The 56,861-nt window shown below is 71.2% G+C and carries 53 protein-coding genes, 1 pseudogene and 1 riboswitch; of the genes and pseudogenes, 34 read left to right on the top strand and 20 right to left on the bottom strand.

All coding sequences use genetic code 11. The features are described from left to right. Positions 1 to 3: 3 nt before the first annotated feature. From J7I97_RS05200 to J7I97_RS05175, 6 genes are all read left to right on the top strand, one after another. On the top strand, positions 4 to 867 hold the full coding sequence (locus tag J7I97_RS05200) for a bifunctional methylenetetrahydrofolate dehydrogenase/methenyltetrahydrofolate cyclohydrolase (RefSeq protein WP_214931197.1): 864 nt from the start codon (positions 4 to 6) through the stop codon (positions 865 to 867). Beyond that, on the top strand, positions 857 to 1,669 hold the full coding sequence (locus tag J7I97_RS39810; protein ID WP_308369142.1) for a DUF3017 domain-containing protein: 813 nt from the start codon (positions 857 to 859) through the stop codon (positions 1,667 to 1,669). The genes J7I97_RS05200 and J7I97_RS39810 overlap by 11 nt, the downstream gene beginning before the upstream one ends. Positions 1,670 to 1,944: 275 nt before the next feature. After that, a complete protein-coding gene (locus J7I97_RS05190) occupies positions 1,945 to 2,934 on the top strand; it encodes a malate dehydrogenase (protein WP_214931195.1) in 990 nt (329 codons plus the stop codon). Positions 2,935 to 3,069: 135 nt separating this feature from the next. Beyond that, positions 3,070 to 4,812, top strand: a complete 1,743-nt coding sequence (locus tag J7I97_RS05185) for a hypothetical protein (protein ID WP_214931194.1) — start codon at positions 3,070 to 3,072, stop codon at positions 4,810 to 4,812. Between the two features lie 34 nt (positions 4,813 to 4,846). Next, complete coding sequence (locus tag J7I97_RS05180; protein WP_214931193.1) at positions 4,847 to 5,191, top strand: hypothetical protein; 345 nt, start codon at positions 4,847 to 4,849, stop codon at positions 5,189 to 5,191. Between the two features lie 3 nt (positions 5,192 to 5,194). Further along, positions 5,195 to 6,229, top strand: a complete 1,035-nt coding sequence (locus J7I97_RS05175; protein WP_214931192.1) for a serine/arginine repetitive matrix protein 2 — start codon at positions 5,195 to 5,197, stop codon at positions 6,227 to 6,229. 3 nt (positions 6,230 to 6,232) lie between these two features. Here the strand turns inward: J7I97_RS05175 and J7I97_RS05170 are convergent, their stop codons facing one another. Continuing rightward, positions 6,233 to 6,766: a carboxymuconolactone decarboxylase family protein gene (locus J7I97_RS05170; protein WP_214931191.1), complete on the bottom strand. Its 534-nt coding sequence runs from the start codon at positions 6,764 to 6,766 to the stop codon at positions 6,233 to 6,235. Between the two features lie 46 nt (positions 6,767 to 6,812). Between J7I97_RS05170 and J7I97_RS05165 the strand changes: the two genes are divergently transcribed. Continuing rightward, on the top strand, positions 6,813 to 8,216 hold the full coding sequence (locus J7I97_RS05165) for a PLP-dependent aminotransferase family protein (protein WP_214931190.1): 1,404 nt from the start codon (positions 6,813 to 6,815) through the stop codon (positions 8,214 to 8,216). A gap of 244 nt (positions 8,217 to 8,460) precedes the next feature. Here J7I97_RS05165 and J7I97_RS05160 read toward each other — a convergent pair whose 3' ends face one another. Further along, complete coding sequence (locus tag J7I97_RS05160) at positions 8,461 to 9,321, bottom strand: hypothetical protein (RefSeq protein ID WP_214931209.1); 861 nt, start codon at positions 9,319 to 9,321, stop codon at positions 8,461 to 8,463. A gap of 204 nt (positions 9,322 to 9,525) precedes the next feature. Between J7I97_RS05160 and J7I97_RS05155 the strand changes: the two genes are divergently transcribed. Further along, entirely contained in the window at positions 9,526 to 9,801 is a 276-nt protein-coding gene (locus tag J7I97_RS05155) for a hypothetical protein (RefSeq protein ID WP_214931208.1), read from the top strand. 4 nt (positions 9,802 to 9,805) lie between these two features. Continuing rightward, positions 9,806 to 10,996: a glutathionylspermidine synthase family protein gene (locus J7I97_RS05150; protein ID WP_214931189.1), complete on the top strand. Its 1,191-nt coding sequence runs from the start codon at positions 9,806 to 9,808 to the stop codon at positions 10,994 to 10,996. Between the two features lie 24 nt (positions 10,997 to 11,020). On the opposite strand, the gene rocD is transcribed toward J7I97_RS05150, so the two are convergent. After that, positions 11,021 to 12,226 carry an ornithine--oxo-acid transaminase gene (gene rocD / locus J7I97_RS05145; RefSeq protein ID WP_214931188.1) on the bottom strand — a complete coding sequence of 402 codons (1,206 nt, stop codon included), beginning with the start codon at positions 12,224 to 12,226 and terminating at the stop codon, positions 11,021 to 11,023. Between the two features lie 109 nt (positions 12,227 to 12,335). Then, positions 12,336 to 12,426, top strand: a riboswitch (ZMP/ZTP riboswitch). A 35-nt stretch (positions 12,427 to 12,461) separates the two neighbouring features. On the opposite strand from rocD, the gene glyA reads away from it, so the two are divergent. From glyA to J7I97_RS05125, 4 genes are all read left to right on the top strand, one after another. Further along, positions 12,462 to 13,730 (top strand): serine hydroxymethyltransferase, encoded by a 1,269-nt coding sequence (gene glyA / locus J7I97_RS05140; RefSeq protein WP_214931187.1) that lies wholly within the window; start codon positions 12,462 to 12,464, stop codon positions 13,728 to 13,730. Between the two features lie 367 nt (positions 13,731 to 14,097). Beyond that, positions 14,098 to 15,111, top strand: a complete 1,014-nt coding sequence (gene trpS / locus J7I97_RS05135; protein ID WP_214931186.1) for a tryptophan--tRNA ligase — start codon at positions 14,098 to 14,100, stop codon at positions 15,109 to 15,111. Between the two features lie 131 nt (positions 15,112 to 15,242). Continuing rightward, the gene (locus tag J7I97_RS05130) at positions 15,243 to 15,848 is read left to right on the top strand and encodes a 2'-5' RNA ligase family protein (protein WP_214931185.1); all 606 of its coding nucleotides are present in this window, start codon (positions 15,243 to 15,245) and stop codon (positions 15,846 to 15,848) included. 181 nt (positions 15,849 to 16,029) lie between these two features. Beyond that, complete coding sequence (locus J7I97_RS05125) at positions 16,030 to 16,995, top strand: YihY/virulence factor BrkB family protein (protein ID WP_214931184.1); 966 nt, start codon at positions 16,030 to 16,032, stop codon at positions 16,993 to 16,995. Here J7I97_RS05125 and J7I97_RS05120 read toward each other — a convergent pair. Then, positions 16,992 to 18,281 carry a D-alanyl-D-alanine carboxypeptidase gene (locus J7I97_RS05120; RefSeq protein WP_308369141.1) on the bottom strand — a complete coding sequence of 430 codons (1,290 nt, stop codon included), beginning with the start codon at positions 18,279 to 18,281 and terminating at the stop codon, positions 16,992 to 16,994. The genes J7I97_RS05125 and J7I97_RS05120 overlap by 4 nt on opposite strands. A gap of 121 nt (positions 18,282 to 18,402) precedes the next feature. Here J7I97_RS05120 and J7I97_RS05115 point away from each other — a divergent pair, with 121 nt between their 5' ends. The 3 genes from J7I97_RS05115 to J7I97_RS05105 all read left to right on the top strand — a co-directional run bounded on the left by J7I97_RS05115 (position 18,403) and on the right by J7I97_RS05105 (position 21,564). Beyond that, positions 18,403 to 18,648 carry an SCO4848 family membrane protein gene (locus J7I97_RS05115; protein WP_214931182.1) on the top strand — a complete coding sequence of 82 codons (246 nt, stop codon included), beginning with the start codon at positions 18,403 to 18,405 and terminating at the stop codon, positions 18,646 to 18,648. Further along, complete coding sequence (locus J7I97_RS05110; RefSeq protein WP_214931181.1) at positions 18,645 to 19,919, top strand: metallophosphoesterase; 1,275 nt, start codon at positions 18,645 to 18,647, stop codon at positions 19,917 to 19,919. The genes J7I97_RS05115 and J7I97_RS05110 overlap by 4 nt, the downstream gene beginning before the upstream one ends. Positions 19,920 to 20,007: 88 nt before the next feature. After that, positions 20,008 to 21,564: an ABC transporter substrate-binding protein gene (locus J7I97_RS05105; protein WP_214931180.1), complete on the top strand. Its 1,557-nt coding sequence runs from the start codon at positions 20,008 to 20,010 to the stop codon at positions 21,562 to 21,564. A gap of 13 nt (positions 21,565 to 21,577) precedes the next feature. Here the strand turns inward: J7I97_RS05105 and J7I97_RS05100 are convergent, their stop codons facing one another. From J7I97_RS05100 to J7I97_RS05055, 10 genes are all read right to left on the bottom strand, one after another. Next, positions 21,578 to 22,300: a TetR family transcriptional regulator gene (locus J7I97_RS05100; RefSeq protein WP_214931179.1), complete on the bottom strand. Its 723-nt coding sequence runs from the start codon at positions 22,298 to 22,300 to the stop codon at positions 21,578 to 21,580. Positions 22,301 to 22,311: 11 nt separating this feature from the next. After that, positions 22,312 to 22,722, bottom strand: a complete 411-nt coding sequence (locus J7I97_RS05095) for a thiol-disulfide oxidoreductase DCC family protein (protein WP_214931178.1) — start codon at positions 22,720 to 22,722, stop codon at positions 22,312 to 22,314. Between the two features lie 5 nt (positions 22,723 to 22,727). Continuing rightward, on the bottom strand, positions 22,728 to 23,132 hold the full coding sequence (locus J7I97_RS05090; protein ID WP_214931177.1) for a hypothetical protein: 405 nt from the start codon (positions 23,130 to 23,132) through the stop codon (positions 22,728 to 22,730). Positions 23,133 to 23,717: 585 nt separating this feature from the next. Further along, positions 23,718 to 24,266 (bottom strand): hypothetical protein, encoded by a 549-nt coding sequence (locus tag J7I97_RS05085; protein ID WP_214931176.1) that lies wholly within the window; start codon positions 24,264 to 24,266, stop codon positions 23,718 to 23,720. Positions 24,267 to 24,308: 42 nt separating this feature from the next. Beyond that, positions 24,309 to 25,403, bottom strand: coding sequence for a serine hydrolase domain-containing protein (locus tag J7I97_RS05080; RefSeq protein WP_214931175.1), 1,095 nt, complete (start codon positions 25,401 to 25,403; stop codon positions 24,309 to 24,311). A 137-nt stretch (positions 25,404 to 25,540) separates the two neighbouring features. Beyond that, positions 25,541 to 26,308 carry a succinate dehydrogenase iron-sulfur subunit gene (locus J7I97_RS05075; RefSeq protein WP_214931174.1) on the bottom strand — a complete coding sequence of 256 codons (768 nt, stop codon included), beginning with the start codon at positions 26,306 to 26,308 and terminating at the stop codon, positions 25,541 to 25,543. After that, positions 26,308 to 28,062, bottom strand: a complete 1,755-nt coding sequence (gene sdhA, locus J7I97_RS05070; RefSeq protein WP_214931173.1) for a succinate dehydrogenase flavoprotein subunit — start codon at positions 28,060 to 28,062, stop codon at positions 26,308 to 26,310. Before sdhA ends, J7I97_RS05075 begins: the two co-directional genes overlap by 1 nt. 23 nt (positions 28,063 to 28,085) lie before the next feature. Next, positions 28,086 to 28,577 (bottom strand): succinate dehydrogenase hydrophobic membrane anchor subunit, encoded by a 492-nt coding sequence (locus J7I97_RS05065; RefSeq protein ID WP_214931172.1) that lies wholly within the window; start codon positions 28,575 to 28,577, stop codon positions 28,086 to 28,088. A gap of 5 nt (positions 28,578 to 28,582) precedes the next feature. Beyond that, the gene (gene sdhC / locus J7I97_RS05060; protein WP_214931171.1) at positions 28,583 to 28,963 is read right to left on the bottom strand and encodes a succinate dehydrogenase, cytochrome b556 subunit; all 381 of its coding nucleotides are present in this window, start codon (positions 28,961 to 28,963) and stop codon (positions 28,583 to 28,585) included. Positions 28,964 to 29,115: 152 nt separating this feature from the next. Then, a complete protein-coding gene (locus tag J7I97_RS05055; protein ID WP_214931170.1) occupies positions 29,116 to 29,724 on the bottom strand; it encodes a 2-oxo-4-hydroxy-4-carboxy-5-ureidoimidazoline decarboxylase in 609 nt (202 codons plus the stop codon). A gap of 396 nt (positions 29,725 to 30,120) precedes the next feature. On the opposite strand from J7I97_RS05055, the gene J7I97_RS05050 reads away from it, so the two are divergent. Together J7I97_RS05050 and J7I97_RS05045 are read left to right on the top strand one after the other, a co-directional pair. Then, the gene (locus J7I97_RS05050) at positions 30,121 to 30,852 is read left to right on the top strand and encodes an RNA polymerase sigma factor (RefSeq protein WP_214931207.1); all 732 of its coding nucleotides are present in this window, start codon (positions 30,121 to 30,123) and stop codon (positions 30,850 to 30,852) included. After that, complete coding sequence (locus J7I97_RS05045; protein WP_214931169.1) at positions 30,852 to 31,832, top strand: hypothetical protein; 981 nt, start codon at positions 30,852 to 30,854, stop codon at positions 31,830 to 31,832. The genes J7I97_RS05050 and J7I97_RS05045 overlap by 1 nt, the downstream gene beginning before the upstream one ends. 201 nt (positions 31,833 to 32,033) lie before the next feature. On the opposite strand, the gene J7I97_RS05040 is transcribed toward J7I97_RS05045, so the two are convergent. Further along, positions 32,034 to 32,918, bottom strand: coding sequence for a L,D-transpeptidase family protein (locus J7I97_RS05040; RefSeq protein WP_214931168.1), 885 nt, complete (start codon positions 32,916 to 32,918; stop codon positions 32,034 to 32,036). Positions 32,919 to 33,112: 194 nt separating this feature from the next. Between J7I97_RS05040 and J7I97_RS05035 the strand changes: the two genes are divergently transcribed. After that, positions 33,113 to 34,693 carry a methylmalonyl-CoA mutase gene (locus J7I97_RS05035; protein WP_214931167.1) on the top strand — a complete coding sequence of 527 codons (1,581 nt, stop codon included), beginning with the start codon at positions 33,113 to 33,115 and terminating at the stop codon, positions 34,691 to 34,693. A 43-nt stretch (positions 34,694 to 34,736) separates the two neighbouring features. Beyond that, positions 34,737 to 35,408 carry a leucine efflux protein LeuE gene (gene leuE, locus J7I97_RS05030; protein WP_214931166.1) on the top strand — a complete coding sequence of 224 codons (672 nt, stop codon included), beginning with the start codon at positions 34,737 to 34,739 and terminating at the stop codon, positions 35,406 to 35,408. Here the strand turns inward: leuE and J7I97_RS05025 are convergent. From J7I97_RS05025 to J7I97_RS05015, 3 genes are read right to left on the bottom strand one after another with little or no spacing between them, the layout of a single operon-like run. Then, positions 35,401 to 36,492 carry an acyltransferase gene (locus tag J7I97_RS05025; protein ID WP_214931165.1) on the bottom strand — a complete coding sequence of 364 codons (1,092 nt, stop codon included), beginning with the start codon at positions 36,490 to 36,492 and terminating at the stop codon, positions 35,401 to 35,403. The genes leuE and J7I97_RS05025 overlap by 8 nt on opposite strands. Continuing rightward, the gene (locus J7I97_RS05020) at positions 36,489 to 37,889 is read right to left on the bottom strand and encodes a polysialyltransferase family glycosyltransferase (protein WP_214931164.1); all 1,401 of its coding nucleotides are present in this window, start codon (positions 37,887 to 37,889) and stop codon (positions 36,489 to 36,491) included. The genes J7I97_RS05025 and J7I97_RS05020 overlap by 4 nt, the downstream gene beginning before the upstream one ends. Continuing rightward, the gene (locus J7I97_RS05015) at positions 37,886 to 38,860 is read right to left on the bottom strand and encodes a glycosyltransferase family 2 protein (protein WP_214931163.1); all 975 of its coding nucleotides are present in this window, start codon (positions 38,858 to 38,860) and stop codon (positions 37,886 to 37,888) included. Before J7I97_RS05015 ends, J7I97_RS05020 begins: the two co-directional genes overlap by 4 nt. A 176-nt stretch (positions 38,861 to 39,036) precedes the next feature. Here J7I97_RS05015 and J7I97_RS05010 point away from each other — a divergent pair, with 176 nt between their 5' ends. From J7I97_RS05010 to J7I97_RS04950, 13 genes and pseudogenes are all read left to right on the top strand, one after another. After that, positions 39,037 to 40,374, top strand: coding sequence for a DUF6716 putative glycosyltransferase (locus J7I97_RS05010; RefSeq protein ID WP_214931162.1), 1,338 nt, complete (start codon positions 39,037 to 39,039; stop codon positions 40,372 to 40,374). Between the two features lie 386 nt (positions 40,375 to 40,760). After that, positions 40,761 to 41,444 (top strand): annotated as a pseudogene (locus J7I97_RS05005) (cytidylyltransferase domain-containing protein); the annotation flags it as partial. Positions 41,445 to 41,542: 98 nt separating this feature from the next. Then, positions 41,543 to 42,457 (top strand): N-acetylneuraminate synthase family protein, encoded by a 915-nt coding sequence (locus J7I97_RS05000; protein ID WP_214931161.1) that lies wholly within the window; start codon positions 41,543 to 41,545, stop codon positions 42,455 to 42,457. A 60-nt stretch (positions 42,458 to 42,517) separates the two neighbouring features. After that, a complete protein-coding gene (locus J7I97_RS04995; RefSeq protein WP_214931160.1) occupies positions 42,518 to 43,681 on the top strand; it encodes a hypothetical protein in 1,164 nt (387 codons plus the stop codon). 136 nt (positions 43,682 to 43,817) lie between these two features. Continuing rightward, positions 43,818 to 45,062 (top strand): amidohydrolase, encoded by a 1,245-nt coding sequence (locus tag J7I97_RS04990; protein ID WP_214931205.1) that lies wholly within the window; start codon positions 43,818 to 43,820, stop codon positions 45,060 to 45,062. A gap of 218 nt (positions 45,063 to 45,280) precedes the next feature. After that, positions 45,281 to 46,342 (top strand): BMP family protein, encoded by a 1,062-nt coding sequence (locus tag J7I97_RS04985; RefSeq protein WP_214931159.1) that lies wholly within the window; start codon positions 45,281 to 45,283, stop codon positions 46,340 to 46,342. Between the two features lie 241 nt (positions 46,343 to 46,583). Further along, positions 46,584 to 48,251, top strand: a complete 1,668-nt coding sequence (locus tag J7I97_RS04980) for an ABC transporter ATP-binding protein (RefSeq protein ID WP_308369144.1) — start codon at positions 46,584 to 46,586, stop codon at positions 48,249 to 48,251. Next, positions 48,248 to 49,363: an ABC transporter permease gene (locus tag J7I97_RS04975; RefSeq protein WP_214931158.1), complete on the top strand. Its 1,116-nt coding sequence runs from the start codon at positions 48,248 to 48,250 to the stop codon at positions 49,361 to 49,363. Before J7I97_RS04980 ends, J7I97_RS04975 begins: the two co-directional genes overlap by 4 nt. Next, on the top strand, positions 49,360 to 50,625 hold the full coding sequence (locus J7I97_RS04970; protein ID WP_214931157.1) for an ABC transporter permease: 1,266 nt from the start codon (positions 49,360 to 49,362) through the stop codon (positions 50,623 to 50,625). Before J7I97_RS04975 ends, J7I97_RS04970 begins: the two co-directional genes overlap by 4 nt. Continuing rightward, entirely contained in the window at positions 50,622 to 51,026 is a 405-nt protein-coding gene (locus tag J7I97_RS04965) for a cytidine deaminase (RefSeq protein ID WP_214931156.1), read from the top strand. Before J7I97_RS04970 ends, J7I97_RS04965 begins: the two co-directional genes overlap by 4 nt. 106 nt (positions 51,027 to 51,132) lie before the next feature. Then, a complete protein-coding gene (locus J7I97_RS04960; RefSeq protein WP_214931155.1) occupies positions 51,133 to 52,410 on the top strand; it encodes a thymidine phosphorylase in 1,278 nt (425 codons plus the stop codon). 96 nt (positions 52,411 to 52,506) lie between these two features. Next, complete coding sequence (locus J7I97_RS04955) at positions 52,507 to 53,094, top strand: Uma2 family endonuclease (protein WP_214931154.1); 588 nt, start codon at positions 52,507 to 52,509, stop codon at positions 53,092 to 53,094. A gap of 57 nt (positions 53,095 to 53,151) precedes the next feature. After that, on the top strand, positions 53,152 to 53,481 hold the full coding sequence (locus J7I97_RS04950) for an STAS domain-containing protein (protein ID WP_251058492.1): 330 nt from the start codon (positions 53,152 to 53,154) through the stop codon (positions 53,479 to 53,481). Here J7I97_RS04950 and J7I97_RS04945 read toward each other — a convergent pair. Together J7I97_RS04945 and J7I97_RS04940 are read right to left on the bottom strand one after the other, a co-directional pair. Further along, the gene (locus J7I97_RS04945) at positions 53,368 to 54,375 is read right to left on the bottom strand and encodes a sigma-70 family RNA polymerase sigma factor (RefSeq protein ID WP_214931152.1); all 1,008 of its coding nucleotides are present in this window, start codon (positions 54,373 to 54,375) and stop codon (positions 53,368 to 53,370) included. The genes J7I97_RS04950 and J7I97_RS04945 overlap by 114 nt on opposite strands. A gap of 123 nt (positions 54,376 to 54,498) precedes the next feature. After that, a complete protein-coding gene (locus J7I97_RS04940; RefSeq protein ID WP_214931151.1) occupies positions 54,499 to 55,806 on the bottom strand; it encodes an MFS transporter in 1,308 nt (435 codons plus the stop codon). A 63-nt stretch (positions 55,807 to 55,869) separates the two neighbouring features. On the opposite strand from J7I97_RS04940, the gene J7I97_RS04935 reads away from it, so the two are divergent. Next, complete coding sequence (locus tag J7I97_RS04935) at positions 55,870 to 56,844, top strand: LysR family transcriptional regulator (RefSeq protein ID WP_214931203.1); 975 nt, start codon at positions 55,870 to 55,872, stop codon at positions 56,842 to 56,844. The last annotated feature ends 17 nt before the right edge of the window (positions 56,845 to 56,861 follow it).

The raw sequence follows: 56,861 nt of genomic DNA, 5'->3' as shown, positions 1-56,861 counted from the left end.
GTCATGACCGCCCAGATTCTCGATGGCAAGGCCACGGCAGCCGCGATCAAGTCCGAACTGACCGCCCGAGTGGCAGCGCTCAAGGCCCGGGGCATCACCCCCGGCCTCGGCACCCTGCTGGTCGGCGACGATCCGGGCAGCCGCTGGTACGTCAACGGCAAGCACAAGGACTGCGCGGAGGTCGGCATCGCCTCCATCCAGCGCGAACTGCCCGCGACGGCCTCCCAGGAGGACATCGAGGCGGTCGTGCGGGAACTCAACGAGAACCCGGAGTGCACGGGCTACATCGTCCAACTCCCGCTCCCCAAGGGCATCGACACCAACCGGGTGCTGGAGCTGATGGCCCCGGAGAAGGACGCCGACGGCCTGCACCCGATGTCGCTGGGCCGGCTGGTGCTGAACGAGCCGGGCCCGCTGCCCTGCACCCCGTACGGGATCGTCGAACTGCTCCGCCACCACGGCGTCGAGATCAACGGCGCGCACGTCGTCGTCCTCGGCCGCGGGATCACCGTCGGGCGCTCCATCGGCCTGCTGCTGACCCGCAAGTCCGAGAACGCCACGGTGACGCTGTGCCACACCGGTACGCGCGACCTCTCCGGGCTGCTGCGCCAGGCGGACATCATCGTCGCCGCGGCCGGTGTCCCGCACCTGGTCAAGCCGGAGGACGTGAAGCCGGGCGCGGCCGTGCTCGACGTAGGCGTGAGCCGCGACGAGGACGGCAAGATCGTCGGCGATGTTCACCCGGGCGTGGCCGAGGTGGCCGCCTGGATCTCCCCGAACCCGGGCGGTGTCGGCCCGATGACCCGTGCCCAGCTGCTCGTCAATGTCGTCGAGGCGGCGGAACGGACGACGACCAGTGCGGGCTGAGCGCGAACGCGACCAGGTGTCCGGGAAGGCGGCCGAGGCGGCCGCGCCCGCCGGGACGGCCACGACGGCCACGACGGCCCCCGCGGCCGCGACAGCCGAGGCGCTCGGGGCGCCCGAAGCGGCGAAGGCCGCCACGACCGCCGACGCGGCCCCGGCGCCCGGGGCGCCCGAGCCGGATCCGGATCCGAAGCCGGTATCGGAGCCGAGGCCGGTATCGGAGCCGAACCCGGTATCGGAGCCGAACCCGGTATCGGATCCGAAGCCGGTATCGGAGCCGAGGCGAGAATCGGGGCCGAAGCCGGTATCGGAGCCGAAGCGGGAATCGGGGCCGGAGCCGGAATCGGGGCCGAAGCCGGAATCGGAGCCGAAGCAGGAGCCGGAGCCGGAATCGGAGCCCGAGTCCGAGCCCGGAGCCCGGAAATCCCGCCGTTTCCCGTCCGTCACCCAAGACACCGCCCGCCCCGAGGGCGGTGGGCGCGCCGCGCCCAGCGCCGCGCCCGCGCCGGCCCGTCAGTGGCCCATGCTCGCCGTCCTCGCGGCGACCGCGGCCGGGCTGCTGTCCACCGCGGTGGGGCACCCCCGCGTGGGCTGCCTCGTGATCGGGGTCGCGCTGATGGCGGCCGCCGTACTGCGGCGCGTACTGCCCTCGGTGGGGATGCTCGCGGTGCGCTCCCGATTCACGGACATGGTCACGTACGGGCTGCTGGGCGTGGCGATCACGCTGCTCGCGCTGGTCATCGAACCCAAGCCGTGGCTGACCATCCCGTTCCTGACGGAAGCGGTCCGCTTCACCGTCCGGTGATCAGCACCCGCACCGCCCCTCGGGCCGGCCCTCGTACCGCCACCCGTACGACCACCCGGCCCACCACCCGGACGGTCGAAAATCAAGGGTGAAATCCCCCCGCACGCCTTCGAAGTCCCGGTCCGTGTGCCACGCACCACAGGGACCGGGGGATTGGGCCGCTCCAAGGTCGGATAGCCTGACCGCGGATGTCTCTTCACGTCAAGATTCACAGCGAAGCGGCGTCCGCCATGGGGCAGGGACGCCCCACCGCCAGCTGTCTAACGGAGAAGGCCATGACCCGCACTCCCGTGAATGTCACCGTTACCGGCGCTGCCGGCCAGATCGGCTACGCGCTGCTCTTCCGCATCGCGTCCGGTCACCTGCTCGGCGCGGACGTGCCGGTCAAGCTCCGTCTTCTGGAGATCCCCCAAGGCATGAAGGCCGCTGAGGGCACCGCCATGGAGCTCGACGACTGCGCCTTCCCGCTGCTCGCCGGCATCGACATCTTCGACGACCCGAACAAGGGCTTCGAGGGTGCGAACGTCGCGCTGCTCGTGGGCGCCCGCCCGCGTACCAAGGGCATGGAGCGCGGTGACCTGCTCTCCGCCAACGGCGGCATCTTCAAGCCGCAGGGCGCGGCCATCAACGCGCACGCCGCGGACGACATCAAGGTCCTGGTCGTGGGCAACCCGGCCAACACCAACGCGCTCATCGCGCAGGCCGCCGCCCCGGACGTACCGGCCGAGCGCTTCACCGCGATGACCCGCCTGGACCACAACCGCGCGATCTCGCAGCTGGCCCGCAAGACCGGTGCCGCCGTCTCCGACATCAAGCGCCTCACCATCTGGGGCAACCACTCGGCGACCCAGTACCCGGACATCTTCCACGCGGAGGTCGGCGGGAAGAACGCCGCCGAGCTGGTCAACGACCAGGCCTGGCTGGCCGACGACTTCATCCCGACCGTCGCCAAGCGCGGCGCCGCGATCATCGAGGCGCGTGGCGCCTCCTCGGCCGCGTCGGCCGCCAACGCCGCCATCGACCACGTGCACACCTGGGTCAACGGCACGGCCGCGGGCGACTGGACCTCGATGGGTATCCCGTCGGACGGTTCGTACGGCGTCCCGGAGGGCATCATCTCCTCCTTCCCCGTCACCACCAAGGACGGCAAGTACGAGATCGTCCAGGGCCTGGACATCAACGAGTTCTCCCGTGCGCGCATCGACGCGTCCGTGGCGGAGCTCGTCGAGGAGCGCGACGCGGTGCGCGAGCTCGGCCTGATCTGACCGATCCGACTGGCCGACTGGCCGACTGGCTGGTCTGATCACCCGAAACATCCAAGCGCCCCGGCCAAACCCGGCCGGGGCGCTTTGGCGTGTTTTCGACTGTCGCATCCTGTAAGGGAAATCTAAGGTCGGTCGGTGACCGAGATCCCGATTCCCCATCAGCCCGCCGCCGCCGGCGGTGGTGGTGGGAACGGCCCGCGTGACGGCCGCCCCCCGGTGCATCCTTCCGTCAGCGAGGCCGGGCGGTTCCTGTGCGCGGGCACATATCTCGACGCCGAGTACCGCGATCAGGTGATCGACGAGCTGTACGTGCACGAGGAGCGCATCGTCGCCCCGTCCTACGGCTTCGACGCCTCACGCGTCCTCGCCCACGCGCTGCGCGCCCGCCGCGTCGAACTCGGCTGGGCGGCCGGCGTACTCGGTGCCTGGTTCGTGGGGTCCCTGCTCACCGGCGGGGCCCTCGCCGCGCTGCTCTTCCCGTTCCTGCTGCTGAGCCTGGCCGACTGGCTCCGGGCCCGGGGGATCCCGCTGCTGCGCTTCCTCTCCGTGCTGCTGCGGGTCTACGTGTGGGTGGCCCTGCTCGGCATCGTGCTCTTCCTGTTCGGGCTGGCGCTGACCGGCGCCGGCGGCCCCGGTGGGTTGCTCGCCCTGCTGTTCGGGGGCCAGTCGTTCGGGTCGTCGTCGTCCCTCGGAGGCGGGCCTTTCGAGGACTCCGGGGCCTCCCTTGCCCTCTGGTGGCCGCCGATCGTGTTCGCCGGTGTCGTCACCGTCGTGGGACTGCAGCGCGGGCACGTGGCCAGGACCATCGCCACCGACCTCAGCCCGGAGCGGTACGCGGACCCGTCCGCCGACCCCGCCGAGGCGCACCCGGGCGTACGCCTCGCCCGCGTCCGCAAACGCATCCGCAGTGAGCAGCACGCTCCGATGATCATGTACGACATCAACAACCCGTTCGCCGGGGCCGGTGAGCCGTACCGCCCCTGGCAGCTGTCCGTCGAACTGCGCCCGCGCGCCGACCTCGGCCCCGGCGTCACTCCGAGGCACGTCACCAACGCCCACATCGCGGAGCGCATCGTGCCGCTGCTGGAGCGGCTGCGGGTGCCCTCGCCGCACGGCTCCCCGCAGGCCGAGGCCGCCGTACTGGACCGGATGCGCGAACTGGTCGTCGACGAGTGCGTGTTCCTGCCGGCCGGCGGGCTGCCGCACCGGGACGCCGCACCGGTCGCGCCGCAGCAGTTCGCCGAGCACCGGGCCGCCGCCATCGAGGAGGGCGGCGAGCGCCGTCGGCACTTCCTGCGCGTCCGGGTCGGCGGCTGGGACGAGAACATGGTGGTCACCGTCTTCGTACGGGTCCACACGCAGGGCGGGATGATGATGCTGGAGGTGGCGCCGCACGTGCTGCTGCCCGCCCGCATCGCCTTCCACAACGCCGACGCGGACGCCGAGCGCTACCTGAACAACAACCGGTTCGGGAAGGCGGTCTGGGCCGTCCGGCACACACCGGGCTCGTTCGTCGCCTCGCTCGCCACGCTGGGCCGGGGTTTCGCGAGCTGGTGGCGGATCGCCACCGGCGGTCACGGCGGCGCCCGGCCGGAGGGGCCGCGCCTGTCGGTGCGTGAGCTCGGCTCGCAGAACCAAGGATCGCTGTTCCACCTCATGGACCTCGACCGGTACCTGAAAACCATTCAGGACCGGGTCGTCGGCGGTGTCACGATGACCCTGCACGAAGCGGGCTGGCACACCGAGGAGTTCGCGCAGCGCGCCGTACACGTCGCCGAGGGCGGTGTGTACATCCAGTCGGTGCACGACAGCGCCTTCAGCGTCGGCGGCACCGGCCACCACAACAGCACACACAGGGGGAGCGGCAGTGGCAGATAGCGGGGCGGCCGGGAGCGCCGGGCAGGAGCCTTCGGTGCGACTGGGCGACATCCACGGCAGCGCGTTCAGTATCGGCGGCAGCAACAACACCAACACGGTTCACCACGGCGGTCCGCAGGCGGGCGCGCCCGGGGCACCGGAACTGCTGGAGGCGGTACTCGATCTGCGCGCGGCCCTGGTCCGGCTGCCGCGCGGGGCCGACCGGTCCGCGCTGGACGCCGAACTGGACGGGGCCGCGGGGGCCCTGGAGGGCGCGGAGGAGATCAGACCGGGCCTGGTCACCCGGCTGCGCGAGGCGCTGGAGCGGTGGGCTCCGCTGGTGGAGTCGGTGAGCGCCGCCACCGCCCTGGGCGGCCTGCTCGCGACGCTGGGGGGCTGAGCCATGGCACCGCCACCGCCGCCGGCGCAGTCCGGCGAGCCGCGCTGGGACGCGCACGCGCAGCGCTGGGTATGGGAAGCGGCCGCTCCGGCTCCGGCGCCCGCTCCGGCTCCGGCCCCGGCGCCCGCCCCGGCGCCGCCGACGTACGAGCCGCCGACGTACGCACCGCCGACGTACGCACCGCCGACGTACGCACCGCCGACGTACGCACCGCCGACGTACGCACCACCGGCGTACGGCCCCCCGGCCCCGGTGCCCGGCCCGCCGCCGCCCCCTTCGCCGCCCGTGTACGACCCCCACCAGCCGCACGTACCGCCGGGGCCCCCGCGCCCCGACGGGCCGCACGGCCGGTGGGGGGTACCGGCGCTGGCGGGCATCGCGGTCGCCGCGATGGCGATCGGTGCCGCGGCGGTGTGGTTCGTACAGCGGGATTCGGACGACTCGGCTCAAGGGGGCGACAAGAACGGAACCGTTGTGTCCGGCGCGCCGACGTCCGGGGGAACCGCCTCGGGCGGGCCCACCGGCGGTTCGCCGGACACGCCGTCGCCCACCGGTACCGGCTCCTCATCGCCCAGCGGCAGCCCGAGTCCGAGTCCGAGCGGGGCCGACGGCCACGAGATCGTCCAGGACCCTAAGGGCTTCACCGTCGCCGTCCCCACGGGATGGGGCCGGGAGGTGGAGGACGGCAACGTCTTCTACCGCTCGCCCGACCGGTCCGCGCTGCTCCAGATCTTCCGGGTGGGCGAGCCGGAGCTCAGTCCGCTCGACGCCGTCAGGGGCTCCTCGTACGATCTGCGGAACCGGCCGAACTACCACGAGATCAAGATCGGTTCGGTCCCCGGCAGCGGCGAGGCCGCGGAGCTGGTCTACGAGTACGACAACGCGGAGTCGCACGGCAGCCGCCGGGTGGTCGAACGGGTCTTCGTCGCGTCGGACGGCGCCAAGTGGGCGGTGCTGACGGGCGGTCCGGCGGGCGAGTGGGCGGTCACGCAGCGGCACCACGAGGCGGCGCTGGCCGCGTTCCGTCCGGGAGGCTGACGGTCAGCCGTTCTTGTGCATGCCCGGGGTGTAGTGGCCGGGCACCAGACGGCTGGTGACGCCGAAGCGGTTCCAGACGTTGATGGTCGCGATCACGGCGATCAGCTGGGTCAGCTCCTTCTCGTCGAAGTGCTTCGCGGCCTTCTCGTACACCTCGTCGGGAACGAATCCGTCGGTCAGGACGGTTACGGCCTCGGTCAGTTCGACCGCGGCGAGTTCCCGCTCGGTGTAGAAGTGCCGCGACTCCTCCCAAGTGGCCAGCAGCACGATGCGCTCCACGCTCTCGCCGGCCGCGATCGCGTCCTTCGTGTGCATGTCGAGGCAGAAGGCGCAGTGGTTGAGCTGCGAGGCGCGGATCTTGACGAGCTCGACCAGGGCCGGGTCCAGGCCCTTGCGCGCGGCGACCTCCAGGGCGTAGACGGCCTTGTAAACCTCGGGCGCGTTCTGGGCCCAGTTCATGCGGGGCGTGTGCTCGGGTGCGGTGGTGGTGGCGGTGGTGGTGGCGGTGTGGTCGTGAGTGCTGGTGTCGGTGCTCATGCCCCTACCGTACGAAGCAGGCGGACCACGGATATGGTCCATTTTCATGACGGAATCCTGGGCCACTTTCGGTGCCGACCTTCATCTGGAGCTCTCCGCCGGGCGCGGCCTGCGGGCCGGGCTGGCGGAGGCCCTGCGTGAGGCCGCGCGCGGTGGGCGGCTGGCTCCCGGGACCCGGCTGCCGTCCTCGCGGTCGCTCGCCGCGGATCTCGGGATCGCCCGGAACACGGTCGCGGAGGCCTACGCCGAACTCGTCGCCGAGGGCTGGCTGACGGCCCGCCAGGGCTCGGGCACCCGGGTCGCCGAGCGGGCGCGCCCGCGTCGTCCCGCGTCGGCCGCCGGCGCCCCCCGGGTCAGCCGTCCCGCGCGGCGGGGTCCCTCGTACAGCCTGGTGCCCGGCTCCCCGGACCTGGGCAGCTTTCCGCGCGCGGCGTGGCTGTCGGCGGCCCGGCGGGCGCTGACGGACGCGCCGAACGACGCCTTCGGGTACGGGGCGGACGGGCGCGGGCGGGCGGAACTGCGGGAGGCGCTGGCCGGGTACCTGGCCCGGGCGCGCGGGGTGTACGCCGACCCCGAACGGATCGTGCTGTGCGCGGGGTTCGTGCATGGGCTGAAGCTGCTGGCCGGAGTGCTGCGGGAACGGCGGGTACGGGACATCGCGGTGGAGGGGTACAGCCTGGACATCCACCGCGACGTGCTGACGGGGGCCGGACTGCGGACACGGCCGCTGCGGGTCGACGAGGCGGGGGCCCGCACCGCGGACCTGGCGGCGGGAGTGGGCGCCGTCCTCCTGACGCCGGCCCACCAGTTCCCCACGGGCGCGGCCCTGACCCCGGCCCGCCGGACGGCGGCCGTCGACTGGGCCCGCACCACGGGCGGGCTGATCCTGGAGGACGACTACGACGGGGAGTTCCGTTACGACCGCCAGCAGGTCGGCGCCCTCCAGGGGCTGGACCCGGACCGGGTGGTGTACCTGGGCACGGCGAGCAAATCCCTGGCCCCGGGCCTGCGGATGGGCTGGATGGTCGTCCCGCCGGGGGTGTTGGACGAGGTCGTGGCAGCGAAGGGCCGGGCCGACTGGACCTCCAGCGCGCTGGACCAGCTGACGCTGGCGGAGTTCATCCGGTCCGGGGCCTACGACCGCCACGTGCGCGGCATGCGGCTGCGCTACCGGCGCCGCCGGGACGCGCTGGTCGAGGCGGTGGGGGACCGGGTGGCGGTCTCCGGCATCGCGGCGGGCCTGCACGCGGTGCTGGACCTTCCGCCGGGCACGGAGCGCGCGCTGCTCCAGGCGGCGTCCTGGCAGGACCTGGCCCTGACCGGCCTGTCCCGCTTCCGCCACCCGGAGGCCGACATGCCCCCGCGCGACGCCCTGGTCGTCGGCTACGGCACCCCCTCGGACAGCGCCTGGACCCCAACCCTGACGGCCCTCGCCGCAACCCTCCCCTGACCCGGGGCCCCGTCGGCCGTGCGGCGCGGCCGGACGGCGGCCGGACGGCGGCCGCGCGGCGGACACGGCGGCCGCGGCCGAGGGCCGGCCCGGAGGGGCCCGCTCGCGGTCCGGCACCCGGGCGGCTCCCGCAGCTTCGGGCACTGCTTCGCCGCCGACGGCCCTGGCCCCGCCGGGCATGCCGGGGCTCGGTTCCGCCAGCCCTCCGCCCCCCGGCCCCCCCGGCCCGCCGCGTGGGGACTCCTCAGCTCGCCGGGCGGAGTTGAGGGCCGTCGGCCGGGGCCGGGGCCGGGGCCGGGGGTTCGCCGAAGCGGGCCAGGGCGAGGGCTCCCGCCACGGAGACGGCGAAGCCGGTCAGGGCCAGCCAGGTGAGGCCCTCGCGGGTGCGGTCGCCGAGCCAGGCCACACCCACCACCGCCGGGCCGAGCGTCTCGCCCAGGATCATCCCGGCCGTGGCCGTCGTCACCGAGCCGCGCTGCAGCGCCGAGGTGAGGAGCATGAAGGCCGCGCCTCCGCCCAGCAGGAGTGCGTACAGGGCCGGGTTGCCGAAGGCGTCGAGGCTGACGTCGTCGATGAGGCGGACGGCGACCTCGACCACGCCGAAGCCCGTGCCCGCCGCCAGGCCGAGGGCCAGGGCCCGGGCGCGGTCCGGGAGGCGGCCCGCCACCGCACCGATCAGGAGCACCAGCCCCGCCACCCCCAGCAGCCCCCACGCCAGGGCCGACGAGCCCTCCCCCGAGCCCTCCTCCCCGGACGACAGCCCCAGCATCAGCAGCCCCGCGCACACCACCCCCACCGCACCCCACTCCATCCCGCTCAGCCGCACCCGCAACAGCCGCGCCGCGACCACCGCCGTCACCGCCAGACTGGCGGCCAGTGCCGCGCCCACCGCGTAGATCGGGATGTGCCGGAGGGCGATGATCTGGAGGACGAAGCCGGCGGCGTCCAGGGCCAGACCCAGGACGTAACGCCACTGCCGCACCACGCGGAGCATCAGCGCCGGGTCCACCCCCGAGCCCGTACCCGGCTCCGCCGCCCGTGCCCCCATCGCCTGCAAGACCGACGCCGTACCGAAGCAGACAGCCGCACCCAGCGCGCAAATCATCCCAATCAGCACGAACTGACTCTAGGTCACTCCCGTGACAAGGGTGTGACGACGGCCGGATTCCGTCGCTCCGCAGGCCCGTTCTAATCTGTCGGCAGTACGCCACTACCGGGGAGCCGCGGACACATGGACACCAGCGACACCAGCAGCAGCACCAGCAGCGGCACAAGCAGCGGCACCGGCAGCGGCACCGGCCGGCGCCGCATGCGCTCCGGCGCCGTCGCGCTCGGCGGCATGGGCCTGCTCGCCGCCACCCTCGTGGCGTGCGGCAGCAGCGGCGACCCCGACAAGCGCTGCGCCTCCCGCTCCACGCTGGAGCACCTGAACATGAAGGACTGCAAGAGCGGCGGCCACGGCGGCTCGTACTACTACGGCGGCTACGTCAGCAACGGCAAGGTCTCCGGCGGCAGCTTCGACAAGTCCGCCGTCACCCGCGGCGGCATCGGCGGCAGCCACCACACCAGTTCCAGCGGCGGCTGACCCGGTGAAGCGCCACACCATCGAGCCCCGCCCGGACTGGCAGCAGACCGTCGAGGAGCAGGGGCTGATCTACCCCCTCACCCGCTACCCCGACGACTCCCTGCGCCCCTACTGGGACGAGAGCGCGTACTACTCCTTCTCGCTCCCGGAGGTCGAGGCGCTGGAGGAGGTCGTCGAGGAACTGCACGCCATGTGCCTCGCCGCGGCCGCGCACATCGTTGAGCACGACCGCTTCGCGGACCTCGGCGTCACCGACCCGCACCTCGCCAAGCTGATCGCCGAATCCTGGCGCCGGCGCGCCGAACAGCCCTCCCTCTACGGCCGTTTCGACCTGCGCTACGACGGCACCGGCAGCCCCGCCAAGATGCTGGAGTACAACGCCGACACCCCCACCTCCCTCGTGGAGGCGGCGAGCCCGCAGTGGTTCTGGATGGAGGACCGCTTCCCCGGCGCCGACCAGTGGAACTCCCTGCACGAGCGGCTCGTCGATGCCTGGCGCCGGCAGGCGGAACTGCTCCCGCCCGGCCCGCTGCACTTCGCGCACTCCGAGACCGACGAGCTCGGCGAGGACCTGATGACGGTCGCCTACCTCCAGGAGACCGCCGAACAGGCCGGCCTGGACACCCACGCGCTGTCCGTCGAGCAGATCGGCTGGGACAGCCTGTCCGGCCGGTTCGTGGACGACAAGCTGCGCTTCATCCGCAGCTGCTTCAAGCTCTACCCCTGGGAGTGGCTGGCCGAGGACGAGTTCGGCCCCCAGGTGCTCGGCACGTACGACCACGGCGGGGGCTCCGGCACCACCCTCTGGATCGAGCCGCTGTGGAAGATGCTGCTGTCCAACAAGGCGCTGCTGGCGATCCTGTGGGAACTCTTCCCCGAGCACCCGAACCTGCTGCCCGCCTACCTCGACGGCCCGCGCGAGCTCGCGGACACCACCGGCTTCGCGGCCAAGCCGCTGCTGGGCCGCGAGGGCGCCGGAGTGACGCTGCATCCGGTGGGCGGTGAGCCGTTCGCGCCGGTCGAGGACGAGACGTACGTCTTCCAGAGCCTGGCCCCGCTGCCCGACTTCGACGGCAACCGGGTGGTGCTCGGCGCGTGGGTCGTCGAGGAGGAGGCGGCGGGGCTCGGCATCCGGGAATCGGCGGGGCCGGTCACGGACGAGTACGCCCGCTTCCTGCCCCACGTCATCCTCTGACTGTCCGGCTGTCCGGCTGTCCGGCTATCCGGCGAGCACGCTTCGCAGCTGGTCCAGCCCCCAGTCCAGGTCCTCCTTGGTGATCACCAGCGGCGGGGCGATCCGGATCGTCGACCCGTGGGTGTCCTTCACCAGCACCCCGAGCTCCATCAGCTTCTCGGAGATCTCCCGGCCCGTCCCGTGGGCCGGTTCGATGTCGATGCCCGCCCACAGCCCGCGCCCGCGTACGGCGGTCACCGCGCCGCCGCCGACGAGCAGGTTCAGCTCCCGGTGCAGGTGGTCGCCGAGCTCGGTCGCCCGCTGCTGGTACTCGCCCGACCGGAGCATCGCGATGACCTCCAGCGCGACCGCGCAGGCCAGCGGGTTCCCACCGAAGGTGGAGCCGTGCTCGCCCGGCCGGAACACCCCGAGCACATCCCGGTCGGCGACCACGGCCGACACCGGCACGACGCCGCCGCCGAGCGCCTTGCCGAGGATGTACACGTCCGGTACGACCCCCTCGTGCTCGCACGCGAAGGTCTTGCCGGTGCGGCCCAGGCCCGACTGGATCTCGTCCGCCATGAAGAGAACGTTCCGCTCGCGCGTCAGTTCCCGTACCCCCTGGAGATAACCCGCAGGGGGGACGAGGACGCCCGCCTCGCCCTGGATCGGCTCCAGAAGCACGGCGACCGTGTTCGAGGTGACGGCGTGGGAGAGCGCGGTGAGGTCCCCGTAGGGGACGATCTCGAAGCCCGGCGTGTACGGCCCGAAGTGGTCGCGGGCCTCGTGGTCCGTGGAGAAGCTCACGATGGTCGTCGTACGGCCGTGGAAGTTGTCGGCGGCGACCACGATCTTGGCGTGTCCGTCCGGGACGCCCTTGACCTCGTAGCCCCACTTGCGGGCGGTCTTCACGGCCGTCTCCACCGCCTCCGCGCCCGTGTTCATGGGCAGCACCATCTCCTTGCCGCACAGCGCGGCGAGTTCGGTGCAGAAGTCGGCGAAGCGGTCGTGGTAGAAGGCGCGGGAGGTGAGGGTGACCCGCTCCAGCTGCGCCTTGGCGGCGTCGATGAGGCGGCGGTTGCCGTGCCCGAAGTTGAGCGCCGAGTAACCGGCGAGCATGTCCAGATAGCGGCGGCCCTCCACGTCGGTCATCCACGCGCCTTCCGCGGACGCGACGACCACGGGCAGCGGGTGATAGTTGTGCGCGCTGTGCGCGTCGGCGGAACGGATGGCATCAGCAGTTGTCGACACGGGGTCTCCGATCGTCCGTCAGGCCTGTGACGAGGGTGGCGTCACTTTCCATCCTCGCTCGTATAGCGGACGGAGAAACCTTTCTTGTGGCGCGCCCGCTAAGGTGAGCGGTACGCACGGCGACTGGCGTACGGAGAACCAACTCCGGGGGAGTCGTGCGCGTACGACCGCATACAGGGCCGCTCGCCTGGGCCTCGCGGGGACGAGATCTGACATCGACCCCGGAGGAGCCGCCATGACCGCGCGCCGCCACCCCGCCCTTTCCGCGACCGACCCCGAGCTGGCGTCCTTCGTCGCGGCGGAGGAAACACTCCAGGCGGAGACCCTCCGCCTCATCCCGAGCGAGAACTACGTGTCCGCGGCGGTGCTGGAGGCCTCCGGCACCGTCCTGCAGAACAAGTACAGCGAGGGCTACCCGGGCCGCCGCTACTACGAGGGCCAGCAGAACATCGACCGCGTCGAGGCGCTGGCCGTCGAGCGGGCGAAGGGCCTGTTCGGCGTCGACCACGCGAACGTGCAGCCGTACTCCGGCTCGCCGGCGAACCTCGCGGTGTACCTGGCGTTCGCGAAGCCGGGCGACACGGTGATGGGCATGGCCCTGCCGATGGGCGGGCACCTGACGCACGGCTGGGGCGTCTCGGCGACGGGGTCGTGGTTCCGGGGCGTGCAGTACGGCGTCTCCGCGGAGACCGGGCTGATCGACTACGACGCGGTGCGCGAGCTGGCGCTGGCCGAGCGCCCGAAGATCATCTTCTGTGGCGGTACGGCCCTGCCGCGCACGATCGACTTCGCGGCGTTCGCGTCGATCGCGAAGGAGGCGGGCTCGATCCTGGTGGCGGACGTGGCGCACATCGCGGGGCTGATCGCGGGCGGGGCGCACCCGTCGCCGGCCGGGCACGTGGACGTGATCTCGACCACCACCCACAAGACCCTGCGCGGACCGCGCGGCGCGATGCTGATGTGCCGGGAGGAGCACGCGAAGGCCATCGACAAGGCGGTCTTCCCGGGCCTCCAGGGCGGCCCGCACAACCAGACGACGGCCGGCATCGCGGTGGCCCTCCACGAGGCGGCGCAGCCTTCCTTCGTCGCCTACGCCCACGCGGTGGTCGCCAACGCGAAGGCGCTGGCCGCGTCGCTGCTGGAGCGGGGGTTCGATCTGGTGTCGGGCGGTACGGACAACCACCTGATCCTGATGGACCTCACCTCGCGGGGCGTCCCGGGCAAGATCGCGGCCAAGGCGCTGGACCGCGCGGGGATCGTGGTGAACTACAACACGGTCCCGTTCGACCCCCGCAAGCCGTTCGACCCGTCGGGGATCCGGATCGGCACGCCGTCGCTGACGTCGCGGGGCCTGGGCGTCGACCACATGCCGGTGGTGGCGGACTGGATCTTCCGGGCCGTTGACGCGGCCGCCGCGTCCGACGAACCGGCCCTTGCGGCTGTCCGCGCGGAGGTCACCTCCCTGATGGCCGCCTTCCCGGCCCCGGGGCTCCCCCTGTCCTGACCCCCTCCCCGGCACCTTCAGCCTCGCCGGCGTTTGAGGCGCGGGTCCGGGCGGAGCCCGGTGCCCGGCGGAGCCGGGTTCCCTGGGGCTCCGCCCCAGACCCCGCGCCTCAAACGCCGGCGGGGCTGGATCTGGGCCGGCCCGGCCGGATGGGGCGGCGGGGCTGGATCTGGCCCGGCCGGATGGCGCGGCGCGGGCGGGAAATCGGTCGCTTGCTTCGGGCAAGATCCGGCCGACCGGCTACGCGCGAGTACGCACAGTCACCGCCCGTCCCGCCCGGCCCCACGGTGGGAAACCGGACTCGGCCGCGGAGGGTTCCGGCCAGCGGACGGACGGAGTCCCGCCCCGCACCTGAGAGAATGAAGCCATGGCTTCTGATCGTCCTCGCGCGCTCTCCGGCATCCAGCCCACCTCCGGTTCGTTCCACCTCGGGAACTACCTCGGAGCGATCCGCCAGTACGTCGCCCTCCAGGAGACGCACGACGCCTTCTACATGGTCGTCGACCTGCACGCGATCACCATGCCGCAGGATCCGAAGGATCTCCGCGCGAACACCCGGCTCTCCGCCGCCCAGCTGCTCGCCGCCGGCCTGGACCCCGAGCGCTGCACGCTCTTCATCCAGAGCCACGTCCCCGAGCACGCGCAGCTCGGCTGGGTCATGAACTGCATCACCGGCTTCGGCGAGGCCAGCCGGATGACCCAGTTCAAGGACAAGTCCGCCAAGCAGGGCGCCAACAACGCCACCGTCGGCCTGTTCACGTACCCGATCCTCCAGGTCGCCGACATCCTGCTCTACCAGGCGAACGCCGTCCCCGTCGGCGAGGACCAGCGCCAGCACATCGAGCTGACCCGCGACCTCGCCGAGCGCTTCAACCAGCGCTTCGGCCAGACCTTCACCCTCCCCGCCGCCCACATCGTCAAGGAGGTCGCGAAGATCTACGACCTCCAGGACCCGGCGAGCAAGATGTCGAAGTCCGCCTCTTCGCCCAAGGGCCTGATCAACCTCCTCGACGAGCCGAAGGCCACCGAGAAGAAGATCAAGAGCGCGGTCACCGACACCGAGGCCGAGATCCGTTTCGACACGGAGAAGAAGCCCGGCGTCAGCAACCTGCTCACGATCTACTCCACCCTCACGGGCGAGACCATCCCCGCCCTGGAGGCCAAGTACGAGGGCAAGGGCTACGGCGCGCTGAAGACCGACCTGGCCGGAGTGATGGTCGATTTCGTCACACCGTTCAAGCAGCGCACCCAGGAATACCTTGACGACCCTGAGACGCTGGACTCCATCCTGGCCAAGGGCGCGGAGAAGGCCCGCGCGGTCGCCGCGGAGACCTTGGCGCAGGCGTACGACCGTCTCGGCTTCCTGCCCGCGAAGCACTGACGGGGCACTGACCGGCAGAGGGCTCTGGCGGTCCGGGGGGTGCTGGCGCCACACTGAGGCAGCAGCATCCGCGTAGACAGACAGACAGACAGACAGACAGACCAAGACAGACCGACAACGAGGAGACTTACGTGGGGACCGTAACGCTCGGCGTTTCGATCGCGGTCCCGGAGCCGTACGGCAGCCAGCTCCAGGAGCTGCGCGCCGGCTTCGGGGACGCCGCCGCGCACGGCATCCCCACGCATGTCACTCTCGTGCCGCCCACCGAGGTGGAGGCGGACCGGCTGCCGCAGGTCCGTGCGCACCTCGCCGAGGTCGCGGCGGCCTGCCGGTCCTTCCGGATGCGGCTGGCCGGCACGGGAACCTTCCGCCCGCTCTCGCCGGTCGTCTACGTCCAGGTCGTCGAGGGCGCCCCGGGCTGTACCCGGCTCCAGGGCCAGGTCCGCGCCCCCGAGGGCCCGCTCAGCCGTGAGCTGGCGTTCCCGTACCACCCGCACGTCACCGTCGCCCACGGGATCTCCGAGGAGGCGATGGACCTGGCGTTCACGGCCCTCGCCGAGTACGCCGCCGACTGGGTCTGCGACAGCTTCGCGCTCTACGAGCAGGGCTCCGACGGGGTCTGGCGCAAGCTGCGCGAGTACCCGTTCGGGACCGGCCCGACCGGCGTCCCGGCGCAGCTGAGCTGTCCCGTCGACGCCGCGGCCGATGCCGCCGAAGCGACCGTACGTCCCGCCTGACGGAGCGGTCGCAGGGCCGGGGGCCGTAGGGTCAGACGGGTCAGACGGGTGCGGAATCTGATCCTCCGTAGGACCAGTGCGTGGAACGGACGAGCCGTCGGGCGAAAAGTCACAATCGACGACCGTAGTGCCTGAAAGCTGCAATACCGGCTATTTCCGACAGCTCATTTACGGTGACCCCATGGACTGGCTGACGAAACTCCCGGTGGTCGGGCCGTTGGTGGCGGCTCTGATGCGGACGCACGCGTGGCGTTCGTACATGCGTCTCGACCGCGCGCACTGGACCCGGCTCGCCGCTGCGATCACCTTCATCAGTTTCCTCGCGCTCTTCCCGCTGATCACGGTGGCGGCGGCGATCGGCGCGGGGCTGCTCAGCCAGGAGCAGCTTGACAAGCTGCAGAAGAACCTGTCCGAACAGGTCCCCGGCATCTCCGGCCAGCTCGACATCGACGGCCTCGTGGCGAACGCGGGCACGGTAGGGCTCGTGGCGGGCGGCATCCTGCTCCTCACCGGCGTCGGCTGGATCGGCTCGATGCGGGACTGCCTGCGCGCGGTGTGGGAGAAGGACGACGAGGACCAGGGGAACCCCTTCGCGCGCAAGGGCAAGGACGTGCTGATCCTCGCCGGGCTCGGCGGCGTGGGACTGGCCTCGGCCGCGTCCTCGATCATCGGCTCCAGCGCGGTCGGGAAGTTCGGCGGATGGGTGGGCATCCCGAACCACGGCGTGGGCGGCGGACTGCTGCGGGCGGCCGCCTTCGCCGTGGGCGTGCTCGCGGCCTTCCTGCTCCTGCTCTACGTACTGACCCTGCTGCCCGGGGTCGAACCGCCGCGCCGCCGCCTGATCGAGGCGGCCCTCATCGGCGCGGCGGGCTTCGAGCTGCTGAAACTGCTGCTCAGTGGCTATATGCGGGGGGTCGCCGCGAAGAGCATGTACGGGGCCTTCGGCGTGCCGATCGCCCTGCTGCTCTGGATCAACTTCATGGCGAAGCTGTTGCTGTACTGCGCCGCCTGGACCGCCACCCGTGATGACGAGGACGAGGACGGGGACGGGGACGAGGAAGAGGAAGAGGGCAAGGCTGGGGGCGAGGACAAGAGCAAGGACAAGAGCAAGAACAAGGGCAAGGCCGAGCGCAAGGACGGGGATTAGGGCGCGTCCGGCCCCGTGTCCGGCCCCGTGTCCGGGCCCCCGTCCGGCCCCCCGTGTCCGCGCGGGCGGCGCGGGCGGCGGCGGTTGACGGCGAACATCCCGCCCGCCACGACGGCCAGCGCCCCGCCCGCGATGCCGAGCGCGGTGCCGAGCCCGCCGCCGGCGCCCTCCCCGGACGCCGACGGGTGGTTCTCGTGCGACTGCGCGGGCGAGCCGAGGGACGAGGTGTCCTCGCTCTTCGGGGGCACCAGCTCGCCCACCGGCTTGACCTTTCCGGAGGCCGCGAACCCCCAGTCGAGGAGGTCGGCGGTCTCCTCGTACACGGAGTTGACGCCACCGGTCTCCGGGTTCATCACCGTGACCAGCAGCTTCTTGTTGCCGCGCTGGGCCGTGCCGGTGAAGGTGGAACCGGCCATGGTGGTGTTGCCGTTCTTCACCCCGGCGATGCCCTTGTAGGGGGAGAGGCCGCCGGCGCCCGTCATCAGCCGGTTCGTGTTCTGGATCTCGAAGTAGTCACGCGGCTTCCCGGCCTCCTGCCTGCCCGGGAACTTCGCGTGCGCCGTGCCGCAGTACTCCCGGAAGTCCTGCTTCTGGAGCCCGGAGCGGGCGATGAGGGTGAGGTCGTACGCGCTCGACACCTGCTCCGGGGCGTCGTACCCGTCGGGGGACACCACGTGGGTGTCGAGGGCCTGAAGCTCCTCGGCGTGCGCCTGCATGTCCTTGACGGTCTTCTCGATGCCGCCGTTCATGGCCGAAAGTACATGGACGGCGTCGTTCCCGGACCGAAGGAACACTCCGAGCCACAAATCGTGGACGGTGTACTCGTGGTCCTCCTTGACCCCGACGAGGCTGGAACCCTGGCCCACGTCGGACATCTCCTCCTCGGTCACCTTGTGGACCCGGTCCTTGGGCAGGCCCGGCAGCAGGGTGTCCGCGAAGAGCATCTTCATCGTGGAGGCCGGGGGGAGCCGCCAGTGCGCGTTGTGCGCGGCCAGCACCTCGCCGGTCTCGGCGTCGGCCACGATCCAGGACCGGCCCGTCAGGTCCGTCGGCAGGGCGGGTGCGCCGGGCAGCAGGTTCACCTGGGTCCCCGGCTGGCCGAGCCGGGCGCCGCCGATGCTGGACATCGATGCGGGCGGGGCGGCGGCCTTCTTCTGGGTCCGGCCCTTTTCGTCGGGTGTCGGCGGCCGTGTCGTGGTCGGGGCGGCGTGTGCGGGGGCCGCGAGCATCGCAGGGATGAGCAGCGCGGCGGAAAGGACCGTCAGCGCGGTCTTCTTGGCAGACACGCAGGTGAAAGTACATCCCGATGCTGTGTCTGCCGTCGTGGACCGGCCAAACCGCTGCAACCAACCCCGGTACAGCCCACCCCGACGCGTCCGTACCGGGGACGAATCCGATACTGAGTACATGAAACTCAGCCGCACCGCGTCCTGGTTCCTGCTCGCGTTCGGCGTCTGGAGCTGGTTCATCTGGGTGTCTTTCGCTCGGAACCTGTGGAAGGACAGCGCTGGCCAGGCTTTCGACGCCGTGGGTGACCCGACGGCATTCTTCTGGGTTCACCTTCTCCTGGCAGTGACCTCCTTTCTCCTCGGGACGGCCGTTGGTGTGATCGGGTTGCGTGGCGTTCTGGCGCTGCGGCGTGAATCACGATGACGGTCCTGATCTTCGCCCTGGTCGCGCTGTCGGTGCTGGCTCTGCTGGTGCTGGTCCACCGATGGCTCTGGATCCGCCTGGTCCGCGACACGACCCGGCCGGGCGGGACGGGGCGCCGCGTCGGCACGGGAATGGCCTTCGCGCTCCCCGCGCTGGCGGTGGCCGCCCTGGTCGCGGGCCGCGCCGGAGCCCCGTTCTGGCTTCAGCAGACGGTGTCCTGGCCGGGGTTCATGTACTTGGCGGTGCTGCTGTATCTGACCCTGGCGATGCTGATCGCCGAACCGGTCCGCGCGGTGGTGCTCCGCCGGGGTCCTGGCCGCCCGGCTCCCCAGTCGCCCGACGCGCCGGAGCCCGGCCCGGTCCCGGCCGCCGGCCAGGCGGGTGCCACAGCCACTGAAGCCCGCGCCTCGGCCCCCGCCCCGGCCGCCCCCCAGGTCGATGACGGGATCAGCCGGCGCCGGTTCGTCGCGCGGACGATCGGCGGGGCGGCCGCCGCCGCGGCCGTCGGGACCGTCGGGTACGGGACGTACGGGGTCCTGCGCGGGCCCAGCGTCAAGCGGGTCACCGTCCCCCTCGCCAAGCTGCCCCGCGCGGCGCACGGCTTCCGGATCGCCGTCGTCAGCGACATCCACCTCGGCCCCGTCCTCGGCCGCGCCCACACCCAGCGCATCGTCGACACCGTCAACCGCACCCAGCCGGACCTCATCGCCATCGTCGGCGACCTCGTGGACGGAAACGTGCACGACCTGGGACCGGCGGCGGAGCCCCTGCGCGGGCTCCGCGCGGCGCACGGCTCGTACTTCGTCACCGGCAACCACGAGTACTTCTCCGGTGCCCAGCAGTGGATCGACCACGTCCGGGAACTCGGCCTGACCCCTCTGGAGAACGCCCGCCGGGAGCTCCCCCTCTTCGACCTGGCCGGCGTCAACGACATCCAGGGCGAGACGGAAGGCCACGGCCCCGACTTCCAGGCGGCCCTCGGCGACCGCAACCGGTCCCGCGCCGCCGTGCTCCTCGCCCACCAGCCCGTCGTCATCCACGACGCGGTCCGGCACGGCGTCGGCCTCCAGCTGTCCGGCCACACCCACGGCGGTCAGCTCTGGCCCGGCAACTACCTCGCCGAACTCGCCAACCCGACCGTCGCCGGTCTGGAGCGCTACGGCGACACCCAGCTCTACGTGTCCCGGGGAGCCGGTGCCTGGGGACCCCCGGTCAGGGTCGGCGCGCCGTCCGACATCACTGTCGTCGAACTCGCCTCGTACCGGGCCTGATCCGACATAACGACCCTTCCCGTGGCTGGATTTACGTGATTGGGTGTCCGATAGTCGGAAGGTAAGTTCGAATAACGGGGTTCATGGGATGCGGTCTGCCCGCTCGAAGATCATTGCGGCCGGGCTGGTCCTGGGCGCGGCATGCGTCGCGGCCTGGCAGGTACTGCCCGGCGAGGGCGACGGCCGCAGCGCCATCCGGGTCGGGACGACCGACGTCGTCTCCGCCCTCGACCCCGCGGGGGCGTACGACGCCGGCTCCTGGGCCCTGTTCAGCAACGTCTACCAGTCGCTGCTGACCATCAAGCCCGGCTCCGGCACCCCCGCCCCGGACGCCGCCTCCTCCTGCAAGTTCGTCGGGCAGAAGCTCACCACGTACCAGTGCGAGCTCCGCCCGGAGGTGAAGTTCGCCGGCGGCCGCCCGATCACCGCCGAGGACGTCAAGCACTCCTTCGACCGGATCAAGGCGATCAACTCCGACCAGGGGCCCGCGCCCCTCTTCAACACCCTGGAGTCCGTCAAGGCCGACGGCCGGACCGTCACCTTCAACCTCTCCGCCCCCGACGCCACCTTCCCCTTCAAGATCGCGACGGGCGCCGCCTCGATCGTGGACAAGGACAAGTACCCGGCCAAGGCCCTGCGCGAGGACGGCAAGGTCGACGGCTCGGGCCCGTACACCCTCGGCGCCTACAAGGCCGGCGCGAGCGCCGAGCTCACGCCCAACGCCTCGTACAAGGGCGACGGCAAGCCCGCCCACGTGCCGGTCACCGTCAGGTACTTCAAGGACTCCGCGCAGCTCAACCGGGCCTGGCAGGACCACGGGGTCGAGGTCGCCCACCGGGACATGCCGCCGGACGTGCTCGCCGGCCTCAACCCGGGCCTGAAGGACACCCGCTACCAGGCCTCCGGCGGCACGGAGATCCGTAGCCTCGTCTTCAACGTCCGCCCGGGCTCCACCACCGCACCGCCCGCCGTCCGCCAGGCCGTCGCGGCCGCGCTCGACCGCTCCAAGGTGGCCGGCGAGATCTACGCGGGCACGGTCACGCCGCTCTACTCCCTCGTCCCGGCGGGCGTCGCCGCGCACAGCACGCCGTTCTTCGACACGTACCCGGCGCCCAACGGGGCCACGGCCAAGAAGCTCCTCAAGGACGCCCGGATCACCACGCCGGTCTCCCTCACCCTCGGCGTCAACGCGCGCGGCGCGAACGTCGACGAGGCCGTGGAGATAAAGCGGCAGCTGGAGGCCACCGGCCTCTTCCAGCTGAAGATCAAGTCCGTCGAGCAGTGGGGCGACTTCCAGAAGGGGTACGCGGCGGGCGAGTTCGACGCCTACACCGTCGGCTGGATCGCCGACTTCCCGGACGCGGACAACTTCCTCGCCCCGCTCGTCGGCGCCGACTCCAGCATGAACAACGGCTTCTCCGACAAGACCGTGGACGCCCTGATCACCCGCACCCAGTCCTACTCGGAGCGCGCCGACGCGGCCGTGGACTTCCGCGAGCTCCAGCGCCTGGTGGCCCAGCAGATCCCGGTCCTGCCGATCTGGCAGAAGAAGGACTACGTACTCTCCCGCGAGGCCGTCACCGGCGCCCAGTACCTCTCCGACGGCACGGGCGCCTGGCGACTGTGGGAACTCGACTGGCTTTAGAGGGCCCGAGGGCTCAGGCCTTGTCGGCGTCGGCGGCGCGCTTGCGGCCCACCGCCGTCTGGGCCATGCCCGGCAGGAAGTCCGAGAACAGCTCGTGCAACTCGCGCACCAGCGGCCGCAGCACCCGGAAGCGGGCCAGGACGATGCCCCGCGTCGTGAGCTGCGCGCCGCGCTCGGCCAGCCGGCGGGTCCTCTCGCTGTCCGGCGAGCGGTCGAATACCCAGTACAGGACCAGGCCCATCTGCGAGAGCCACATCAGCTCCGGCAGTACGTCGGCCAGTTCGTCCGGCACCTTGGTCTTCGCCCCCGCCAGCACCTCGCGGTGCATGTCGATCGCCGCCTGGCGGGCGGGCTCCGACTCGGGGGAGAAGGGGCTGAGCGGACTTTCGGGGTCCGCCGCGTTCTTGAAGAACTGGGAGGCGAACTCGTGGTATGGGGCGGCGATGTCCAGCCAGCTCGTCAGCACGCCCGCGAGTCGCTTCTGCAGATCGGTCTCACTGTCCAGGATGGGCCGGACCGCCGCCTGATGAGCGGCGCAGATCCGATCGTAGAAGCCCTGGACCAGGTGTTCCTTCGAAGCGAAGTAGTAGTAGGCGTTGCCGACCGAGACCCCCGCCTCCTTGGCGATGCCCCGCATGGTCGTCTTGTCGAAGCCGCGCTCCTGGAAGAGCCGGAGCGCGGTTTCGAGGATGAGCGTGCGGGTCTGCTCGCTTTTGGGAGCCTTCTGATCAGTCACGGTGCCCGAGCCTATCCGGGTACGGAGCACTGCTCGCCACAGGCTGCTTCTTCCCCGGTCCGGACCGCCTGCCGCCACGCCGAGGCGGCGTACATGACGCCCCGGGCGAAGGGGCGGCCGGCCGGGGTGGCGAGCCAGATCGCCTTCGGCCGGTGCTCGGCCAGCGCCCACAGGCACACGATGAAGGCGTCGGTACCGGTCCACACCTGGCCCGCGTCCCCGATGACGGTGATCTCCCGCAGCGTCGCCGCGTGGTCGAGCCGCGGGAACAGCCGCTGTGCCTCGAAGGATCCTGCGGGGACGAGCCGGAGCGGCACCAGCCACCGCTGCCCGAGCAGCCAGTGCCGGATGTGGACGCAGAGCGGGCAGTTGGCGTCGTACAGCACCGTCAGGTGCCGGGTGGGCTGCATCGGCGTGGCCATCGAGGTCAGGCCCCGGCCGGCGCGGTCCACCCCTGCGGGGCGACCGGCGGAGTCTGCTGGCGCTCCATGATCCCGCGGCGGCGCATCTTGTTCAGCACCCAGACGTTGCCGAGGTGCATGACCCCGAGCACCAGCAGGACGACACCGATCTTGACCGACAGCGCCTCGAAGAGGCTGCGGGCTTCGAGGATCGTGTCGCCCGACCGCAGGTAGAGGGTCACGAAGCCGATGTTCACGAGGTAGAACCCGACCACCAGAAGGTGGTTCACGGCGTCCGCGAGCTTCTCGTTCCCCTGGAGCACGTCGGCGATGAAGATGCGCCCGTTCCGGCTGAGCGTACGGGCCACCCAGATGGTCAGGCCGATGCTGATGAGCAGGTAGATGACGTACGCAACCACGGTGAGGTCCATTGCCCTCAGCCCCCTTGAACGCGTTCAATTGCTGACAGCGCTGACTGTAGACCTTCTTTTGAACAGGTTCAAGCGAACGGATGGCCCGGTCGGGGGCGCGGGAATTCCAGCAGCGGTGCGAGTAGTCTCCGCCGGGCGTTCGAGGGAGGGGAGGTGGCCCGACGGGCGCGGTGACGGCCGCCAGGGCGCGGCCGCGCCCGCCAGGTCGGCGGCGTCCAGCAGGGCGCCCTCGGCGGCGTTGAAGGCCAACAGGGCCGGGCCGCAGCGCCGCTGCGCGGGCCGGGCGAGGCGGCGCAGGGCGGGGCAGAGCAGAGCAGGGCGGGGCAGAGCAGGGCGGGGCAGGGCAGCGCAAGGCGGGGCAGCGCAGCGCCGGGCGGGGCAGCGCAGGGCCGGGCCGGGCAGAGCACGGCGGGGCAGGGCCGGGGGAGCGCACCCGGGCCGGGTTCAGGGCGGCCAGTCGCAGCGCGACCCGGCCGCCGTACGCGGCGAGAGCCCTTCCGCATCACGAGTAATGGCCACGGGCCGATCGTGTCCCGGACCGGCCCCGCGGCGGCCACCCCTCGATCGGGGCGGCCGGGCGACACGTCACATGCTGAGCGACCGCGCGTAGTTGATCTGGCTCATGACCCAGGCGTAGGAGTTGGCGTCCGTGGCCGGGATCATCGTGGAGTGGTGGCGTCCGCCGCTGTTGACGGTGATCTGGATGTAGCCCGTGGTGCGCCTCTCCTTCATCAGGAGGAACAGCAGGCCGAGCAGGCAGAACAGGAAGAAGATGACGGCCAGCACGATCGCGTGCGCCGGGATCTTCTCCTCGGTGCGCGAGAAGTCCGTGGCGTTCCACATCGCGCCCCGCAGCGGCATCGGGCCCGACGGGGTGATGATCTGGTCCCCGGCGATGCTGATGTCCCCGAGGGACAGGGACGGCCCGGCGCCGGGGGCGTAGCCCGGGGCGGGGGGCTGGGCCGGGACCGGCAGGCCTGCGCCGCCCATCGTCGGCTGGTACGCCGGGGGCTGCGGGTAGGGCTGCGGGTAGCCGTAACTGGCGTTGCCAGGGCCCCACCTGTAATCGCCCTGATCCTGGCCGGCGCCCTGGCCGGGGTCACTCGCGTACGGATTCGGCTGCTGCTCACTCATATGGCCGATCCTTCCACAGGAGGCCCCCGACCCGTACCCCGGTTAGAGGGCTGCCTTGACGAGGTCGTAGGCGTGGGCGCGCTGCCAAGTGCGGTCCCTGGTAAGGGGGGTGTACGAGTACACCAGTACGCGGCTCCCGTCCGCGGTGCCGAACACCCCGCTGGCGCCCGGGTCCATGGAGCCCGTCTTGCCCCAGGCGGGCGTGCCGTCCTTCAGCTCGCCCCGCACCAGCCCGGCCACGCTGAAGACGTCCTCGCCGGTCCCCGCGAGCGCCGGGAGCTCGAACAGGTGCTTCTGCTGGGCGGGCGGCAGCAGCCGGCCGCGGAGCAGGGCGCCGAGGAACCGCTCCAGGTCGGGGGCGTTGGAGATCATGCCGCCCTCGGCCCAGGCCCACGGCTCGATGTCGACGGGGGCGGTGAGCGACGGCGTGGGCATGGCCGGGTCGCCCGGCTTCGGCAGGTAGGTGTGGCGCAGGCCGAGCGGGCGGGCGATGCGCCGCTGGACCTCGTCGCCGAAGGAGCGGCCGGTGACCTTCTCGACGACCAGGCCGGCGACGTAGTAGTTCATGCCGTTGTACCGCTGCGTCGTGACGGGGTATTCGGGCGCCTTGCACGCGGCGTCGGTCAGGGCGGCGACCATCGCGGCCGGGGTCAGGGCCGCGGGCTTCTTGCAGGGCAGGCCCAGGCCGCTGGTGTGACCGAGCAGCTGGCCGATGGTGATCGGCTGCCAGTTCTCCGGGAAGGTGTCCGGGAGGACCTCCCGCACCGGCGTGTCCAGGGTGAAGTGCCCCTCCGCCACCAGCTGAAGTACCACGGTGGAGGTGAACAGCTTGGTGATGCTGCCGATCCGGAAGGAGGCCGCCGGGTCCTGCGAGAGCGGGCCCGTCGCCTCCCGGAATCTGACGCCCGGCCCGGTCACCCGGACCATCGTGCCGCTGGATTCCGCGCCCGGGGCCATCAGCGCGCGCAGCGCCTCCTCGTCCAGCGGGTGGTGGTGCCCGCTGACCGTCCCGGACACGGGGGCCGCACCGCGCTCGGCCGCCGAGGCGGGGAGGGTGGCGACCGCGACCGATACGACGGCCGCGCCGGCGGCGACCAGGGAGATCCAACGGGGGCTGCGCGCAGTGGAGTTCGGCATGGCTGTAAGCCTGCCGTGAGGAAGATCGGCACACCATGAGGGGCCACCCCGAGCCGACCCTGACGCACCCCCTACATGAGGGAGGCCCGCACCCCCATACCGCGGGGTGCGGGCCTGCCTACAGCACTACCGGACGATCAGAAGCGGCGCGTGATCAGCGCACGCTTCACTTCCTGGATCGCCTTCGTGACCTCGATGCCACGCGGGCACGCGTCGGTGCAGTTGAAGGTCGTGCGGCAGCGCCACACGCCGTCCTTGTCGTTCAGGATCTCCAGCCGCTGCTCGCCGGCCTCGTCACGCGAGTCGAAGATGAAGCGGTGCGCGTTGACGATCGCCGCCGGGCCGAAGTACTGGCCGTCGTTCCAGAACACCGGGCACGAGGACGTGCACGCGGCGCACAGGATGCACTTGGTGGTGTCGTCGAAGCGCTCGCGGTCCTCGGCGGACTGCAGGCGCTCACGCGTCGGCTCGTTGCCCTTGGTGACCAGGAACGGCATGACGTCGCGGTACGCCTGGAAGAAGGGCTCCATGTCGACGACGAGGTCCTTCATCACCGTGAGGCCCTTGATGGCCTCGACGGTGATCGGCTTCTCCGGGTTGATGTCCTTGATCAGCGTCTTGCAGGCGAGCCTGTTCTTGCCGTTGATCCGCATCGCGTCGGAGCCGCAGATGCCGTGCGCGCACGAGCGGCGGAAGGTCAGCGTGCCGTCGAGGTCCCACTTGATCTTGTGGAGACCGTCGAGCACGCGCTCCTTCGGGTCGATCTCGACCTGGAAGTCCTGCCACTGCGCCTCGTCCGAGATCTCGGGGTTGAAGCGGCGGATCCGGAACGTGACCGTGATGAAGGGCGAAGCCGCGGCCGCGGCCTCCATCGTGTCCGTCTTGCTCAGGGTCGGGGTGCCCATCAGTACTTACGCTCCATCGGCTGGTAGCGGGTGACGACGACGGGCTTGTAGTCCAGCCGGACCGAATCCTGGCCGTTGTCGCCGACCTCGCGGTACGCCATGGTGTGGCGCATGAAGTTGACGTCGTCGCGGTTCGGGTAGTCCTCGCGGTAGTGACCGCCGCGGGACTCCTTGCGCGCGAGCGCGGACACGGCCATGACCTCGGCGAGGTCGAGCAGGTTGCCCAGCTCGATGGCCTCCAGCAGGTCCGTGTTGAAGCGCTTGCCCTTGTCCTGGACGGACACGTTCTTGTAGCGCGCGCGCAGCTCCGCGATCTTCTCGACCGCGGTCTTGATGGTCTGCTCCGTACGGAACACCATCACGCACGCGTCCATCGTCTCCTGGAGCTCCAGGCGCAGGTCGGCGACCCGCTCCTTGCCCGTGGAGTTGCGCAGCTGCTCGACCAGGTCGGCCACCTGCTGCGCCGGGTTCTCGGGGAGCTCGACGTAGTCGTTCTCCTGCGAGTACTTCGCCGCCGCGATGCCCGAGCGCTTGCCGAAGACGTTGATGTCCAGCAGCGAGTTGGTGCCCAGGCGGTTGGCGCCGTGCACCGACACGCACGCGACCTCGCCGGCCGCGTACAGGCCGGGGACGACGGTGGTGTTGTCCGCCAGGACCTCACCCTCGACGTTGGTTGGGATGCCGCCCATGGCGTAGTGCGCGGTGGGCTGGATCGGGATCGGGTCAGTGTACGGCTCGATGCCCAGGTACGTACGCGCGAACTCCGTGATGTCCGGGAGCTTGGCGTCGAGCTGCTCCGGCGGGAGGTGCGTCAGGTCCAGGTACACATGGTCACCGGCCGGACCGCAGCCGCGGCCCTCACGGATCTCGGTGTAGATGGAGCGCGAGACGACGTCACGGGACGCGAGGTCCTTCATGACCGGCGCGTACTTCTCCATGAAGCGCTCGCCGTCCTTGTTGCGGAGGATGCCGCCCTCACCACGGGCGCCCTCCGTCAGCAGGATGCCCATGCGCCAGATGCCCGTCGGGTGGAACTGGAAGAACTCCATGTCCTCCAGCGGCAGGCCGCGGCGGTAGCAGGCCGCCTGGCCGTCACCCGTGAGGGTGTGCGCGTTGGAGGTCACCTTGAAGAACTTGCCGGTGCCACCGGAGGCGTAGATGACGGCCTTCGCCTGGAACACGTGGATCTCGCCGGTGGCGAGCTCGTACGCGACCACACCGGCCGACTTCTTGACGCCGTCGACCTCGACCAGGAGCTGGTCCAGGACGTAGAACTCGTTGAAGAACTCCACGCCCTCCTTGACGCAGTTCTGGTACAGCGTCTGGAGGATCATGTGGCCGGTGCGGTCCGCGGCGTAGCAGGACCGGCGGACCGGGGCCTCGCCGTGGTTGCGCGAGTGGCCGCCGAAGCGGCGCTGGTCGATGGTGCCGTCCGGGGTGCGGTTGAACGGCAGGCCCATCTTCTCCAGGTCGAGGACCGCGTCGATGGCCTCCTTCGCCAGGATCTCGGCGGCGTCCTGGTCGACCAGGTAGTCACCGCCCTTGACCGTGTCGAAGGTGTGCCACTCCCAGTTGTCGTCCTCCACGTTGGCCAGTGCGGCAGCCATGCCGCCCTGCGCGGCACCCGTGTGGGAGCGGGTGGGGTAGAGCTTCGTCAGCACGGCGGTGCGGCTGCGCTTCGTCGACTCGATGGCGGCGCGCATGCCCGCGCCACCTGCGCCGACGATGACGGTGTCGTACTTGTGGATCTTCATTGGTTTCGCCTCAGCCCCGTTGCCTAGCGGATGTTCGGGTCGAAGGTGAAGATCACCAGCGTGCCCAGAAGGATGGTGAACACCGTGGCGGTGTAGAGCAGGCCCTTCAGCCACAGCCGCGTGTTGGCGCGCTCCGCGTAGTCGTTGATGACGGTACGCAGACCGTTCGCGCCGTGCAGCATGGCCAGCCACAGCATCAGCAGGTCCCAGGCCTGCCAGAACGGGGACGCCCAGCGGCCGGCCACGAAGGCGAAGCCGATCTTGGAGACGCCGCCGTCCAGCACCAGCTGGATCAGCAGGTGGCCGATGACGAGCACGACCAGGACGATGCCCGAGAGGCGCATGAAGAGCCATGCGGCCATCTCGAAGTTGCCGCGGGTCGAGCGCGGCGTCTTGCCGGTGCGCTTGCGCGGGGCCTCGATGTACGGCGCCGGGTTGTCGGTGTCGTAGAGGGAAACGCCCTCCACGTCACCGATGGCCTTGGTCATGTCGACGGAAGAAGTGTCAGAGGACATGCGTGTCACTTCCCGAACAGTTCAAGGTAGGCGTGGTTCAGGACGGGGTACACGGCCCCGGCCATCAGCACGATCCAGATGCTCACGACGGACCAGAGCATCTGCTTCTGGAAGCGCGGGCCCTTGGACCAGAAGTCCACGGCGATGACACGGAGACCGTTGAGCGCGTGGAAGAGGATTGCGGCGACGAGGCCGTATTCCAGCAGCGCGACGATCGGAGTCTTGTAGGTAGCCACGACATCGTCGTACGCCTCGGGGGAGACGCGGACGAGAGCGGTGTCGAGGACGTGTACGAACAGGAAGAAGAAGATGAGGACGCCGGTGACTCGATGAGCCACCCAGGACCACATTCCTTCCCGGCCGCGGTACAACGTTCCAGCCGGCACGGAAAACCCTCCGGAAGCGGGGCGGGGGCCAGCCGGCTTCGTTGTCGGTCGGGCCCGGCCGGGTACGGTCCTCCGGCCCCGGACATCGTAGCGACGCTTTGTCGGTTCCTTCGCGCCGGGTCCATCGGTGTGATCAAACAGGCACGGACGGACTATCCCACAGGGGCGAATAGCCCGAATTCCGCCGTAGACGGCCCATCGTGCGAGGTCAGCGCCGACAGCAGGCCGGGCAGCCGGTCCATCAGATGGATCAGCCGGGCCTGCGCGAGGCGGCGCAACTCGTCCGCGGAGATCGCCCGCTCCTCGTCGACCTCATGGGCCATCCGGCGGCGGATCGCGCCCAGCAACTGGCCGGCCCGCTCCTCCGGCGGATGCCCGGCCAGGCAGATGACGAAGGCGTACCCGAAGGTGCGCTCGTACTGCGCGTGGGCCGCGTCGAGCGCGAGCAGCGCCGCGTACGGGGCCCCGTGGGCCAGCTCCGCGGAGGACTCGACGGAGAGTGCCTCGGTGAGGTCGGCCTGGGAGAGGTCGTACGAGGCCTCGTCCGCGGCGGCCAGCAGCGATGCGGCATCCGGGTAGGGACGGTGGGCGGCGACCCGCTGGGCCCAGCGGCGGCTCCCGCAGCAGTGCAGCAGGGCCGTCGCGGCTGCTTCGGGGGGCAGGGAGTTGAACCGCACCAGCCCAGAGCCGCCGCGGGCCTGTGCCGGAAGGTGGCTGGACAGCGGGGGGCTCCTCGTGGCGTGGCGCGGGTGTGCCGCCACGCTATCGATGCGGGGCCGGGTGTGTCGTACTCAACGGAGGATTTCACCCGGAAGTGATCCGAAAGGATGACGCTGGGCATTCGCGTACCGTGAGTACGCCGGCGAGGAGCCCGGAAGGAAGTCAATGAGGAACCCGCGAACAACCGGCAGGGCACCAGCGAGGAAGGGGAGGGCGACCGAGGCCGCCACCCCCCACAGGAGAGGCCCCGGTCGCCATCCGTCACGGACTCGTGCGACAAGCCCGTACCCCTGTCAGCGCCCGGAGTGCGTTTTGTGTCACACCTCGCTCCGCGCAGGGTTGGTTGCTGGTTGTACAGCGCGTGGACGGGACACGCTTGAAAGCCGTAACGTGCTGATTTGCGCCACACGTACAGGACAGTGAACGGGTTGGGGACTTTGCTGGGGGACGACGCGGAGCTGACCGCCGCCGTGCTCGCGGCACAGCACGGCGACGAGAACTCGTTCCGTACTGTGTACCGCGCCGTGCACCCGCGCCTGCTCGGATACGTACGCACGCTCGTCGGCGATGCCGACGCGGAGGACGTGACGTCGGAAGCCTGGCTGCAGATCGCCCGCGACATCGACTCCTTCACCGGCGACGCCGACCGCTTCCGCGGCTGGGCCGCCCGCATCGCCCGCAACCGTGCGCTCGATCACATCCGGATGCGCGGCCGCCGCCCCGCCATCGGCGGCGATGAGACCGAGTTGAGCGGGCACGCCTCCGACAGCGATACCGCCGGCCAGGCGATGGAGGCCCTCTCCACCGGCCGGACCATGGCGCTGATAGCCCAGCTTCCGCAGGACCAGGCGGAGGCCGTGGTGCTACGGGTGGTGGTCGGACTGGACGCCAAGAGCGCGGCCGAGACCCTCGGCAAGCGCCCCGGCGCGGTACGCACGGCCGCGCACCGCGGGCTGAAGAAGCTGGCGGAGCTGCTGGCCGGTGAGCTGGAAGCGGAACCTGCTTCCGACACCGACCCGGACGTCGGCCATAATGCCGGTGACCGGCCACGGGACGGCGGGGGCGGGAGGGATCTCGACGCCGTGCCGGCGCAGCGTGGTCGTGGCGGGGGCCTCGTGGAACAAACCGGTGTGACGCATTCACGTTGGCGGACGCAGAAGGACATGTGATGGCCGACGAGCGCAACAGGTGGCTGGACAAAGCCGCGGCGGACAAACTGCTGCGCGGCGAACCCGTCGCACCTGTCGCCGATCACCACGCCCAGGCCGAGGCCGCGCTGCTGCGGGCCGCCCTCGACGACCTCGCCCCGCGCCCGGCCGCCGACGGCCCGGAACTGCCCGGTGAGGCCGCCGCCCTGGCCGCGTTCCGCACGGCGCACGGCGGTGTCCGGCCCGAGGCGGCCGCGCCGTCCCAGGCGGACGGCATCCGGGAACCCCTGGTGAAACTGGCCCACGTGGCCTCCGCCGGCGTGCCCGCGCCCCGGCGGGGCACGACCGTACGGTTCGGGCTGGCGGCCGCGCTGGCGAGCATCGCGGTCGGCGGGCTGGCGGCCGCCGCGGGAGCCGGACTGCTGGACCAGCCACTGAACACCGCCGCGGGCCGCGGGCCGGCGGTGGCCGTGAGCACCGACGCGGATCCGACGCCGACGGGGGCCGGAGGCGGCGCGGAGCCGCGGCCTCCCGTGCCGCTCCAGCCGTCCCCGCTGCGTGAGGGCCAGGGTTCGGCGGCCGTGGGCGGCAGCTCGAACACGCCGGGCACGGAGGGCGGTACCTCACCGGGATTCGGCAGCGGCAACTCCTCGCACCCGGCGTCCGTCGGCGGCACCGGCACCACCTTCAAGGACCGGCTCCCCGACGGCGGAACCACCTTCGGCGGAACCAGTGACCACGAGGCGGAGAAGACCCTCAAGGCCACGGACCTGTGCGAGGACTACCGCTCGGGCCGGCTCGACGACGACCGGCGCGAGCGCCTGTCGAAGCTGGCCAAGGGCGCTGCAAAGATCGCGCACTACTGCGAGGCGCTGCTGGACGGGGTCCGCGAGAGCGAGGCCCCCGGCGGCACCCGCCAGGGCGACGTACTCCAGGCCCCGACCCCGGCCGGCTCGACGCTCGACTCGTCCGGATCACTGGGCCCGCGCAGCCGGCTGTAACGCCTGGAGCGGGTCCGCGCACGCCGCTGTAACACTTTTCGAGCGGGCGGCGCAGTACATAACGAGCCGACTGGTCATCGGCCGCGCATGAGCCGGGGTTCCCCCCGTACCCCTGGGCTCTGCGCAACCGGCGCGGGCGGGGCACGTTCCCCCGGCCCTGCCCGCGCCCTTTACTTCAAGACCCGGTGGCCGACGGGGCCGTCACCAGTAGACGACGACCTTGTCGCCCACCTTCACGTCGTCGAACAGCTTCGACAGCTTGGCCTTGTCCCGGACGTTCACGCAGCCGTGCGAGGCACCCGCGTAGCCGCGGGCCGCGAAGTCCGCCGAGTAGTGCACCGCCTGGCCGCCGCTGAAGAACATCGCGTACGGCATGGGTGTGTGGTAGATCGTCGACGTCCACTCCTTGGCCTTCCAGCCCACGTTGAACACGCCCTCGCGGGTCGGGGTGTTCTCCGAACCGAAGCGCACGTCCATGGTGGAGATGACCTTGCCGTCGATCATCCAGGCGAGGGTGCGGCTCTCCTTGCTGATGCACATGACCCGGCCCTCCATGCAGCGCGGGTCCGGGGCGTCGACCTCGTTGACGGTCGGCGGGCGCAGCTCGTCGGCCGTGGGCTTCTTGGTGGCTGCCTGGATCTTCTTCCAGGTCGCGGCGTCCACGGAACCGGTGGCGGTGAGGCCGTTCTTCGACTGGAAGGCCTTGACCGCGGCGGTCGTCTTCGACCCGTAGAAGCCGGTCGGCGCCACCGACATCAGCTTGAGCTGCCTCAGGCGGGCCTGGAGCTCACGGATCTGCTCGCTCTCGTCGCCGTTCGCCATGATCGGCTTGACCGAGGGCGAGGCGGACGGGGACGGCGAGGCCGACGGGGAGGCCGACTTCGAGGCGGACGGGGACGGCGAGGCGTCGCCGGGCTTGCTGTCCGTCGAAGGGGAGCTCTCGGGGGAGGTGCCCGCCGCGGACGCGGAGGGAGCGGAGGAGGCGGAGCCGGTGTTCTCCGTCTTCTGCGGCCCGCAGGCGGTCGCGGCGAGCGCGACGGCGGTGGCCACCCCGAGCGTGCGGATTATTACTCTCTGGCGGTGCATTGAAGTCCCCCGATTTCCGAGTCGTGTATCTAGGTGATGCCTGGAGGGCGTGGAGAGTTGCACCCGGCCGCGCGATGTTGCGCCATTGTGACCAGGGGCCCGGTACGGGCCGTCGCGGTGGAGGTCCCCCCAGCTGTGGCTGGGGGAGTTGTATCAGCACCGGGCCAGGCAGCTCTACGGGAGGACCACGTGGCATGGCTGACACCGAGAGTGGAATTCCGATCGAACCCGTCTACGGGCCCGAGGACCTGACGGGATGGGACCCGGCGGCCAAACTGGGTGAACCAGGGTCATATCCCTACACGCGGGGCGTCTACCCGACGATGTACACCGGCCGGCCGTGGACCATGCGGCAGTACGCCGGCTTCGGCACGGCCGCCGAATCCAACGCCCGCTACCGGCAGCTCATCGCGGGCGGCGGCACCGGGCTGTCGGTCGCCTTCGACCTGCCGACGCAGATGGGGCACGACTCCGACGCCCCGCTCGCGCACGGGGAGGTGGGCAAGGTCGGGGTCGCGATCGACTCGGTCGACGACATGCGGGTGCTGTTCGACGGGATCCCGCTCGACCGGGTGTCGACCTCGATGACCATCAACGCCCCGGCGGCGCTGCTCCTGCTGCTGTACCAGCTGGTCGCCGAGGAGCGCGGGATCGCGGGCGGGCAGCTGACGGGCACCATCCAGAACGATGTCCTGAAGGAGTACATCGCCCGGGGAACGTACATCTTCCCGCCCGGGCCCTCGCTGCGGCTGACCGCCGACACCTTCCGGTACTGCCGGGCCGAGATCCCCAAGTGGAACACCATCTCCATCTCCGGCTACCACATGGCCGAGGCCGGGGCCTCGCCCGCGCAGGAGGTGGCCTTCACCCTCGCCGACGCGATCGCGTACGTCCGTACGGCCATCGGCGCGGGGATGGCGGTCGACGAGTTCGCCCCCCGCCTCTCCTTCTTCTTCGTGGCCCGCACCACCCTGCTGGAGGAGGTCGCGAAGTTCCGGGCGGCCCGGCGGATCTGGGCCCGCGTCATGCGGGAGGAGTTCGGGGCGCAGGACCCGAGGTCGCTGATGCTTCGCTTCCACACCCAGACTGCCGGGGTCCAGCTGACGGCCCAGCAGCCGGAGCTGAATCTGGTACGGGTCGCCGTGCAGGGGCTGGCCGCGGTGCTGGGCGGCACCCAGTCCCTGCACACCAACTCCTTCGACGAGGCGATCGCGCTGCCGACGGAGAAGTCGGCGCGGCTCGCCCTGCGCACCCAGCAGGTCCTCGCCCACGAGACGGACGTACCCCACACCGTGGACCCCTTCGCCGGGTCGTACGCGGTGGAGCGGATGACGGACGAGCTGGAGGAGGCGGCGCTGGCCCTGATGCGGCGCATCGAGGACCTCGGCGGGGCGGTGGCCGCGATCGAGGCGGGCTTCCAGAAGGGGGAGATCGAGCGGAACGCGTACCGCATCGCGCAGGAGACGGAGTCGGGGGAGCGGGTGGTGGTCGGGGTCAACCGCTTCGCGCTGGAGCGGGAGGAGCCGTATGAGCCGCTCCGGGTGGACCCGGCGATCGAGGACCGGCAGCGGGCGGCGCTGGCCGCGCTGCGCGAGAACCGGGATCCCGCCGAGGTGTCCGCCGCCCTGACCGCCCTGCGCGCGGCGGCGGCCGGCACGGCGAACGTCCTCTACCCGATGAAACGGGCCCTGCGCGCCCGCGCCACGGTGGGCGAGGTCTGCGGCGCTCTCCGGGAGGTCTGGGGTCCGTACGTTCCGGCCGATTCCACATGGTGAAATCCGGCCATGACAGGTGCAACCCTATGGGACACTCCTGCTCATGCTGGGTGTGACCGATCTTCCTACTTATCTCGCCGGCCTCGTGCTGATCATTCTGCTGCCGGGGCCGAACTCGCTCTACGTGCTCTCCGTCGCCGCGCGCCGCGGGGTGCGGACCGGGTACAAGGCCGCCGCCGGGGTGTGGACCGGGGATGCCGTGCTGATGGTGCTGGCCGCGGCGGGGGCGGCCTCGCTGCTGCAGACGAGCCCGGTGCTCTTCGGCATCGTCAAGCTGCTCGGCGCCGGGTACCTCACCTGGCTCGCCGTCGGGATGATGCGCGGGGCGTGGGCGATGTGGCGCGCCCGGGCGGAGCGGGCCGGGGCCGCAGCCGAGGCCGCAGCCGAGGCCGCCCAGACGCCCGGCGACGCGGGCGAGCTGGAGCGGCCGTACCGGCGGGCCCTGCTGATCAGTGTGTTCAACCCGAAGGCCATCCTCTTCCTGATGTCCTTCTTCGTGCAGTTCGTGGACCCCGGCTACGCCTACCCGGCGCTGTCCTTCCTCCTGCTGGGCGGCCTGCTCCAGCTCGGCAGCTTCCTCTACCTGACCACGCTGATCTTCGCCGGGACCCGCTTGTCGGCGGCGTTCCGCCGCCGCAAGCGGCTGTCCGCGGGCGCGACCTCGGCGGCGGGCGTCCTGTTCCTCGGCTTCGCGGCCAAGCTCGCCGTCAGCTGAGGGCCCTGCGCAGTTTCGGGCCGAAGGGACGTTCCACCACGCGGTGGATCACCCAGGCCAGGCCCAGCATGAACACCACCGTCAGCGCGAACGTGGCCGGGGCCGGTATGCCCGCCGTCCGGTGCAGGGCCTTGATGACCACCCAGCCCAGATGCTCGTGGACCAGGTAGAACGGATACGTCAGGGCCCCTGCCACCGTCAGCCACTTCCAGCGGGCCCAGCCGAGTCTGCCGAGCGCGACCAGGGCGACCGCCGCGAAGCCGGCCGTAACGATCGCGATGATCACCAGCGAGCTGCGGTACGAGAAGAACTTCGGGTTCGGCGCGTGCCACAGCCCCGCCACCGCGTAGTGCTGCCCGATCAGCCAGCCGGTCAGGGCCACGGCCCAGGCGAGCCGGTCGCGGTGGTCGCGGTGCACCAGGTACAGGCCGATGCCGCCGATGAAGAACGGCGCGTACTGCGGCATCAGCGTCTGGCTGAGGAATCCCTTGTCCGTGGGATCGGCGACGTCCGCGAGGACCGCCGCGATCGTCCAGACGCCGCAGAACAGCAGGGTCCGCCGGCGGCCGCCGCCCGGCAGGATCACACAGAGCGCGAAGAGGACGTAGAAGCGCAGCTCGACCCAGAGGGTCCAGCACACCCCGAGCACCCGGTCCGCGCCGAGCGGCTGCTGGAGCATGGTCAGGTTGAGCAGCAGGTCCGACGGCGAGACCCGTTCGACCGCCACCGTGACCAGCACGATCGCCACCCAGTACGCCGGGTAGAGACGGGCCGCGCGGGAGGCGGCGAACTGGCGGACGGTGCGCCCCTGGGCGCTCATGCAGATTACGAAGCCGCTGATGACGAAGAAGATCTGCACGCCGAGGGGGCCGTACGCCAGCCAGGTCGAGGCGCTGGGGAACACCTCCTTCGGTGAGGCGCCCCAGGACCTGGCCACCTCCCCGCCGCGGCCGCCGTAGTGGTATCCGCAGACCATCAGGGCGGCGACCAGCCGCAGCCCGTCCAGGGCCCGGAGGCGGTCGGAGCCGGACTTCTTCCCGGAGTTCGCATCGGTGCGCGCGGCCGGTACCGCGGTGGCCGTCACCGCCTGCCCCGCAGACGGCGGACCCGGCGCACGCGGCGGACGGCGCTGCGCAGGGCCGGGCTGCGGGTCAGGAAGGCCAGCTGGGCGGGGATGCCGCCCGGCAGGCCCTGGCTCGCCAGTCGGCGCCGGTTGAAGTAGCGCCAGGTGCCGGAGTCCAGATGCCGCGTCAGGTACTCCTCGGCCGCCGCGCGGTGTGCCGCGAGGATCCGCGGCTGCATCGCGAAGCCGACCGCGGTCAGCAGGCCGTCCAGGCGGGACCGGACGTCGGCGGGTCCGGGTGCGGTCCAGCCGCGCACGGCCGCGGTGTCCGCCAGGTCGGGCAGCAGCGCGTCCACGAGCGTCAGCGGGACCCGGTTGCTGTTCTGGTACGGCTTGAGGCGGGCCAGCACGGTCCCCGTCCCCGTCCGCGCCACGGGCAGCCCGAACAGCGTGGCCGCCGTCAGCAGCCCGGTGGAGAAGCAGCCGACGACCAGCGCCGGGCGCAGCTGCTGGTACAGGATCTCGGCCAGTACCGGGGTGTCCATGACGGTCAGGCGGGCGCCGAGCCGCTCGGCCTCGGCCTCCGCCCGGCGGGAGTACACGGCCGGGGCGCTGGGATGCGGTTTGAAGATGAGGTCCCGGTGGCCCAGGGCGTAGGCGCCGCGCACCATCTCGGCGTGCAGGTCCTCTTCCTGCTGCGCGGTGATGAGGTCGAGCGCCGAGAGGTACTGGCCCAGGAGCAGGGCCGGGGCTTCGGCCCCCTCGCCCGCCACATCGCCCGCCACATCGCCCGCCGCGTCGGCCGGGAGGTGCCCGCAGTCCGAGGCCGAGGCGGCCAGTTCGGCCAGCACCTTGACGAACTCGCCGGCCGGAATCAGCTCCGCCGGCACCCCGAACTCCGTGAGGAGCAATGGTTCCAGTCCCGGTACGAGGTCCAGGTGCAGCACCCGCCGCACCCGCATCCCGATCTGCGGGTCGAGCCGGACGCGGGTGGGCCCGTAGCTCATCAGGCCGTCGGCGTAGACGTCGACGGCGGCGCCCGGGAAGAGCTGGCACAGGGCCATCGCGGGCGGCACCTGGAGGGACTCCACGATCAGCTCGATCCGGTCGTCACCGAGACCCCACAGGGTCCGCAGGTACCGCTCCCAGATCGGGACGTCGTCGGAGCGCGGCGACCAGGAGCCGGGGTGCTGCGGCTCGATGACGGTGTTCCAGTCGAGCACCTCGTCGAAGCGGGTGCTCAGCGTGGCGAAGCCGGGCATGCCGGCGAGCCGGGGGCTGATCTCGGCGGCGAGTGCGTGATTGCTGGTCAGCAGGATCCGGCGGTCGGCCGCCGGGAAGCTGCCCGCGTCGACGGCCGCGGCGAGCGTGGCCGTCCCGTAGAGGGTGGAGCCGATGAAGATCTGGGTGAGACTCACGCTGCCGCTCCCGACGGGGTGCGGCGGCGGAGCCTTCGCAGCAGGGCGCAGCGGTCGGCATCCATCGAGGCCAGGGCCCGGTCCAGCACATCCTGGGGCATGCGGCCGAGCGCGGCCGCGCTCATGGAACGGAGTTTCTTGGCCACGGCCGGTTCGAACCTTTCAAGGGACCCGTTGTGGTGCGCGATGATTGCACAATATGTTCGTACGGCTTTCGGGAGCAGAAGATCGGATTCCCGGTCCGCAGCCGTTTCCGACAGCACCTGGTCAAATGCGCGCATGAAATCGAGCTGGCGCTCGTCGCCGATTTGCGTCAGCGAGGTCGAAACCCCTCGACGGTAGAAGATTCCGGGCATACCGACTGCCGCGAAGGACGTCGCCTCGCGGTGCAGCCGCCAGATCCAGGGCCGGTCCTCCGCTGTCCGCAGCCCGTCGGTGAAGTGCAGCAGCCCGCGGTCCAGCAGCCGCCGGTGGTACATGCCGGCCCAGGCGTACGGGTAGTCGACCGAGGTGGCCCGGTCGGCGGGCAGGATTCCGGAGCGCGGATCGGAGACGACCCCGTGCGCGCCGTAGGGGACGCGCTGCACGGAGCGGGCCCGGCCGGTGACCTTGACATGGTCGTTGCGAATGAAATCGCAGTTCAGGGCCTCAATGGCGGCCACCATCCGGGCCAGGTGGCCCGGTGCCAGCCAGTCGTCGCCGTCCATGAAGGCGATGTACTCGCCCCGGGCCGCGTCCAGACCGGTATTGCGGGCGGTGGCCAGGCCGCCGTTCTGGTCGTGGCGGAGGTGCACCGCGCCGGGCAGGTCCCGCGCCGCCCGTTCCAGCAGTTCGGGAGTCCCGTCCGTCGAGCGGTCGTCGACGAGCAGGAACTCGAAGTCGTCCCGAGCGTTGAGTTCGAGACTTTTCAGGGCATCCGGTGCATATGTCTGCACGTTGTAGAACGGCACGACAACAGAGAGCTTGAACACCTGCGAGACGTTAAGGCGTTGTCCGGCATTCACCATGGCCCGAATGCATATTCCATGTGAACGAAGCGGGGCGGGCGAGTTAATCAGTGCGGATTCGCATTTCGTAGTCGGGCTGTTAACCAGCTGTTGTACAACCGTTGGGCCGATCAGCGAATTTGCGGAATAGCTTCTGCCACGTGCCAGCCAGCAATCGATCAGCTTCGCCTTCCGCCCCTCGGACTTCCCTTCGCGTCGCCGTACTCGCGGATTCGGATACGCGATGGAAATGGGGCGCCCTCACCGCCCGCCGTCTCGCCCCTGAAAACCGGCTCACCGGATACCTGCTGCGCGGCCGGGCCACCCCCACCACGCGCCAGCTCGGCGAGGTGGGTGTCCAGGCCGACCGGCTCACCGAGGTGACCTGCGCGGAGTTCCTCGCGGACATCGAGCGCGAGCAGTTCGACGTGGTCGTCCTCGCCCTCGTCGGCGGGGCCGTCCAGGCCGTCCTGCACGGGGTCCGCGCCCTGTGGCCCGACCCGGCCGAGCGCCCCGTGCTCGTCACCGGGTACGTGGGGGTCGTATACGAGAAGCTCGCGGACGGTCTGCTGCTGCGGCACGGCGCCGACCTCGTCCTCGCCAACTCCCGCCACGACGCGGAGCGTTTCCGCGGCGTGTACGAGGGAGTGGGCGCCGACGCGGGCGCCGTCACCGAGACCGCGCTGCCCTTCCTCGACGGTGCGCCGTACGAGCCGGCCGGGAGCCGGGCCCACACGGTGGTCTTCGCCGTACAGCCCTCCGTGCCCGAGAGCCGCGCGGACCGCGCGTACCTGCTGGAGCGGGCGGCCGGGCACGCCCGGCGCCACCCGGACCGGGAGGTCCTGGTCAAACTGCGCAGCCGGCCCGGGGAGCACACCACGCACCTGGAGGAGCAGCCGTACCAGCGCCTCGCGGAGCGGATCCCCGGCGGACTGCCCGCCAACTGCCGCCTCGCGTACGGGAACATGGGCGAGGTGCTGGACGGCACCGACCTGCTGGTCACCGTGTCGTCGACGGCCGCGCTGGAGTCCCTGCACCGGGGGATCCCGACGGCGGTGCTGACCGACCTCGGCATCCGCGAGGCGCTCGGCAACCACCATTTTCTCGGCTCGGGCTGCCTCGCCTCGTGGGACGAGCTGGACGCCGGGCTGCTGCCGCAGGGCGACCCGCGATGGCTGGCCGCGCAGGGTGTCACCGGCGCCGAGGACGCCTTCGCCGGAGCCCGGGCGAAGCTCGCGCAGCTACTGGAGCGGCCCCAACTCCCGCCCGTGGCACCGTACTACACGCTCACCATCGCACCCAGGTACCTGCCCGGGATCCTCGCCCGCCACCACCTGGCCCCGGACGGCACCCCACTGCCCGGCACCCTCCGGGAGGGCGCGGGGGAATCGCGGCTGCGCCGCCGGCTCCGCTCGCACCTGCGGGACGCCGCCCGCGGGCTGTACCGACACGGGGTCCAGCGCGTGGCCCCGCTGATCCGCCGAATGGGAGAGCTGTGAGCCGCCGCACCGACGGGCCCGCCCGTGAACTCCGCGCCGCCGACGCCGAACAGGCGCTTACCGGCCAGGCGCTCCCTGGCCAGGCGCCCACCGGACCGTCGCACTCCGAGGCCCCCGCCGGTCAGGCCTCCGCCGGTCAGGCCTCCGCCGGTCAGGCGCCCGCCGGTCAGGCCTCCGCCGGTCAGGCGCCCGTCGGTCAGGCGCCCGTCGGTCAGGCGCCCGCCGGTCAGGCGCCCGTGGGCCAGGCGCCCGTCGGCCAGGCGCCCGCCGGCCAGGCGCCCGTCGGCCAGGCCCCCGCCGAACAGGCCCCCGCCGAACAGGCGCCCGCCGGTCAGGCCTCCGCCGGGCAGAACCCCGCCGGCCAGGCCCCCCGGGTCCTCGCCGTCATCCCCGCCCGCGGAGGATCCAAGGGCGTGCCCGGCAAGAACCTGGCCGAGGTCGCCGGGATCCCGCTCGTCGCCCGCGCCGTACAGGCCTGCCTCGCGGCGCCGACCGTCACCGACGTGGTGGTCTCCACCGACTCCCAGGCGATCGCGGACGCGGCCGAGGCGGCCGGGGCGGACGTGATCCGTCGCCCCGCCGCGATCTCCGGGGACACCGCGAGCAGCGAAGCCGCCGTCCTGCACACGCTGGACGCCTTCGAGGAACTGCACTCGGTCGGCGTGGACGTGGTCCTCCTCGTCCAGTGCACCAGCCCCTTCCTGACCCCCTCCGACGTCGAATCGGTCGCCGCCGCCGTCGCGGCCGGCGCCGCCGACTCGGCCCTGACGGTCGCCCCCTTCCACGGCTTCTTGTGGCGGGAGGGCGAGGGCGACGGCGCCGGACACGGCGTCAACCACGACAAGGCCGTCCGCCCGCGCCGCCAGGACCGCCCACAAGACCTGCTGGAGACCGGCGCCGCCTACGCCATGGCCGCCGACGGCTTCCGCACCGCCCGCCACCGGTTCTTCGGGCGCACCCTGCCCGTCGCGACCGACCCGGCGCGCGTGCTGGAGATCGACGACCCGCACGACCTGGCCCGCGCCCGTCTCCTCGCGCCCCTGTTCAACGTACGGCCCGGCACGCAGCCGGACCCGAAGCCGGACTCACGGCCGGACACCCGGCCGACCCCCCGAACCGGCCCGACGCTCACACCCCCGCAACCTCGCACCGAAGGAAATCAGCTGCCATGACCGCCAACGCCAACGCCAACTCCCGCCTGCGCACCTTCGGCTCGCGCATCGCCGGCCCCGGCCACCCCGTCTACGTCGTCGGCGAGATCGGCATCAACCACAACGGCGAGCTGGAGAACGCCCTCGCCCTCATCGACGCCGCCGCCGAGGCCGGCTGCGACGCCGTGAAGTTCCAGAAGCGCACCCCGGAGATCTGCACCCCGCGTGACCAGTGGGACATCGAGCGCGACACCCCCTGGGGCCGGATGACCTACATCGACTACCGCCACCGCGTGGAGTTCGGCGAGGACGAGTACCGCGCCATCGACGAGCACTGCGCCAAGCGCGGCATCGACTGGTTCGCCTCCCCGTGGGACACCGAGGCCGTCGCCTTCCTGGAGAAGTTCGACGTCCCCGCCCACAAGGTGGCCTCCGCCTCCCTCACCGACGACGAGCTGCTGCGCGCCCTGCGCGCCACCGGCCGCACGGTCATCCTCTCCACCGGCATGTCCACCCAGAAGCAGATCCGCCACGCGGTGGAGGTGCTCGGCAGCGACAACATCCTGCTCTGCCACGCCACTTCGACCTACCCGGCCAAGGCCGAGGAGCTCAACCTGCGGGTGATCAACAGCCTGCGCGACGAGTACCCCAACGTCCCGATCGGCTACTCGGGCCACGAGACGGGCCTGCAGACCACCCTGGCCGCCGTCGCCCTCGGCGCCACCTTCGTCGAGCGCCACATCACCCTCGACCGCGCGATGTGGGGCTCCGACCAGGCCGCCTCCGTCGAGCCGGGCGGCCTGACCCGCCTGGTCCGCGACATCCGCACCATCGAGACCGCCCTCGGTGACGGCGTCAAGAAGGTCTACGAGTCCGAGCTCGGCCCGATGAAGAAGCTCCGCCGCGTCCAGGGCGACCTGGCCTCCGTCTGATCGCCCGCTCCCCGCTCCGGCTGTACGAAGCTCCGCCCCGCCCCTGACGAGGAGTACGTGGTGACCCCTTCAGCCTCCACCCTGGCTTTCGTCGAGAGCCCGGTCCAGCTCCTCAACGTGCTGGAGTGGGCGCATGCCGAGAGAACCTCGCCGGCGGGCGAAGCCCCGCTGCTCAGCGGCGTACCGAGCCAGCCGGCCCGGCGCGCAGCGGGCGGACGGGACTCCGGCGGGGCCGGCGAGGAGTCCGGGGTGCGGATCGTCGTACTGCCGCCCGTGGACCCCATGTCCCGGGGCCAGCTGCGCCGCATGGCGGTGCTGGCCCGGGACGAGGGGCACCAGGTCCTCTGGCAGGAGGCGCGCGGCGGCCGGTTCGCGCCGCTGAAGGCGCTCGCCGCGCTCGGCCGCGATGTGCGGGCGGCGCGGCGGGTGGTCGTGGGGGACCCGTTCTCCCGGTACGTACAGCTGCTGCTCACCCTCGTACGGGCCGAGGAGCTCGTGGTGGTCGACGACGGCACCGCCACCATGGAGTTCATCGCCCAGACCGCCCGCGGCGTGCGCCTCGTGCGCTGGCACCGGGTCGGCGGAGGCGGGCTCCCCGGCCGGGTACGCGAACTCGTGTACGCGCCGGTCTCGGCGAACGCCCGGCGCCGCTTCACCCCGGCGGCCGGCGGCGGCCGGCGGGTCGAGGTGTTCAGCTCCATGCCCGTCACCGTCCACGGCGGAATGACCCTGCGGGTCAACGACTTCGCCTGGACCCGCGCCCGGTTCGGCCCGCCCCGCCTGACCAAGGGCACCGACCTGGTCGGCACCTCCCTCGTGGAAACCGGCGTGGTGGACCCGGCCCGCTATCTCGAAGCGGTGCGCACCCTGACCCGGACCCACGGCGCCACCCGCTACTTCGCCCACCGGCGGGAGTCCCCGGAGAAGCTCCGTACGCTGAGCGAGGCGACCGGGCTGGAGATCGTACGCCCGGACCTGCCGCTGGAGCTGATCGCCCGTCGCGGCCCGGTCGGCCGTACGATCGTCAGCTTTCCGTCTACGGTGGTACACACCCTGCCGTATGCGCTGACCGGCACCGGAGTGACGGTCGCCGTATGCGACATCGACCCCACCTGGCTCACCGGCACCGCCTCGCCGCGAGCCCGCACTTTCCTGGCCGGAGTCACCGACACCGCCCGTGATGTGCGCAGACTCCCCGCCCAGGCGGCTCCCGCCGCCGGATGAGCGGGCGAGTTTACCCCCGGGCGTACCCAGTCATGCGCCCGGAGTCGGGTTTCTTTCCCCTAACGGCATGAACTTTTCGTGATCTCCGGCCAGTTGACGGGTGGGTGCGCCTACCCTTCAACGGGTGAACCAGTTGATGTCCCGCGAGTCCCAGACCGCCCTGCCCGGCAAGCCCGCGCGGCCCGAGCTGCCCGGCACGCTCCCGGACCACCTGCGTGCCGAACTGATCGCCTTCCGCCGGGACTTGCACATGCACCCCGAGCTAGGACACCAGGAGTTCCGCACCACGGCCGCGATCAAGGCCCGGCTGGAGAAAGCCGGTCTGCGACCACGTGTGCTGAAGTCCGGCACCGGCCTGATCTGTGACGTGGGTACGTGGGACGGGGTCCGGCCGATGCTGGCCCTGCGCGCGGACATCGACGCCCTGCCCATCCCGGACGCCAAGACCCACGTCTCGTACCGCTCAACCTTCCCCGACCGCGCGCACGCCTGCGGACACGACGTGCACACCGCGGTCGTCCTCGGCGCCGGCCTGGTGCTCGCCGAACTCGACCGGGAGGGCCTGCTGCCCCGGCCCGTGCGGCTGCTGTTCCAGCCCGCCGAGGAGGTGCTGCCGGGCGGCGCCACCGAGGCGATCGAGTCCGGGGTCCTGGACGGCGTGGGCAAGATGATCGCCGTGCACTGCGACCCGCGCGTCGACGCCGGGAAGATCGGCCTGCGGCCCGGGCCCATCACCTCGGCCTGCGACCGGCTGGAGATCACCCTCGCCGGGCCCGGCGGCCACACCGCCCGGCCGCACCTGACCACCGACCTGGTGACGGCGGCCGCCAGGGTCGCCCTCGACGTGCCGGCGGTGCTGGCCCGCCGGATGGACGCCCGCTCGGGCATGTCGGTCACCTGGGGCCGGATCGAGGCCGGGCACGCCTGCAACGTCATCCCGATGCACGCGGAGTTGTCCGGAACCGTTCGGTGCCTGGACATCAACGCCTGGCACGAGGCCCCCGACCAGATCCACGCGGCCATCGACGAGATCGCCACCATGCACCGGGCCAAGTCGGAGATCACCTACGTGCGCGGGGTCCCACCGGTCGTCAACGACCCGGTGATCACCGAACTGCTCCGGGAGGCGATGGCGGCCAGGCAGGGCGCCGAGTCGGTCGAGGACACCGAGCAGAGCCTGGGCGGCGAGGACTTCTCCTGGTACCTGGAGCACGTCCCGGGAGCCATGGCCCGCCTGGGCGTCCGCACGCCGGGCGACACCGCCAAGCGGGACCTGCACCGGGGCGACTTCGACGTCGACGAGTCTGCGATCGCCGTCGGAGTGGAGTTCTTCACGGCCGCGGTCCTGCTCGACGGGCGCCGCTCCCGGCCGGCCGGGTAAAAGTCTGTACAACATCGGCGGGCCTCCCGGCGGAGGTGTCCAGCCCTTGGTACACAAGGGCTGGACCCTTGCGGAGTTACCGATCGGTCACTGTCCGGTTCACGACGATCCGATAACGACTCATGAACGGGCCTTTAACTGACATCTACGCGCGTTACGATCGCCGCGAAACCAGCGCCGGTCGTGGCGCTTCGGTCAGGTTTTGAAGGAGCCTCCCCTTGCGCCGGATCACCAGGATCGCCACCGTGGGCATCGCGTCCGCTGCGCTGGCCCTCTCGGCCACCGCCTGTGGCGGTAAGAAGTCGTCGGACACCGGATCTACCGCCTCCGCCGGCACCAAGGCAGCCAGCGTCGCCATCGCGTACGACATCGGCGGCCGCGGCGACCAGTCGTTCAACGACGCCGCCTACGCCGGTCTGCAGAAGGCCGAGAAGGAACTCGGCGTCAAGGGCAGCGAGGCGGAGCCCACCGAGGGCGAGGGCGAGGCCGACAAGGTCCAGCGCCTCACCGAGCTGGCCCGTAAGGGCAACAACCCGGTCATCGGCGTCGGCTTCTCCTACGCCCCGGCCATCAAGAAGGTCGCGCCGAAGTTCCCGAACACCACGTTCGGCATCATCGACGACACCTCGGTCACCGGCCCGAACATCGCCAACCTCGTCTTCAACGAGGAGCAGGGCTCCTACCTGGCCGGCGTCGCCGCCGCCAAGGCCTCCAAGACCGGCACGGTCGGCTTCATCGGCGGTGTCGAGGTTCCGCTGATCAAGAAGTTCGAGGCGGGCTTCACCCAGGGCGTCAAGGACACCAACCCGAACGCCAAGGTGCTCTCCCAGTACCTGACCCAGCCGCCGAACTTCGACGGCTTCTCCAAGCCCGACCTCGGCAAGGCCGCCGCCCAGGGCCAGCTCGACGGTGGCGCCGACGTGGTCTACGCCGCCGCCGGTCTCGCGGGCTCCGGTGCCATCGAGGCCACCGCCGCCAAGGGCAAGTGGGCCATCGGTGTCGACTCCGACCAGTACAACCAGGCCGGCCTGTCGAAGTACAAGGAGCACATCCTGACCTCGGTCACCAAGGATGTCTCCGCGGCCGTCTTCAACGAGATCAAGTCGGTCCAGGACGGCAAGCCGGCCACCGGTGAGATCCGCTACGGCCTGGACGCGAACGGCGTCGGCCTGGCCGACTCCAACCCGGAGTACAAGAAGATGGCCGAGCTGATCGCCGCCGTGGAGAAGGCGAAGGCCGACATCATCGCGAAGAAGATCACGGTCAAGACCGCGCCGTAAGGCATGGTCTGACGTGCAGTAAGTGGTCTCCGGGGTCCGGGAAGCGGTCTCTACCGCTGCCGGGCCCCGAGCCGTGTTCTGTGTTGCTTGTGGCCAGTTGGCCGCAAGTTTTCACTTTCGACAGTGCTACGCGCGTAGAGGCATCGTGGACGCGATACCGTCCTGCTCCCGCCCACCCGCCCGGCCGATCACCGTCCTGTCCCCCTGCCTTCCGCTCCTTCCGCGCCAAGGAGAGTGCGTCATCAACGCGTCCAGCCCGCCCCCCGCCGTCGAACTGCACGGCATCACAAAGCGCTTCCCCGGTGTCGTCGCCAACAAGGACATCGCGATCACCGTGCGCAAGGGCACGGTCCACGCCCTCGTCGGTGAGAACGGCGCCGGCAAGTCGACCCTGATGAAGATCCTCTACGGCATGCAGAAGCCGGACGAGGGCACCATCGCCATCGACGGGGAGCAGGTCTCCTTCCACAGCCCCGGCGACGCCATCGCCCGCGGCATCGGCATGGTGCACCAGCACTTCATGCTCGCCGACAACCTCACGGTCCTGGAGAACGTGGTTCTCGGCGGCGAGAAGCTGTACGGCATCGGTGCCAAGGCCCGTAAGAAGATCAAGGAGATCTCGGACGCGTACGGCCTCGGCGTACGCCCCGACGCCCTGGTCGAGGACCTCGGCGTCGCCGACCGGCAGCGCGTGGAGATCCTCAAGGTCCTCTACCGCGGCGCCAAGATCCTCATCCTCGACGAGCCGACCGCCGTGCTCGTGCCGCAGGAAGTGGACGCGCTCTTCGACAACCTGCGCGAGCTCAAGGCCGAAGGCCTGACCGTCATCTTCATCTCGCACAAGCTCGGCGAGGTGCTGAAGGTGGCGGACGACATCACCGTCATCCGCCGCGGCACCACGGTCGGCACCGCCGACCCGCGCAACACCACGCCCAAGCAGCTCGCGGAGCTGATGGTCGGTGCGGAGCTGCCCTCGCCGGAGACCCGCGAGTCCACGGTGACCACCACCCCGATGCTCCGGGTCGAGAACCTCACCGTCGCCGAGGGCGGCGTGCCGGTCGTCACCGAGGACACCGCGCGGACGCCGGGTCTGTCGGACGCCAATGTGTACGAGAGCGTCGAGGCCGGCCGCCTCCTCCTCGACCGGATCAGCTTCACGATCCACAAGGGCGAGGTCCTCGGCATCGCCGGCGTCGAGGGCAACGGCCAGACCGAGCTGATCGAAGCCCTCATGGGCATGCTCAGCCCGGACGCCGGTGTCATCACCCTGGACGGCACCGACATCACGAAGGCGCCGGTACGCAAGCGCCGCGAGGGCGGCATCGGGTACATCCCCGAGGACCGCCACCGCCACGGCCTGCTGCTGGAATCCTCGCTGTGGGAGAACCGCATCCTCGGCCACGTCACCGAGGCGCCCAACTCCAAGCGCGGCATCATCGACCCGAAGGCCGCCCGCAAGGACACCGAGCGGATCGTGCGCGAGTACGACGTCCGCACCCCCGGCATCGAGGTGACCGCGGCCTCCCTCTCCGGCGGCAACCAGCAGAAGCTGATCGTCGGCCGCGAGATGAGCCACAACCCGAAGTTCCTCATCGCCGCCCACCCCACCCGCGGTGTGGACGTCGGCGCGCAGGCACAGATCTGGGACGCGATCCGCGAGGCCCGCCGTGAAGGCCTGGCGGTCCTGCTGATCTCCGCGGACCTGGACGAGCTGATCGGCCTGTCCGACACCCTGCGCGTGATCTACCGCGGCCGCCTGGTCGCGGACGCCGACCCCGCGACCGTGACACCCGAGGAGCTCGGCACCGCCATGACGGGCGCCGCCTCCGGGACCCTGGAAGCCACCGACAACCACTCCGCCGCCGGTACCGACTCTGGTACCGACTCCCCGGAGGACGAGGCCCGATGAAGAAATTCGACAAGGACCGGCTGCTTCTCGCCTTCGCCGGCCCCGCGCTCGCGCTGGTCAGCGCCTTCGTGCTGACCATGATCGTGCTGGCGGCGACGGGCGTGGACCCGATCGAGCCGCTGCGCCTGATGGTGGAGAACGCCAGCTACGAGGACGTCCAGGTCCTCATCGTCAACCAGGCCGGTACGTACTACCTGGCGGCCCTGGCCGTGGCCATCGGCTTCCGGATGAACCTCTTCAACATCGGTGTCGACGGCCAGTACCGCCTCGCGGCGATGCTGTCCGCCGTCGTCGGTGCGGCCGTCACGCTGCCCGGCCCGCTCCAGATCCTGCTGATCGTGGTCGTCGCCATGTGCGTCGGCGCCTTCTGGGCCGGCATCGCCGGCGTCCTCAAGGCCAAGCGCGGCGTCAGCGAGGTCGTGTCCACGATCATGCTGAACGCCATTGCGACCAGCCTGATCGCCTGGCTGATCCTGCCGAAGAACCTCGGCGTTCAGCCGGCCGGCTCCAACGACCTGACCACGGGCGACATCCCGGACTCCGGCTGGTTCCCGGCCGTGGACCTCGGTGACGGCCTGGAGATCTACGGCTTCACCTTCCTCGCCTTCGCGCTGGGCATCGTCTACTGGTTCGTGCTCAACCGGACCCGCTTCGGCTTCGATCTGCGCGCCACCGGCGCCAGCGAGTCCGCCGCCCAGGCCTCCGGTGTGGACGCCAAGAAGATGATCATCACCTCGATGCTCATCTCCGGTGCGGTCGCCGGCCTCGCCGGCATGCCGGTACTGCTGGGCGAGAGCCACACGTACAGCCTGGCCTTCCCGGTCGGCGTCGGCTTCACCGGCATCACCATCGCGCTGCTCGGGCGCAACAGCCCGATCGGCATCTTCTTCGCCGCCTTCCTGATGGCCTTCATCGACAAGGCCTCGGCCTCGCTCGACACGGCCGGGTACGCGAAGGAGATCGGCACGATCATGAAGGGCCTGATCGTGATCGCGGTTGTCGTCTCGTACGAGCTCGTCCGCCGCTACGGCATCCGCCGCCAGCAGCAGAAGGTCGGCGAGGAGCTGGCCGCAGGCCACGCCATCAAGACCGAGAAGGAGGTCGCGGCGTGAGCACCAGCACCGTCTCCGCGACGAGCGCCGCCCCCAAGAAGCCGGGCGGCCGCAAGAAGCTCACCCTGCCCTGGATCCTGCTGATCATCGCGGGCGGGCTCGCGCTCGTCTCGCTGGTCCGCCTGATCAGCGGCGCCAACGACCTGACCTCCATCGGCCAGGTCTCCGGAGCCCTCCAGCTCGCGGTGCCGATCGGCCTCGCCGGCCTCGGCGGCCTGTGGGCCGAGCGCGCGGGCGTCGTCAACATCGGCCTCGAGGGCATGATGATCCTCGGCACCTGGTTCGGCGCCTGGGCCGGCTACCAGTGGGGCCCGTGGACCGGCGTCGCTATGGGCATCGCGGGCGGCGCCCTCGGCGGCCTGCTGCACGCGATCATCACCGTCACGTTCAACGTCAACCACATCGTCTCCGGTGTGGCCGTGAACATCCTGGCGCTGGGCTTCACCCAGTACCTGTCGAACTTCACCTTCGCCGACGCGCCCGGCGGTTCGTCGAAGCAGTCGCCGCGCGTGGAGCCGATCTACAAGATCACCATCCCGGGGCTGTCCGACTGGATGGCCGACCTCCAGGCCAAGCACTGGTTCTTCATCTCGGACCTCGCCGGCGTCATCGGCGGTCTGGTCACCGAGCTCTCGCTGCTGACCGTCCTCGCGCTGCTGCTCATCCCGGGCACCTGGTGGGTGCTGTGGCGGACCACCTTCGGCCTGCGGCTGCGCTCCTGCGGTGAGAACCCGATCGCCGCGGAGTCCCTGGGCGTCAACGTCTACAAGTACAAGTACATCGCCGTGGTCGTCTCGGGCGGCCTCGCGGGCCTCGGCGGCGTGTTCCTGTCGATCGTCGCCAGCCCGATCTACCAGGAGGGCCAGACCGGCGGCCGCGGTTACATCGGTCTCGCCGCGATGATCTTCGGTAACTGGATGCCGGGCGGCATGGCGCTGGGTGCGGGCCTGTTCGGCTTCACCGACAGCCTCAAGCTGCGCGGTGGCGCCGAGAACGTGCACGCGATGCTGCTGCTCCTCGCGATCCTGCTGGTGCTCGTCGCCGCCTGGCAGCTGTACAAGAAGAAGCCCGTCCAGGCCGGCATCTCGGCGGTCTGCGCCGCCGGGCTGTTCCTCTGGTACGCGCTCACGGACGCGGTGCCGAGCCAGTTCGTGGACGCCGCCCCGTACCTGACCACGCTGCTGGTGCTCGCACTGTCGGCGCAGCGGCTGCGGATGCCCAAGGCCGACGGCATGCCGTACCAAAAGGGCCAGGGCAAGTGACGCCCGCGTCGGCCCCGGCCGTGGACTGGGAGGCCCTGCGGGCAGCGGCCCGGGACGCGATGACCCGGGCGTACGCCCCGTACTCGGGCTTCCCGGTCGGCGTCGCCGCGCTGGTCGACGACGGCCGGGTGGTGACCGGCTGCAACGTCGAGAACGCGAGCTACGGGCTCGGTCTGTGCGCCGAGTGCGGCCTGGTCTCCTCCCTCCAGGCCACGGGCGGCGGCCGGCTGACGCACTTCACGTGTGTGGACGGCAAGGGCGAGAGCCTCGTCCCGTGCGGTCGCTGCCGCCAGTTGCTGTACGAATTCGGCGGGCCGGAACTGCTGGTGGACACCCCGAAGGGGATCCTTCCGCTGGCGGAGATGCTCCCGCAGGCCTTCGGGCCCGACCACCTGAGATAGCCGTACCGACGGCCCTTCGCCCCTGCCGGGGCGGGGGGCCGTCGTCCTTCAGTCGCATTCCCTTGAACCCCCTCTCCTCTATGCGCGTAGAAAGAAGAAGCCCCTCATGGACGTCATCTCCGTCATCCGGACCAAGCGCGACCGCGGCGAGCTGAGCCCCGAGCAGATCGACTGGGTCATCGACGCGTACACGCGCGGTGTCGTCGCCGACGAGCAGATGTCCGCGCTGGCGATGGCCATCCTGCTGAACGGCATGAACCGCGCCGAGATCGCCCGCTGGACGGCCGCGATGATCGCGAGCGGTGAGCGGATGAACTTCGACTCGCTCTCCCGCCCGACCGCGGACAAGCACTCCACCGGCGGCGTCGGCGACAAGATCACCCTGCCGCTGGCCCCGCTGGTGGCGGCGTGCGGCGCGGCCGTTCCGCAGCTGTCGGGCCGGGGCCTCGGCCACACCGGCGGCACCCTGGACAAGCTGGAGTCCATCCCCGGCTGGCGCGCGCTGCTCTCCAACGAGGAGATGCTGCACGTCCTGGACACCACGGGCGCGGTCATCTGCGCGGCGGGCGACGGCCTGGCCCCCGCCGACAAGAAGCTGTACGCCCTGCGCGACGTGACGGGTACGGTCGAGGCCATCCCGCTGATCGCCTCCTCGATCATGTCGAAGAAGATCGCCGAGGGTACGGGCTCGCTCGTCCTCGACGTGAAGGTCGGCACCGGCGCGTTCATGAAGAACATCGAGGACGCGCGCGAACTCGCCTCGACGATGGTCGCCCTCGGCACGGACAGCGGCGTCAAGACGATCGCCCTGCTCACCGACATGTCCACCCCGCTCGGCCTGACGGCCGGCAACGCGCTGGAGATCCGCGAGTCGGTCGAGGTCCTGGCCGGCGGCGGCCCCGCGGACGTCGTGGAGCTGACGCTGGCCCTGGCCCACGAGATGCTGGCCGCGGCGGGCATCAAGGACGCCGACCCGGAGAAGGCGCTGGCCGACGGCTCGGCGATGGACGTGTGGCGCCGGATGATCGCGGCCCAGGGCGGCGACCCGGACGCGGCCCTGCCCGTGGCCCGCGAGCAGCACGTGGTCACCGCCCCGTCCTCCGGGGTCCTGACCCGGCTGGACGCGTACGGTGTCGGCGTGGGCGCCTGGCGCCTGGGTGCCGGCCGCGCGCGCAAGGAGGACCCGGTGCAGGCGGGCGCGGGCATCGAGCTCCACGCGAAGCCGGGCGACTCGGTCGTCGCCGGCCAGCCCCTGATGACCCTGCACACGGACACCCCGGAGAAGTTCGAGTACGCCCTGGCCTCCCTGGAGGGCACGTACGACATCGCCCCGGCGGGCACGGCGTTCTCCGCCACGCCGATCGTCATGGACCGCATCGCCTGACCTGCGGCTTCCCTTTCGGGTGAACGGGACCGGTGGACCTCCGCCGGTCCCGTTCGGCATGCTGGGATCGGTGACGAACTGATTGAGGAGCACACCATGAGCGCACTCACCGTCCAGCATGAGCCACGCGGTGGCGACAGCTGGGAGGAGCTTGTCCGTCTCTGGCACGAGACGGACGCGCCGGAGGGCTGCAAGGTGGAGATCATCGAGGGGATCGTCACCGTGGCGCCACCGCCAGTAGGGAAGCACAGCCTGATCGCAGCCAAGCTGCTGCGCTGTCTGATCGCAGTCATTCCGGAAGAATGGGACTTCCACCAGACACTGGGGGTGGCAATTCCGTCACGGTCGGGGCTCTACATCCCTGACCTGCTGGTCGCCCCTGACGATGTCGTCGAATCCGCGCCGTTCATCCCGGCGGCGGCTGCCGAGCTTGTCGTCGAGATCACATCCCCCTCGAACGCCTCGCACGACCGCATCGCGAAGGCGGCGGGATACGCGCATGGTGGGGTACCGCTGTACCTCCTCATCGATGCCTTCGCGCCCGGCGGTCCCACCATCACGCTGTACGGAGAGCCCGCCAACGGCGTCTACCGGGTGCTCCAGGCTGGCAAGTTCGGCGACACCTTCCGGCTGCCCGCGCCCTTCGACGTCGAGCTCGACACGTCCGTCTTCCCCACACCGTGAGCTGATCGCCCGGCGCCGATGAGTTCCGGGCGGTACGGGAGTCACCCCCTCGTGGAGATGACTCGACTCGTGCTGCCCGGACCCACCCCGACCGCGCGCGACGCCGTACTGCTGTGCGCGCGCCTGGCCCGCCTGTACGAGGACGGAGCGCGCGCGGTGGAGTGCGATGCGCGGGCCGTCACCGCCCCGGGGCTGGGAGCCGTCGAGGTCCTGGCCCGGCTGCGGCTCACCGCCCGGGGCCGGCCGTTCCGGGTGACGGGCGCCGGGCCCGCCCTACGCGCCCTGCTGGGCTTCGTAGGAGTCGTCGAGCTGCTCGGGGAGCCCGAACAGCGGGAACCATCGCGCGGTGTCCAGGAAGGCGTTGAGCCCGACGATCTTGCCGTCTGATATCTCCAGGACCTGGAGGGCCCACGGGACGTGCCCCGGCGCCCTGTCCCCGCGCGGACGGTACTGGCCGAAGGCCGGCAGCCCGTTCGCCGTGGTCGGGATCAGGCGGGAGCCCTTGCAGCCGATGCCCTGGTTCAGATGCCACGCGGCTATGTCGGCCGGGCCCTGGAGCCACAGGTCGAACGGCGGCATCGACAGCACCGCGTCCTCGTGGAGGAGGGTGGTCAGGCGCGAGATGTCGTACGCCTCGAAGGCCGACAGGTACTGCTCCAGCAGCTTGGCCTGGTCCGTGTCCAGGGGGTCCGCCGCCTCGCTCTCGCGGACGCGGGTGGCGGAGAGCGTGGCGCGGGCCCGCTGGAGGGCACTGTTGACCGACGCCACCGTGGTGTCCAGCAGCGTCGCGACCTCGTCCGCCTTCCAGGCCAGCACCTCGCGCAGGATCAGCACGGCCCGCTGCTTGGCGGGAAGGTGCTGGAGCGCCGCCACGAAGGCCAGCCGTACGGACTCCTTCGCCAGCGCCATCTCTGCCGGGTCCGCGGTCTGCGGGAGCACCCGGCCGTCCGGCACTGGTTCCAGCCAGGTCACCTCGGGCCGCTCGTTGAGCACCGCGGCGGCCTGGTGCTGCGGCGAGCTGAGGTCCATCGGGCGGGCCCGCTTGTTCCCGGCCTTCAGCAGGTCCAGGCAGACGTTGGTGGCGATCCGGTACAGCCACGACCGCAGCGAGGCGCGGCCCTCGAACTTGTCGAAGCTGCGCCAGGCGCGGATGTACGTGTCCTGCACGGCGTCCTCGGCGTCGAAGGACGACCCGAGCATCCGGTAGCAGTAACCGGTCAGCTCGACCCGGTACCGGTCCATCGCCGCATCCAGGTCCGGGCTGGTCGCGAGGTCGGTCATGTCGGTTCATCCCCCTGGTCGGTCCCGATACTTCGGAAACTACCGGAGGGGTCTGACAGTCGCAGCCCGGACACGGGATAAGGCACGGGAGCCGCGTGATGCGAACCGCGTGATGCGAACCGCTCAGCGCGCCGTCGCCGCCGGAGCGAGCAGTCGCCGCCGCTCCGCGCGGGACCCGCACAGGGTGATCGTCGCGACGCCGACCACGGCGAGCAGGGCGATCCCGACCGTGGCCGCCCACCCCGAGGAGTGGTAGGCCAGGGCGCCCAGCGTGCCGCCGGCGCTGGAGCCGAGGTAGTACGCCGACTGGTAGAGCGCGGAGGCCTGCGCGCGGCCCGTCTTCGCGGTCCGGCTCACCGCGGCGGAGGCCACGGCGTGGCCCGCGAAGAAGCCCGCCGTGATCAGGACCAGGCCCAGCAGGATCGCGGGCAGCGAGTCCGACAGGGACAGCAGGAGACCGAGGGCGGTGGTCGTGACCGCCAGGTACAGCGCGCCGCGCCGCCCCGTCCGCGCCACCAGCTGCCCGGCGGCCGCGGAGGAGACCGTACCGACCAGGTAGATCAGGAAGATCGACCCGATCACGCCCTGCCCCAGCGAGAACGGCTCGTCGACGAGGCGGTAGCCGATGACGGTGTACACGGCCCCGAAGACGGTCATGAACAGCGCGCCGATCCCGTACAGCCGCAGCAGCAGGGGATCGCGCAGATGCCCGGTGACGGTACGTCCCACCGCGCGCGGGTTCAGCGACGCCGGGCGGAAGAACCGCGCCCGGGGCAGCAGCACCAGGAAGGCCACCGCGCAGACCAGGGCCATCAGCCCGACCGTCAGGAGGCCCGCCCGCCAGCCCCACGCCTGCGCCGCCCACCCGGTGACGAGGCGACCGCTCATACCGCCGATGGAGTTGCCCGCCACGAACAGGCCGATCGCGGCCACCAGCGCCTTCGGCTTGATCTCCTCCGCCAGGTACGCCATCGCGGAGGCCGGGATTCCGGCAATCGCCGCGCCCTGTACGGCGCGCAGCGCGATCAGCCACTGCAGGTTCGGCGCGAACGGCACCAGCAGTGCGACGCCGACGGCGATCACCATCGACCAGGTCATCATCCGGGTCCGCCCGAACCGCTCGGACAGCGCGCTGAGCGGGAGGACGAACAGCGCGAGCGCCCCGGTGGCCGCGGACACCGTCCAGCTGGCCTGACCCGCCGTCACGCCGAAGCCGGTGGAGATCGCGGGCAGCAGGGCCTGGGTGGAGTAGAGGAGGGCGAACGTCGCGAGCCCGGCGGCGAAGAGCGCGAGGGTCATCCGGCGGTAGCCGGGGCGGCCGGGGGCGCAGGCTTCGAGTGCGCCGCGGGCTTCGCGGGCTTCGCGGGATTCCAGGGACGACGCGGTGGAGGCACCCGGGATGGTGGGTGCCCCGGTATGAGCGGGAGGCATGGAACGACCGTAGACCCGGCCCGTTTCATGCGTCCAATGCACAGAATCGCGATAATCAATCCACTGGTGCATCACCGCAGCTCAGAAGGACGCATGTCAGAGAACCGTTACGAAGAAGACATGGCTGTGACAACTTTGCTGGCCCCGCGGCTGGCCTACTTCGCCGCCGTCGCCCGGCACGAACACGTCACCCGCGCCGCCCACGAGCTAGGCGTTCCGCAGTCCACCCTGTCCCGGGCCATGGTCCGCCTCGAACAGGACCTCGGTGTCACGCTGTTCGCCCGCAAGGGCCGCACCGTCGCGCTCACCACGGCGGGCCGCACCTTCCTCGCCTCGGCCGAGCAGGCCCTGAACGAGATCGCCCGCGCCGCGGAATCGGTCCAGCAGGACGCCGACCCGGCGGCCGGCAAGGTGGCGTTCGGCTTCCTCCACACCCTGGGCTCCGAGACCGTACCCGGCCTGATCCGCGCCTTCCGCGCCGACCATCCGAGGATCCGGTTCTCCCTCGTCCAGAACTACGGCGAGGCCATGCTGGAACGCCTGCGCGCCGGAGAGCTCGACCTCTGCCTGACCTCCCCGCTCCCGGACGCCCCCGACCTGGTGGCCCGCCGGCTCGACGAGCAGCGGCTGCGCCTGGTGGTCCCGGACGACCACCGCCTCGCCACCCGCAAACGGATCCGCCTTGCCGAGGCCGCCGAGGAAACCTTCGTCACCCTGGAGCCCGGCTACGGTCTGCGTCGCATCACCGACGACCTGTGCGCGGAGGCCGGCTTCACCCCGAAGGTCGCCTTCGAGGGCGAGGAGGCCGAAACCCTGCGCGGCCTGGTCGCGGCGGGCCTCGGCGTAGCCCTGCTGCCGCCGCCCGCGGTGGCCCGGCCGGGCGTGGTCGAGCTGACGGTGACGGCGCCGCGCGCGGTCCGCGAGATCGGTGTCGCCTGGCTGGACGGCCACCCGGACACGCCGCCGGTCGCGGAGTTCAAGCGGTTCCTGCTGTCCCGGCGCGGCCGGCTGATCACGGAACTCGAGCCGCCGGTCTAGCTCCGTTCTTCGCGGGT

Source organism: Streptomyces sp. ISL-87 (genome assembly GCF_018614095.1).
GTDB lineage: Bacteria > Actinomycetota > Actinomycetes > Streptomycetales > Streptomycetaceae > Streptomyces.
Note: the sequence above shows the minus strand (reverse complement) of the source record. Positions and strands in the feature narration are given on the sequence as shown.

Coding starts and splice junctions, on each gene's coding strand:
- J7I97_RS05040 (WP_214931168.1), bottom strand. CDS start 32,918: ATGCACCGCCAGAGAGTAATAATCCGCACGCTCGGGGTGGCCACCGCC.
- J7I97_RS05105 (WP_214931180.1), top strand. CDS start 20,008: ATGCGGTCTGCCCGCTCGAAGATCATTGCGGCCGGGCTGGTCCTGGGC.
- leuE (WP_214931166.1), top strand. CDS start 34,737: ATGCTGGGTGTGACCGATCTTCCTACTTATCTCGCCGGCCTCGTGCTG.
- trpS (WP_214931186.1), top strand. CDS start 14,098: ATGGCTTCTGATCGTCCTCGCGCGCTCTCCGGCATCCAGCCCACCTCC.
- J7I97_RS05035 (WP_214931167.1), top strand. CDS start 33,113: ATGGCTGACACCGAGAGTGGAATTCCGATCGAACCCGTCTACGGGCCC.
- sdhA (WP_214931173.1), bottom strand. CDS start 28,062: ATGAAGATCCACAAGTACGACACCGTCATCGTCGGCGCAGGTGGCGCG.
- J7I97_RS05125 (WP_214931184.1), top strand. CDS start 16,030: ATGGACTGGCTGACGAAACTCCCGGTGGTCGGGCCGTTGGTGGCGGCT.
- J7I97_RS05065 (WP_214931172.1), bottom strand. CDS start 28,577: ATGTCCTCTGACACTTCTTCCGTCGACATGACCAAGGCCATCGGTGAC.
- J7I97_RS05080 (WP_214931175.1), bottom strand. CDS start 25,403: ATGCCGAACTCCACTGCGCGCAGCCCCCGTTGGATCTCCCTGGTCGCC.
- J7I97_RS04975 (WP_214931158.1), top strand. CDS start 48,248: ATGAAGAAATTCGACAAGGACCGGCTGCTTCTCGCCTTCGCCGGCCCC.
- J7I97_RS05165 (WP_214931190.1), top strand. CDS start 6,813: ATGACGGAATCCTGGGCCACTTTCGGTGCCGACCTTCATCTGGAGCTC.
- J7I97_RS05095 (WP_214931178.1), bottom strand. CDS start 22,722: ATGGCCACGCCGATGCAGCCCACCCGGCACCTGACGGTGCTGTACGAC.
- J7I97_RS05000 (WP_214931161.1), top strand. CDS start 41,543: ATGACCGCCAACGCCAACGCCAACTCCCGCCTGCGCACCTTCGGCTCG.
- J7I97_RS04990 (WP_214931205.1), top strand. CDS start 43,818: ATGTCCCGCGAGTCCCAGACCGCCCTGCCCGGCAAGCCCGCGCGGCCC.
- J7I97_RS05085 (WP_214931176.1), bottom strand. CDS start 24,266: ATGAGTGAGCAGCAGCCGAATCCGTACGCGAGTGACCCCGGCCAGGGC.
- J7I97_RS05115 (WP_214931182.1), top strand. CDS start 18,403: ATGAAACTCAGCCGCACCGCGTCCTGGTTCCTGCTCGCGTTCGGCGTC.
- J7I97_RS05190 (WP_214931195.1), top strand. CDS start 1,945: ATGACCCGCACTCCCGTGAATGTCACCGTTACCGGCGCTGCCGGCCAG.
- J7I97_RS05200 (WP_214931197.1), top strand. CDS start 4: ATGACCGCCCAGATTCTCGATGGCAAGGCCACGGCAGCCGCGATCAAG.
- J7I97_RS04945 (WP_214931152.1), bottom strand. CDS start 54,375: ATGACCGACCTCGCGACCAGCCCGGACCTGGATGCGGCGATGGACCGG.
- J7I97_RS04960 (WP_214931155.1), top strand. CDS start 51,133: ATGGACGTCATCTCCGTCATCCGGACCAAGCGCGACCGCGGCGAGCTG.
- J7I97_RS05075 (WP_214931174.1), bottom strand. CDS start 26,308: ATGGGCACCCCGACCCTGAGCAAGACGGACACGATGGAGGCCGCGGCC.
- J7I97_RS05045 (WP_214931169.1), top strand. CDS start 30,852: ATGGCCGACGAGCGCAACAGGTGGCTGGACAAAGCCGCGGCGGACAAA.
- J7I97_RS05170 (WP_214931191.1), bottom strand. CDS start 6,766: ATGAGCACCGACACCAGCACTCACGACCACACCGCCACCACCACCGCC.
- J7I97_RS05110 (WP_214931181.1), top strand. CDS start 18,645: ATGACGGTCCTGATCTTCGCCCTGGTCGCGCTGTCGGTGCTGGCTCTG.
- J7I97_RS04940 (WP_214931151.1), bottom strand. CDS start 55,806: ATGCCTCCCGCTCATACCGGGGCACCCACCATCCCGGGTGCCTCCACC.
- glyA (WP_214931187.1), top strand. CDS start 12,462: ATGACCGCGCGCCGCCACCCCGCCCTTTCCGCGACCGACCCCGAGCTG.
- J7I97_RS05160 (WP_214931209.1), bottom strand. CDS start 9,321: ATGATTTGCGCGCTGGGTGCGGCTGTCTGCTTCGGTACGGCGTCGGTC.
- J7I97_RS05175 (WP_214931192.1), top strand. CDS start 5,195: ATGGCACCGCCACCGCCGCCGGCGCAGTCCGGCGAGCCGCGCTGGGAC.
- J7I97_RS04955 (WP_214931154.1), top strand. CDS start 52,507: ATGAGCGCACTCACCGTCCAGCATGAGCCACGCGGTGGCGACAGCTGG.
- J7I97_RS04950 (WP_251058492.1), top strand. CDS start 53,152: ATGACTCGACTCGTGCTGCCCGGACCCACCCCGACCGCGCGCGACGCC.
- J7I97_RS05090 (WP_214931177.1), bottom strand. CDS start 23,132: ATGGACCTCACCGTGGTTGCGTACGTCATCTACCTGCTCATCAGCATC.
- J7I97_RS05155 (WP_214931208.1), top strand. CDS start 9,526: ATGCGCTCCGGCGCCGTCGCGCTCGGCGGCATGGGCCTGCTCGCCGCC.